Genomic DNA, 57,671 nt, shown 5'->3' on the forward strand with positions numbered 1-57,671 from the left:
GTGGCCGGGGGACGGAAGCCGGCCACCCCGCCGCCGTGATCACGCGGAGGCGTCCGCGATCTCCCTGTCGACGGCCGCCACCAGGGCCTCGAGGTCGGCCGGGGTGAACATCGCCCCCGCACCCGCGAACGCCCCGAACATCGCCAGCTTCCCGAGCGGCAGCCCGGCGACCATCTCGGGCAGCGACCGCTCGCCGCCGCCGCGTTCGGCGTCCGCGCCATCCGCCGGAGGCCGCATGGCCGCAAGCTTCTCCAAGAGCGGGCCCACCAGTTTGCCGCCGATCGGGTGGCCGAGCCATTCGCGCAGGCTCGACATCGCGGTGAGCGGGCCGAACACGCCGTCGCCGGGGAGTTCGACGCTCTCCCGGGCCCGGATGTCGCGGGACGAGAAGGCCGCGCGGACCTCCACTGTGCGCGCCTCGACCTTCCAGCGGTGCTCGGCCGCCGACCAGTATGCGAACGCCCGCTCGTCGAGGTGCAGCGTGATCGCCTCCGATTGCCCGGGCGCGAGAGTGACCCGGCCGAACGCCTTCAGTTCGTGCACCGGGCGGTCGACCGACGACGCCGGGTCGTGCACATAGATCTGCACGGTCTGGGTGCCGGTGCGAGCGCCTGTGTTGGTCACGGTGGCGGTCACCGTGCACGTATTGCCCGCGCCGCGCACCACGCTGAGCCCGGACAGCTCGAACGTCGTGTACGACAGGCCATGCCCGAACGGGTACGCGACCGGCGCGTTCAGGGAATCGAAGTAGCGGTAGCCCACGTACAGGCCCTCCGCGTACCGCACGTGCTGCTCGCTGCCCGGGAAGTGCAGGTGCGCGGGGGTGTCCGCGAGGCGCAGCGGCAGCGTCTCGGTGAGGCGGCCGGACGGGTCGGCGAGCCCGAACAGCAGCTCCGCGGTGGCACTGCCGCCGGCCTGGCCGAGCAGCCAGCCCTCCAGGAGGGCCGCGGCCCGGTCCTGCCAGTCGGCGACGGCGACCGCGGCCCCGTTGGAGAGCACCACGACGGTTGCCGGGTTGGCGGTGTGCACCTCGGCGAGCAGCGCGAGCTGGTCGGCGGGGATGTCGATGTGGGTGCGGTCGTGGCCTTCGGACTCGGTGCCGGCCGGAAGTCCGAGGAAGAGCACCGCGACCTCGGCGTCCCGGGCGGCCGCGACGGCATCCGCGACCAGGCCGGGGTCGGGGGTGCCGTCCAGGGCGAACCCGGGTGCGAAGGCGACGCGTTCGGGCCCGGCCAGGGCCGTGATGGCGTCGAGGGCGTTGTCGAGCCGGGTCGGCACCACGAGCGAGCTGCCGGAGCCCTGGTAGCGCGGGGTGCGGGCGAACTCGCCGATGACCGCGATGCGTCCGGTGCCGGCCGGGTCGAGCGGCAGGATGCCGTCGTTCTTGAGCAGCACCGCGCTCGACAGTGCGGCGGAGCGCGCGAGGCGGTGGTGCGCGTCGGCGTCGAAGACCGCGCCTTCGACGCGGGCGCCCGCGGTGCGCTCGATGAGGGTGACGACTCGGCGGGCCGCGGCGTCCAGTTGCTCTTCGGTGAGGCGGCCGTCCTCGACGGCGGCGACTATCTGCGCATCGGTGCCCGACGGCGGCATCTCGATGTCGAGACCGGCCGCGAGCGCCTTGACGCGATCCGCGACGGCACCCCAGTCCGACACCACGAGGCCGTCGAAACCCCATTCCCCGCGCAGGACTTCGGTGAGCAGGAAGTGATGCTCGCTGGCGTAGGTCCCGTTGACCTTGTTGTACGCGCACATCACGGTGAGCGGCGCGGCGTCCTTCACGACGTGCTCGAACGCGGGCAGATAGATCTCCCGCAGGGTGCGCTCGTCGATGTCAGCGCTGACCCGGAAGCGGTCGGTCTCCTGGTTGTTGGCGGCGAAGTGCTTGAGCGAGGTGCCGACGCCCTGCGACTGCACGCCGTGCACGTACGCCGCGCCGAGGCGTCCGGCGAGGAACGGGTCCTCGGAGAAGTACTCGAAGTTGCGGCCGCAGAGCGGCGAGCGCTTGATGTTGACGCCGGGGCCGAGCAGGACCGAGACGTTCTCGGCGCGGGCCTCGGCGCCGAGCGCTTCGCCGACGCGGCGCAGCAAGTCGGTGTCCCACGAGGAGGCGAGGCCGACCGCGGGCGGGAAGCAGGTGGCCGGGAGGCTGGTGCCCAGGCCGATCGGGTCGGCTTCGGCGGGCTGCTTGCGCAGGCCGTGCGGGCCGTCCGCGACCATGACCGACTCGATGCCCGCCGCCTCGACGCCTTGCAGGTGCCAGAAGTCCGCGCCCGAGGTGAGCGACGCCTTCTGCGCGGTGGTCAGCTCGCGGACCCCGGGGACCCCCGCGGTTCCAGCGGTTCCGCCGGATGCGATGGATGCGGCGGAGTCGGCGGGTCCGGCGGGTCCGGCGGCAGGGGTGTCGTGCATGGCAGCGCTCCTCGGGATCCACGGCCGCGTCCGGACAGCACGGAGCACGGCGGCCGGGGCGTGCCGCCCCGGAACCGACGTAATCGTTTACGAAAGCGCTTTGCGGCGCAAGACCCCGGGGCAGGGCGATTGCCCCGTTTCACCGCTCCTGCGGGGCCGCGGTGCTGTCCCGGACGACGAGTTGCGGCGGCAGCGCCACCAGCGGCGCGCCGTCGTCCAGGCCGTCGAGCCGGTCCAGGAGCAGCCGGGCCGCGGCGGCGCCGAGCAGGTCCAGCGGCTGGCGCACGGTGGTCAGCGGCGGGGTCAGGAGAGCCGCGATCTGGTCGTCGTCGAAGCCCACGACCGCAAGATCGCGGGGCACTTCGAGGCCGAGCGCGGCGACCGCGCGGTAGGCCCCGCTGGCCAGCCGGTCGTTCATGGCGAACACCGCGGTCGGCCGGTCGTCCGCGGCGAGCAGCGCGTGCGTGGCCGCGATGCTGGTCGCCGGATCGAGGAATGCGCAGGTGCGGACCAGTGATTCGTCCCACACGCCGGCCTCGGCGAGCACCGCGCGGGCGCCGGCCAGCCGGTCCCGGGTGGCGGGGATGCCGTCCTCGCCGGTCAGGATGCCGATGCGGCGGTGGCCCAGCGCGAGCAGGTGCCGCACGGCCGCCGCGCCGCCCGCCACGTTGTCGCACGCGACCGTGGGCAGGTCCATTTCGGCCAGCGGGTCCACCACGACCACCGGCCGGCCGGCGGTGGCCGGGGAGGCCAGGTCCTTGGCGCCGCCGGGCGGCAGCACGACGAGCGCGCCGTCGAAGCCGTGCCGGCCGAGCTTGTCCAGGACCGGGCGTACCCGGCCGTGCTGGTCCTTGGTGGTGCCGACCGCGAGGCTGTAGCCGTGGTCGTCCAGGGTCTGCGCGATGCCGGCCAGGATGCGGGCCGTGTACGGGGTGTCCAGCCAGGGGAGGGTCACCGCGATGCGCCCGGTCCGCCCGGACTTGAGCGCGCGGGCCACGGAACTGCCGGTGAAGCCCAGCTCCTTCGCGGCCTCGACGACCAGGCCGCGGGTGGCGGCGGAGACGCCCGGCTTGCCGTTGAGGGCGCGGGAGACCGAGGCGATCGAGACGCCGGTGCGGTCGGCGATGTCCTGGATGGTCACGGTGCGGCCCGCGTGCGGGGCGGTGCCCGGTGCGGTGTCCGCGGTGTCCGCCTCGGCGGCCGGGGCGTCCGCGCGTCCGGCCCGGCGGGCGACGGCGAGCGCCCAGGACTCCTCGGTGACCAGGCTCCGGAAGTACTGCCGCAGGTCGCCGGGCATGTCCACGGCGCCGGGGTCGAGCAGCCACTGGGTCTGCAGGCCGTCCAGCAGGGCGACCGTCGACCGGGCGGCCCGTACCGGGTCCACTCCGGGGCGCAGGTCGCCGCCCTCGGCGAGCTGCGCGAAGCCCTGGCCGACGTAGTCGCGGAACCAGTCGTAGCGCTGCTTGAAGTACTCGTGCGCCGGGTGCTCGGACGAGGTGGCCTCGGCCGACAGGACGCAGAACAGCTCGGCCAGACCGCGCTGCCGCGTGTTGTACTCGGCCAGCTCGACCACCGCGAGCAGGGCCCCCGAGCCGCGCAGGTCGCGGCCCGCGGAGAAGGAGCCGTCGATCTGCTCGCGATGCCGCAGGGCCTCGATGAGCAGCGCGCTCTTGCTGCCGAAGTGGTGCAGCAGGCCCGGCGCGGTGATCCCCGCGGCTTCCGCGATGTCGCGTACCGAACTGGCCCGGTAGCCGTCCCGGGCGAAGACCTTGAGCGCGGCGTCGAGGATTTCGCGGCGCAGCTCGACGCTCTTGCGGTACGGGCCGCGCTTGCCGGTGCCGCGCTGCTGGTCAGTCATGCCGGACATCTTGCCGTGCCGGTCCACGATGCCTCCTCGCTGCGCCTCCCGCCGGGCCCCGATCCGGAATCGCCTCTCACGAAACTCTATCGCTCGTTCAGAATTCGATGTTAGCCTCGCCGCCGCGCACCAGGAGCCCGCAGCGGCCGTCCCGGTGATCTGCGCGACGACCCTGTTCGAGGAGCGAATCCATGATGCGATCGACCCACCGGCCTGCCGCGGCCGCGGGCGCTGCGGCGCTGGCCTTGTCCCTCGCCGCCTGCGGGGGCGGCACCGGAGACGGCGGCACGTCCGGCGGCGGCGGGACCGCGCCGCGCCTCACGCTCGGCCTCAACGCGGCGCCCAAGAGCCTGCTGCCCACGGTGGCCGTCACCGGCGGCTCGACGCTGTTCTACACGCCGGTCTACGACACCCTCGTGCTGCTCGGCCCGGACGGGTCGCCGCAGCCGATGCTGGCCACCGAGTGGAAGTACGACGAGGCGCAGACCGTCCTCACGCTCAAGCTCCGCACCGGGGTGAAGTTCACCAACGGCGAGGCGTTCGACGCCGCCGCGGCCAAGGCGAACCTGGACCGCAGCCTCAAGGCCGGGGCGAACACCCAGGCACTCGCCGCGCTCGCCGAGGTCGCCGCGCCCGACCCGGCCACCCTGGTCCTCACGCTCAAGCAGAAGGATCCGGGCGTCGTCTCGGCACTCGGCACGTCGGCCGCGTACATGCAGGCCCCGGGCACCTTCGACAAGCCCGACGCGGCCACCAAGCCGGTCGGCACCGGACCGTACACGCTCGCCGACACCACCATCATCGGCTCGGAGTACGTGTACAAGAAGAATCCGTCGTACTGGAACGCCTCCGCGATCAAGTACGACGAGGTCGCCCTGAAAGTCCTCGGCGACCAGAACGCGATGCTCAACGCGGTCAAGAGCGGGCAGGTGAACGCCATCCAGATGGCCCCGGGCCAGAAGGACCAGGTCACCGCGGCCGGCTGGCAGGCCGTCGCCCAGGAGATCGACTTCGCCGGGCTGTTCCTCTTCGACCGCACCGGCAAGGTCAACCCGGCCATGGCCGACAAGCGCGTCCGGCAGGCGATCAACCTCGCGGTCAACCGCGAGGCGCTGCTCAAGGCCGTCGTCGGCGGCCTGGGAACGCCCACCGCGCAGATCTTCAACGACGGTGCCGGCAAGTCGCTCGACCCCGCCCTCGACACGCAGTGGGCCTACAACCCCGAGCGCGCCAAGGCGCTGCTCGCCGAAGCCGGGCAGAGCAACCTCAAACTCGTGCTGCCCACCACGCCGCTCGCCAAGACCCTCATGGACGCCGTGAAGCAGCAGCTCGGCGCGGTCGGCATCAACGCCGAACTCCAGGACGCCGGGCCGAACTTCGTCACCGACATCCTGGGCGGCAAGTACGCCGCCTCGTACTTCCAGTTCCAGGCCACCGACCCCTGGTACATGATGCAGTTCCTGCTGATGCCGCAGGGCGCGTACAACCCGCTGCACGCCGACGATCCGCAGCTGGCCGCACTGATCGACCGCTACCGCGCCGGCGACGCCGCCGCGCAGCAGGCCGTGCTCAAGGAGATCAACGCCTACGTCACCGACCAGGCGTGGTTCGCCCCCTGGTACCGCGTGCAGACCGTCTGGGCCGTCGACCCCAAGACCAGCGTGCAGCTGCTCAAGGGCTGGGCCTCGCCGTACGTGCTGAGCTTCGCCCCCAAGTCCTGATCCCGCTCCTGCGCGCGCCGCGCGGCCCGCAGGACACCACCCCGGTCTGCCGGGTGCCGCCGCCATGGCACCCGGCAGACCGGGCCGGACCAAGGAACACCACGTGCTGTCCTACCGGTTGCGGCGGACGCTGTCCGGGCTGCGCCAGCTCGCCGCGGCCACCGTCGTCTCCTTCCTCCTCCTCTACGCCGCATCCGGCGACGTCGCCCGCAACCTCATGGGCGAGAGCGCCACCCGGGAGCAAGTCGACCAGAAGGCCGCGCAACTCGGCGTGGACCAGCCCGTCTGGACGCAGTTCGCCGACTGGCTCGGCGGGGCGTTCCAGGGCGACCTGGGCCGGTCCTGGTTCACCGGCCAGGAAGTCACCGAGGCGATCGGCATCCGCTTCCCGGTCACCCTGTCGCTGATCGTCGGCACCACGGTGCTCACCGCCCTGCTCTCCGCGGTGCTCGGCGTCTGGGCCGGCACCCGGCGCGGCGGCGCGGACCGCTTCGTGCAGGTGCTGTCCGTGCTCGGCGTCGCGCTGCCCGGCTTCGTGGTCGCCCTCGTGCTGGTCACCCAGTTCGCGATCCGCCTCGAATGGTTCCCGGCCACCGGCTACACCCCGGTCGAGGTGTCCTTCACCGGCTGGCTGAAGTCCATCACCCTGCCGGTCGTCGCACTCACCTTCGGCGGCATGGTCTTCGTGACCCAGCAGCTGCGCGGCGCGGTCATCGACACGCTCCGCCAGGACTGGGTCCGCACCCTGCGCACCCGCGGACTCTCCTCGCGCCGCATCCTGTTCGTGCACGTGCTGCGCAGCGCCGCCGGCCCCGCCGTCTCCGTCCTCGGCCTGCACTTCATCGGGCTGGTCGGCGGCGCGGTCATCATCGAGCAGGTCTTCACCCTGCCCGGCCTGGGCCAGTACACGATCGGCGCCACCGCGTCCGGCGACCTGCCGGTCGTCATGGGCATCGTCCTGCTCACCGCGGTCGTCGTCTTCGCCGCCAACCTGGCCACCGACCTCGCCGTCGGCTGGCTCAACCCGAAAGCACGCCGCTCATGACCGCTCCGTCCGCCGCGGCGGAAACCGCCGCGCGCCCCGGCCTCGGCACCCGGCTCCTGCGCAACCCGCTCGCGGCCGGCTCCTCGCTGGTCCTGGCCCTCGTCGCGCTCGCCGTGGTCCTGGCCCCGTGGATCGCGCCGTTCGGACCGAACGAAGGCGACATCGCCGACGCCCACCAGTCCGCGAGCGGCTCCCACTGGCTGGGCACCAACGCCATCGGCGGCGACATCTACTCCAACCTGCTGCACGCCGGCCGCTACAGCCTCACCGGCGCCGCCCTCACTCTCGCCGTCGCCTCCGTCCTCGGCATCACCGCAGGACTGCTCGCCGGCTACTTCCGCGGCTGGTTCGAGAACGCCGCGACCGCAGTCATCGGCCTGCTCCTGGCGCTGCCCGGCATGATCGTGCTGCTCGCCGCGCGCGCCGCATTCGGACCGAGCCTGTGGACGTCGATGACGATCGTCGGCATCCTCGCCGCCCCGGCGTACTTCTGGGTGGTGCACGCAAGCGTGAGCGCTGTACGCCGCGAGCCGTACATCGACGCGGCGCGCGTCTCCGGGCTCTCCGACCCGCGGATCATCCGCCGGCACGTGCTCGCCGCGGTCCGCGGCCCCATCTTCATTCAGACCGCCGCGGTCGCGGGCGCCGCGATCGGCGTGCAGGCCGGCCTGGAGTTCATCGGCCTGGGCGACCCGAACATGGTCACCTGGGGCACGATGCTCAACGACGGGTTCAAGGACCTGTACGCCCACCCGATGCTGATGATCTGGCCCAGCCTCATGGTCAGCACGGTCTGCGTCGCCTTCACCCTGCTGGGCATCGGGCTCCGCGACACCACCGAGGGCGCCGCGGCCCCGCGCACCCGCCGGCGGAAGCGTCCGACACCGTCGCCGACGGCCGCCCGCACCGCGGACCGCGACGGCGCATTGCTCTCGGTGCGCGGCCTGCGCATCGGATACCCGCAGCCGGACGGCACCGTCACCGAAGTCGTCCGCGGCGTCGACCTGGATATCGCCCGCGGCCAAGTGCACGGCCTGGTCGGCGAATCCGGCTCCGGCAAGACCCAGACCGCATTCGCGGTCCTCGGCGTCCTCCCCGAACCCGGGCACATCACCGGCGGATCCGTCCTCTTCGACGGCACCGAACTCGCGGACGCGCACGAACGCACCTACGCCCCGCTGCGCGGCCTGCGCATCGCGTACGTCCCGCAGGAACCGATGAGCAACCTCGACCCGGCCTTCACCATCGGCTACCAATTGGCCGAACCGCTGCGCCGCCGCATGGGCATGTCCCGTGCCCAGGCCCGCACCCGGGCGCTGGAACTGCTGGACCGCGTCGGCATAGCCGACCCCGAAGGCACGCTGCGCCGCTACCCGCACGAGATATCCGGCGGCATGGCCCAGCGCGTCCTGATCGCCGCCGCCGTCGCCTGCGACCCGGACCTGCTGATCGCCGACGAGCCCACCACGGCCCTCGACGTGACCGTGCAGGCCGAGGTACTCGACCTGCTCCGCGACCTGCGCGCGGAACGCGGGATGGGCGTCCTGCTGGTCACCCACAACCTCGGAGTGGTCGCCGACCTGTGCGACCACGTCTCGGTCATGCGGGCCGGCGAGATCGTCGAATCCGCCCCCGCAGCCCGGCTCTTCGACGCCCCGCAGCACGCCTACACGCGCGAACTGCTGGCCGCGGTCGTCGACGACGAAGGCCCGGCCCGCCCCCCGCTGAGCACCCCGAACGAGCCCGTCCCCCGCGAGGCCGCCGAATGACCACCACCGCTACGAGCGCCGACGCGACCGCCCCCGGCGAGGTGCTCCTCGCCGTCGACGGCCTGCGCGTCGCCTACCCCGGCCGCGGCCTGCGCCGCCGCCCCACCGAAGTCCTGCACGGCGTCGACATCGCCCTCCGGCCCGGCGAGACCCTGGGCCTGGTCGGCGAATCCGGCTCCGGCAAGTCGACCCTGGGCCGGGCCATCCTCGGCCTCGCCCCGGTCACCGCCGGCACCGTCGCCTACCGCGGCCGCGACATCACCCATGCGCCCCGCGCCCAACGCCGGGAACTGGCCCGAGAGATCCAGGTCGTCTTCCAGGACCCGTACGGCTCCCTCAACCCCGCCCACACCATCGGCCGGATCCTCGAAGAGCCGCTGACCGCGGTCCGCGCCATGACCAGCACCGCGGCACAGGCGCGGATCGCCGCACTCCTTGACCGCGTCGCCCTGCCCGCGGGCGCCGTCCACCGACTGCCCCGCGAATTCTCCGGCGGCCAACGCCAACGCATCGCCATCGCCCGAGCCCTGGCCCTCGACCCGCGCGTGATCGTCTGCGACGAACCGGTCTCCGCACTCGACCTCTCGACCCAGGCGACCATCCTGGACCTGCTCACCGAGATCCAGGAGACCACCGGCGTCGCCTACCTGTTCATCTCCCACGACCTCGCCGTCGTCCGCCGCCTCGCCCACCGCGTCGCCGTCATGTACCGCGGCGACATAGTCGAAACAGGAACCGGCGACCAGATCACCGCCCACCCGGAACACCCGTACACCAGAAAGCTCTTGATGGCGTCCCCAGTGGCCCACCCAGCCCGCCAGGCCGAACGCCGCACAGCCCGCGCCGCCCTGGCCGAAGGCTGACGGCTCGGGGCCTGGACCCCTCCGACCGTGCTGCCCCTCGTATCGGCAACCCGGTGCGAGGGGCGTCCGGTTCATCTACAACCCCACGATCGGCGCGATCAGTTTGTCGAGCCAGCTCCGGGCGACCAGTACTCGGGCGCGGTAGTAGCTCGTCTGGTGCACACGGCTGGACGCCGGTCCGAAATCGGTCACCTTGGCGACTTCGCCGGCGGTGACAGGGCCATGCTGCTCGATTCGGGCGATCAGGTTCCTCGTGACGGGCGTGATAACGGTCTGGCCCAGTTCATGGTGGAGAAACACCAGGTCGGACGGATCGATGCGCCGCTCCACCTCTGTCCGGCCGTCCAGTACCACCGCGATGAGCTTCCTGGCGACGGCGAGGCGGGGCAGGAAGTCCCCGAACTGGCCCGCCACCCCGCCGAGCGCACGCTCCAGCTTCACTTCGACGGGCAGCAGGCCCCACCAGCCCTCGGGGTTCGGGGCGAGCCGGCCGAAGTCGGTGAACTCGCGGACGACCCCGTCCGATCCTTCGAGAGAGAACCTCACCACGCGCTCGGGCCGGCCGAAGGCCTGCGACACGATACGCGGCTTGCCGTCGACACCGCGCAAGGCCTGCGGCCCGAGCGTGAGGCCGGCGTTCATCAGGAGGACGAGGTCCGCCCCCAAGGCGTCCACGAACGCGACCAGGCCCGGCTCGTACTTGACCAGCCGCTCGAAGTACACCGAGCCGGCGACGTTGCTCAGCCAGCCGGTGAGGCCGGCCTCGAAATCGGCGAGGGAGGCAGCCCCGGTCTCCATGCGGGTGAGCCGGTCGGAGAGGAGCTTCGGAACCTCCTCATAGGTCCCGAGGCCGAAGTGGGCCGGTTCGAGGGGCGTTTCCCGCATCCGCTTGGGGACCTCCGCCCGGAGTATGGAGTCCACCTTGGCCAGGAGCGCGAGCCGGGCCGTCCGCTCCCGATCACTGGTGAGGAGGTCGAACAGCAACTTCCGGCGCTGCGGGGGTGTCGTCGGCTTCAGACCCAGGGCGCGTGCGGCGCCTTCCGGCGAGGCGCCGTGGTCGGAAAGGGCCTTGACGACGCGCGCGGACAGAGAGCCCTCCGCGTTCTTCCCGATCGCCGAGATGTCGGCCTTCGCCAGTCCGCTCACGGTTCGAGCAGCGTCTCGAGGTCGGAGTAGAAACCGCGGACGTGCATCAGCTCCCGGAACGGCGGCCAGGCGCCGGCAGCGGTGATCAGGGCGATCTCCAGGACGACGGACGCGGTGAGCTGCTCGCGGAAGTCGGTGCGCATGGAGAGGAGTTCACCGATGTGGGCGATCTCGGACGCGCTGCGCCGGTCGACCGCGGCGACCGCCATGGTGAGCCGGGCGTCGATCCGGTCGAGCTGGTCGAGCACGGCGAAGCACTGGAATGCCAGCAGACCGACGTTGAGATAGCCGGCCAGGGCGGTGAGCCACGAGCCGCTCGGAACCTTCAGCACCACGAACGAGAGCACGGCGGCAGCCTTGGCCAGGAGGCTCAGGAGTTCTTCCGCGAGCTCGCGGGTCCGCTGCTCGGCCGCGAGACGTCGCATCAGCTGCCGTCGGTAGTGGCTCCAGACCACATAGGTGAAGCTGTCCTTGGGGACGGTGCCGGTGGTGACGAGACGGTCGAGGACCGGCTCGGCGAGCATGCTCAGGCACCGGGCGCTGCCTCCCTTCTGGGTCAGCGCCACGTCGAGCACCCGGACTTCGGGCGACCGCGCCGCGTACTCGGCGGGCGCCGGGCGGTCCGGAGCCCAGTCCGGCAGAGCCTTCGCCACCCAGCCGCCGTGGCGCGGCAGGTCCCCGACGATCCGCTCCGGTTCGCTGCGGAACACGGCGATATGCGCTCCGACAGCCTGCTGCACTTTCCACTCGGTGACCGGCTCCTGGACGGTGGCGACGGCCATCGCCGCGAGCGGTGTGACGGCGTGGATGCGCTTGAGCAGTTCCTCCAACTCGGCGGACACCTGCACGGCCTCGGCATCGAGTTCCGTGATGCGCAGTGCAGTCGTGGCGTCGCCAGGGGAGTTGACCGCGCTGAATTCTTCGCCGCCCCAGGCCAGGGCATCGGCGTTGTGCTCCCGGCGCAGCTTGATCTCGCCGAGCCGCCGGCGCAAGGCAACAGCGTCGGGCATCGATTCCATCAGCCGGCGCAGCGGTTCCGGCTTGGTCAGCCGGTAGAACGCGGGGGTCGGCTGCCACCATGCGCCCGGGGACGGGTGCCGCCGCTGCCCGTGTTCGTCCCGGTTGCTCGGCTCGACGCCAAGTGCCGTCCAGGCCGCGTTGACGAGGTTGGCGCTGAGGTTCAACTGCACGACGAGATCCTCGGTGGCCCGCAGGTCGATCTCGACGAGTGCGGCGCGGACCCGTGCCCACAGACCGGCCACGGCGTACTCTGCGAACTCCCTGACCACGTCCCACGGATGCAGAACCCGGCTGGGGAATTCCTCGGCAGCCGCGTCCAGCCCGGCCTGCAGGGCCTGCACACCGGCCCAACCGTGCCCCGTGTAGAGGCGCAGTACCTGCTGGTCCAGCGTGGCGTCGTAGACGACGTCGACAGTACGTCCGTCCACGGTGACCGGATGTCGCGGGCGCGGGCGGCCCGGGACGGAACCGAGGGGAAGCCGCCGGTATCCGGACGCGAGATCGGCTTCGTAGACCGCGACCCGACGTCCCCAGTCGAGGCGTTGGCCCGCGGTCTGCCCCTTCCGCGCCTCGGCGCTCACGACGGTGGAGGAAACGAGGGCAGCATCGACGGTATGGCGACTGGGCCCCGGCACGAGATCGATGCCGTCCACTTCGACGCTCACGGGTTCTCGCCGTTCTTCTCGTCGGCGGCCGCTTGCGCGGCTTCGTCCTGCTCCGCCTTCGCGGCTTCGGCACGCTCCTTCCGGAGGTCGGGCAGTTTGTCGGTGCTGTCGTGCAGATACACCAGCGAGGTCGGCACCACGAAGGTCCACGCGGGTCCGTCCGGCGTCCCGCCGAGCCGGTCGTCGGTCTGCGCGCGCAGCTCCTCGTGCAGCGGTACGAACAGCGGGTCGCCGATCACCGGCGCCGGACCGCCGGACCAGGGCTCGCGGGTGGCGAGGTAGTGCAGCACCGCGTCCTCGTACGACGGGCTCACGGCCACGAGTACCCGCGCCATGCCGGCGCGGAGAAACGCGGTGAACGCGGGGTCGGCGTCGTCGGAGCGGCCCATGAGCTCAAGCCAGCGCGGCATCTCCGCCCAGAAGTACGGATAGAACAAATAGGACAGATGCTCCCACTCGAAGGCTTGCTCCAGGAACTGCACCATGCGGCCTTGGGCCCGCGCGGCGTCGATGTCGATGGCCGGCCAGTCGACCTCGTCGCGCGCCTTCGTCTCGACGCGGGCGGTGGTGGGCGGGAGCGGCAGGCCGGTACCCGGCTCCTGGTTCTCCTGGAACTCGAAGCGGGTGTCGACCGGTGTGACCTTGCGGGTCTTCATCGCGGTGGTGCGGGGCAGCAGGTCGTCCGCGCCGTCGGAGTCGAACTCCTTGGTGATCAAGGTCAAGCAGTGCTTCTTGATCTCTTCGTCCATGACCGCTTTGTCGGCCGCGTCGGAGGTGCCTTGGAGGACGACGGAGACCGTGGCCGACTTCAGCGTGGCGAGCCGATCGCGGTAATCGGCGAGCCGACGTTCGTACTCGGCCTGCCGGGCCTGGTTGACGGCGCGCGTCTTCTTCTCCTCGGCCGCTTTGACGACGGCGTGGACGTCCTGCTGCCACTTCTGGCGGCGCTGCTCGGTGAGCTCCAGATAGAGCACCGCGCTGGCGTCGTAGTAGTCGATCTCTTCCCAGAAGCGAAGGCGAAGGGTGGTGTCGTCGTCCTGGAAGACCAGGTCCTCTCGCGGAGCGACCGACTCGTCCAAGTGCCAATAGCCCACGTCCGGCCGCGTCTCCTGCCACACCAGGCGGTCCGCGATCTCCAGCGCCATCTGGTTCTTGGGTGCCTTGCTCTTGAATTCCCCGTACCCGAAGAAGTCGACACGCACCGCCCGGTAGCCCCCGATGCCGGCGCCGCGGCACTCGAAGACCTTCGAGTGGTCCGCCCCCGAGATCTCCTTCTCCGCGAAGTAGCGCGATCCGGTGACCAGGTCGCGCAGGGCGACCGTCTTGCGGTCCTCGGGCACCGGAAGCGCCTCCAGGTCGTACTCGGCGCGCAGCCCGCGGTAGCTTGCCGCGGTGATGGTCTCCGGTGCGGGGATGTTCGGCACGTCGTAGACGGGCGGATCCGGCGGCTGCGGCACGCTCAGCGCCGTCGTGAACGCGCGCAGCTTGGCATCCGCCCAGGCGGCAGCGGGCTGCGGCACGAGGAACTCGAACATCAGCCGCTTGCCGTAGTTGAAGACCTGCGCCTTGTAGACCTTGTCCACCCACCGGTACATGCCCGAGACGTGGCCGCCCGTGGAATTGGCGAAGACCTGCTTGTTGGACTCCTCGGTCTCGGTCAGCCGGGTCGTCGTGCGCTGGACGGCCGTCTGCGAGGCGACGCGGCTCACTGCCTTGTCGATGACGTCGCGCGCGAAGTTCCGCGAGGTCTTCGCGGTGTCCTCGGATGCCCTGTTGTAGGCGAACCCGGCGGTAAGTGAGGCGACGACGGGCGTGCCCTGGTACGTCACGGTGGCGTTGGCGGTGACCCCGAGCGTGGTCTTGACCACGGCCTCGGCCTCGTCCTTGACCTCGAAGCGCTGCGTGGACTGGACGTCGCGGGTGGTGTCCCGGCTCCCTGACTCGCTCGCGGAGAAGGTGTCCTCGGCGCGTTCGGTCCGCCGGTGCCGGCGGGTTTTGGACTCGCCGCTCAGCACGTTGTGGATATGCGAGATCTCGCCCGGCCGGTACGCCACCAGCCACTGCCGCACGACCTTCAGGTCGCCGACCCCGATCGGCTTGATGGCGTTGAAGGGCCGCAGATAGCGCAGGAGCCGCGCGAAGACCGGGTGGATGACCGGGGTGGCGGTCAGATGGCGGCCCAGCGCCGACGTGTCGCCGATCAGCGGGAAGCCGGGCACGGCCGACCTCAGGTCCCAGCCGCGCAGGCCCGGATGGTCTTCCTCGAGCGCGGCCAGCAGGATCTGCTCGTTCCTGGTCGCCGTCCCGCGGGCCTGGATCCGCGCCACCGACAGGTCGACGGCAAGGGCTTCGAGCACATGCAGCGCGCGGAGCCCGTCGATGATGCGTTCCAAGCTCACCGTGGCCAGGCGGCGCAGCACGTACAACAGGTAGAGGGTATCGAAGAGCCGATGCTTCGCGGCGGCGAAGTCGTCGGTGTGCGCACCGGACGGTGCGAAGACGATGTCCGTGAGCGGCGCGCCCAGAAGCTTCTCCAGCCGCTCGACGAGCCTCGGCAGGTCGGGGTCGGCGCCCTCGGCTGCCAAGACGTCCAGTACGCGGCCGAGCCCGGCCAGCAAAGGCAGCGGGGGCAGCAGATCCAGCCGGTCCGGCAGGACGTGGATCCTCCCGTTGCGGACCACGGTCGCGTAGCGGTCCAGTTCCTCCCACTGAAGCGGCTGCGAGGACGACCCGCGCGTGGTCAAGCCGCTCCCGCGGCAGGGGTCCGCGCACGGAGGCACCAGGTCGAGGACCTCGTCGAGAAGCAGCGCGAGCCGCTCTGCCTCGGTCTGCTCGGCGGCCTCGGGAGCGCAGGCGACCCTGCTGAAGACCAGGTGGCCGATCGCCGATCCGCCGGCCTCCGTGTGCAGGTCGCGCGGTTCGCGGCGGACGGCGGTGTCGAAGCTCCGGTAGGTGTCGTCGTGGATGTAGTGCATCCGAAGCGTCCCGCTGTCCACGGAATCGGGAGGACGCACGACCATGAAGTCGAACACCGGCTCCTGGCCGGTGCCGCCGCTCATCTCGTCACTCCACCGGGGCGGGACATCCTGCCGTACTCGATCGACTTCCGCGATAGGACCATGGCATCCGCCTTTGCCCTCAAGGGAGTTCGCGCAAACAGGACATCTTTACCGTAGAGCGTGCCGATCCGCGCGTACGGCAGATCCGTCAATCCCGTGACGATTCCGGCCGCACAGATCGTCACTTCATGCTGTGCGGCCGGGCCCCGGGAACGGCGTCAGCCTGTTGCCGGGAAGAAGTCGTCGTCCAGGGTGGCGGCGTCGATCTTGTCGTGGGTGGTGGCCGGGCCTACTCGGGTGAGGATGCGTTCCAGGCTGGCGGTGAGCCTGGTGCGGGCGATGGTGTCCAGGGAGAGTTTGCCGAGGGCGCCTTCGAGGCGGTCGAGTTCTTCGAGGACGGCGACGGCGGTGGCGGCGCCGTCCGGGGCCAGTTCGGACCTCAGGTGGGCGGCCAGGACGGCGATGGTCGGGTGGTCGAAGACCACGGTGACCGGGAGCCGCAGGCCGGTGGCGGCCGAGAGGCGGTTGCGGAGTTCGACCGACGAGAGGGAGTCGAAGCCCAGGTCGACCAGGCTGCGCGTGATGTCGACGGCGTCCGGGGAGGCGTGTCCCAGGACGGAGGCGACGTCGGTGCGGACGAGGTCGAGGAGCAGGCGTTCGGCTTCCTCGGGGGACGCCTCGGCCAGCGACTTGGCGAGGTCCGCGCTGCCCGATGCGCGCCGGGCGGTGGGGATGCGGACCAGGCCGCGGAGGAGGAGCGGGACGGCGTCCGGGCCGATGGACTCGGCCTGGTCGGCGAGGGTCGCGAGGTCGAGGCGCACTGGGACCTGCACGGCGTCGGGGGCCGCGAGTGCGGCGTCGAAGAGGGCCAGGCCCTCGTCGGGGGACAGTACGGCCATGCCGCTGCGGGCCGCGCGCCGGGCGAGGTTGCCGCCGGTGCGGTCGGCCATCCCGCCGGACTGCTCCCAGGGTCCCCACGCGAGTGAGACCGCGGGCCGCCCGAGGGCGCGGCGGTGCTGGGCGAGTGCGTCGGTGAAGCCGTTGGCCGCGGCGTAGTTGGCCTGGCCGGGGGAGCCGAGCAGGCCCGCGGCCGAGGAGAAGATCACGAAGGCGGCGAGGTTGTGGTGGCCTTCGGTCAGGTCGTGCAGGTGCCAGGCGGCGTCGACCTTCGGGTCGAGGACCGCGTCGAGGCGTTCCGGGGTGAGCGAGTCGACCAGGCCGTCGTCGAGCGTGCCGGCCAGGTGGACGACCGCGGTCAGCGGATGGGCGGACGGGACGGCCGCGAGCAGCCGCTCGGCGTCGCCGCGCCGGGTGGTGTCGGCGGCGATGACTTGCACCGAGGCGCCTGCGGCGGTCAGTTCTGCGGTGAGGTCCGCGATGCCTTCCGCGTCCGGACCGCGGCGGGACGCCAGGATCAGGCTCCGGACGCCGTGGGTGGCGACCAGGTGCCGGGCCAGGAGCATGCCCAGTGCGCCGGTGCCGCCGGTAAGCAGGACCGTGCCGTCCCCGAGTGGCGACGGGGCTGCGGTGTGCGACCGCTCGATGCGGGCCAGGCGGGGGACGAGAGCTTCGCCCGCCCGGAGGGCCAGTTGCGCCTCGCCGGTGGTGAGGGCGTGCGCGAGGGCGGCCGCCGATGCGTCCGTGCCGTCGGTGTCGACCAGCGTGAAGCGGCCGGGATGCTCGGACTGCGCGGAGCGGACGAGCCCCCAGACGGCGGCACCGGCCAGGTCGGCGACGGTTTCGCCGGGGGAGGTGCCGACCGCGTGCGTGGTGAGCAGGACGAGATGGCTCGCGGCGAAGCGCGGGTCGGCGAGCCAGGTGGAGAGCAACTCAAGCGTGCGCTGTGCCAGTTCGTGGGTGTGCGCGGCCGTGTCGCCGTCCTTGGCACGGACCGGGTCGGTGGCCAGGGGGACGATGACGGTGTCGGGGAGCGGTTCGGCGAGCGCGGCCAAGGCTGCTGCGGCGCTGCCGGGAGTGCTGCCGATGTCGGTGAGCTGCGGCGTCTCGGCGACCACCGCGAGCCGCTTGGCGGAGTCCCGGGCGGCCGGAGTCCACTGCACGCGGAACAGGCTCTCGTACGAGGTGCCGCCCGACGTGCGCAGCCGCTCGGCGGCGACCGGCAGGAACGCCAGCTCGCGGACAGAGGCGACCGGCTTGCCCTTCGGGTCGGTCACGGTGACCGCCATGCGCTCGCCGTCCAGCCGGGTCAGCCGCACGCGCAGCGACGCCGCGCCCGGGGCGTGCACGCGCACGCCCGTCCAGGCGAAGGGCAGCGCCACGCGGTCGTCGTCGGCGTCGCGGCCTGCCGCGCCGGCGTGCAGCGCGGCGTCCAGGAGCGCCGGATGGACCAGGAAGTCGGCCGCCTGCGCCTGGAGTTCCTCGGGCAGATGGACCTCCGCGAAGACCTCGTCGCCGCGCTCCCAGGCCGCGGTGAGACCGCGGAACGCCGGTCCGTAGCGGTAGCCGCGTTCGGCGAGCCCGGGATAGAAGCCGTCCAGGGAAAGCGGGACCGCGCCGGGCGGCGGCCAGACCGCGAGGCGCCCCGGCATGTCGTCGGAGTCGTCGGGGCCCAGCGTGCCGGTGGCGTGGCAGGTCCACGCCTCGTCCGCGCCCGGGTCCTCGGACCTGCCGTACACCGCGAGCATGCGGACGCCGTCGGTGTCCGGGGGCCGCACCACGACGCGCAGCTGCACCGACCCCTCGGCGGGCAGCACCAGGGGTGTCTGCACGACGAGTTCGCGGACCAGGTCGCAGGCCACCCGGTCGGCGGTGAACGCCGCGAGTTCGAGCAGCGCCGTGCCGGGCACCACCACGGCGCCGAGCACCGCATGGTCGACCAGCCACGGGTGGGTCGCCGGGGAGACCCGGCCGGTGAGCACCAGGCCTTCGCTGGTCGGGAGTTCGACCACCGCACCGAGCAGCGGGTGGTCTGCGGCGCGCTGCCCGATGCCGGTGACGTCGCCCGCCCCGGCCGGTTGCTTCGGCAGCCAGTACGCCTTGCGGCTGAACGCGTGCGGCGGAAGCTCCGCAGGCCGGGCCCCGGCGAACACCGAACCCCAGTCCACGGACCCGCCGCGCGTGTGCACCCGCGCCAACGCCGTGGTCAGCGCCACCGGTTCGGAGCGGTCCGAACGCAGCGTCGGCGTGACGAGCGCGCCGCCGCCGTCCAGGCAGTCCTCGATCATCGCCGTGGCGGTACGCCCCGGACCCACCTCGACGTACGCCGCCACGCCCAGCTCGCGCAGCCGGCCGATGCCGTCCGCGAAGCGCACGGCCTGCCGCACATGGCGCACCCAGTAGCTGGGCAGCGCCAGTTCGCTCGCCGAGGCCAAGCGCCCGGTCACGTTGGACACGATCGGCACCGCGGGGGCCGCGTACGACAGCCGCTCGGCGACCCGCTCGAACGCGCCGAGCATCGGCTCCATCAGCTCGGAGTGGAACGCCCGGTTCACCCGCAGCCGCTTGACCAGCCGGCCCTTGGCGCGCCACTCGGCCGCGGCCGCCGCGACGGCCTCCTCGGGGCCGGACAGCACGACCGAAGCCGGCCCGTTGACCGCCGCGATGCTGTAATCGCGCCCCACCCCGCCGCCCGCGCGCACCTCGTCCTCGGACGCCAGCACGACGTACATGGCCCCGCCGGGCGGCAGTTCCTGCATCAACTTCGCCCGAGCGGTGACCAGTTCGGCGGCATCGGGAAGCGTCAGGACTCCTGAGACATGCGCCGCGGTCAGCTCGCCGATCGAGTGCCCGATCAGGTAGTCCGGACGCACGCCGCGTGCCCGCAGCAACCGGTACAGCGCCACCTGGAGAGCGAACAGGCCGGTCTGCGTGTACAGCGTCTCGTCGAGCAGCGCCGCCTCGGGCGACCCCGGCTCGGCGTGCACGATCTCGCACAGCGGCCGTTCGAGGTGCACGTCCAGCGCCGCGCAGACCTCGTCCCACGCCTCGGCGAAGACCGGGGAAGCCAGACAGAGTTCGCGGCCCATCCGGAGCCGCTGGGAGCCCTGCCCGGAGAACGCGAAGGCCAGCGGGCCGTCGCCGGCCGGGCCTTCGACCACCCCGGCGGCCTTGGGGGCCGTCTCGGACTCGGCCAGCACGCGCAGGTCGCGCAGCAGCTCCTCGCGGTTTCCGCCCACCACCGCGGCGCGGTACTCCAGCGCCGACCGAGTGGTGGCGAGCGCCGCCCCGATCTCGACCACGCCCAGTTCCGGGCGGGCCGTCGCGTGCGCATGCAACTGCCTTGCCTGCAGCAGGAGATCGTCGCGGGTCCGGCCGGACAGCAGCCACGGCACCGGGAACGCGCCGGACCGCAGCTCCGCCGGCTCCGCGTCCGCGACCCCGCCCTGAGCCGCCGCCGATGCCCGGTCGCGATCGCCTTCCTCGACGATCACGTGCGCGTTCGTGCCGCTCAGCCCGAACGACGACACCGCCGCCCGGCGCGGCCGCCCGGTCTCCGGCCAGTCGCGCGCCTCGGTGAGCAGCTCCACCGCCCCGGCCGACCAGTCGATCACCGGCGACGGCGCGTCCACGTGCAGGGTCCGCGGCAGCATCCCGTGCCGCATCGCCAGCACCGTCTTGATCACGCCGGCCAGCCCGGCCGCGGCCTGCGTGTGCCCGATGTTGGACTTCACCGACCCCAGCCACAAAGGCTGTTCGCGGTCCCGGCCGTACGCGGCGAGCAGCGCCTGCGCCTCGATCGGGTCGCCCAGCCGGGTGCCCGTGCCGTGCGCCTCCACCGCATCGATATCGGCCGGCGCGAGGTCGGCATCCGCGAGCGCCTGGCCGATCAGCCGCTGCTGGCTCGGGCCGTTCGGGGCGGTGAGCCCGTTGGACGCACCATCGTGGTTGATCGCGCTGCCGCGCACCACCGCGAGCACCGGATGCCCGGCCCGCCGGGCCTCGGACAGCCGCTCGCACACCAGCACCCCGACGCCCTCGGACCACGCCGTGCCGTCCGCGGCGGCCGCGAACGACTTGCAGCGCGCATCCGGCGCCAGGCCCTGCTGGCGGCTGAACTCGGTGAACACCACCGGCGTGGCCATCACCGTCACGCCGCCCACCAGCGCCAAGTTGCACTCGCCTTGCTGCAGCGAGCGGCACGCCAGGTGCAGCGCGACGAGCGAGGACGAGCACGCCGTGTCGACCGAGAAGACCGGCCCTTCCAGGCCCAGCGAGTACGCGACCCGCCCCGAGATCACGCTCGACGCGTTCCCGGTGAGCAGGTGCCCCCACAGATCCTCGGGCACGTCCTCGGCGCGCAGCGAGTAGTCGCTCTGCACGACCCCGGTGAACACGCCGGTACGGCTCCCGCGCAGCGCCGCCGGGTCGATCCCGCCACGCTCCAAGGCCTCCCACGACGCTTCCAGCAGCAGGCGCTGCTGGGGGTCCATCGTGATGGCCTCACGCGGCGACAGCTTGAAGAACTCCGCATCGAACTCGGCAGCGTCGTAGAGGAATCCGCCCTCGCGTACGGCCGACTTCGCGGTCTGCCCCGGGGCCGCCGCGAAGAGATAGTCCTCGTCCCAGCCGCGGTCGGTCGGGAACGGGCCGATGGCATCGCGGCCCTCGGTCAGCAGCGCCCAGAAGTCGTCGGGCGTGCGCACGCCGCCCGGGAACCGGCACGCCATCGCGACGATGGCGACCGGGTCGTCGGCCGGCTCACCGGTCCGGCCGGCCTCCTGAGCCGGACCGGCCGCCGGGTCCGCGGCCGCCGCGGAGGGCTGCGCGGAGTCGGCCGGAGGTGCCGACTCGGCCTCCAGGGCGGCGAGTTCGCCGCGCAGGTATTCCGCGAGCGCGACCGGAGTCGGGTAGTCGAAGACGAGCGTCGCGGCAAGCCGCAGCCCCAGCGCGCTGCCCAGTGCCTCGGCGAACTCCAGCGCGGCGAGCGAGTCGAATCCCGCTTCCTCCAGGCTGCGTTCCGCCGGTATCGCATCGGCGTCCGGGCGGTCCAGCACCTCGGCCGCCTTCTCGCGCACGATGCGCACCAGAGCGCGTGCCCGTTCGGCGTCGGAAGCCGCGGCAAGGCTGCGGCGGAATGCGGAAACAGAAGAAGAAGAGCCCATGGCAGTCCCCACGGAAGATGCCGGCATCGACGTCACCACCTCCGGGGGAAGCTATCCGGAATCCCCCGATCGGCACCCATCTGCCGGTAACCGATCGCCCCCCGGACGCCGAGACCGGGCGGTGACCGAAAGATGGACGATGCCGCCGATATGGGCGGTAGCTTCGCCGACGAACACCGCGTTCGGGCCCGTTTGGGGAGGCGTGCCGCGTGAGCGAGCGAAGCGAGCGAGCCAATATAAGGATGCGTCCTGCGAAAGCGGCCGCCGAGCGAAGCGAGGCGGTTGCATGAGCAGGTTCATCGACACCATCGTCGCCATGTCGGCGAAATCGCCGAATGGCTTGACGACCGGGGAGCCGCACGAACCCGTCCGGCGCACGTGGGCGGAAATCCACCGCAAAGCCCGGGCCGGCGCCGCGGAACTCGTCGCCGGCGGCCTGCAGCCGGGGGACTCTGTGGCGATCCTCGCCGCCGACGTCGCCCAGGTGGCGCACACCGTGCAGTCCGTGTGGCTGGCCGGCGGCAGCACCACGATGCTGCACGAACCGGGCCACCGCGCGAACCCCGCCGCCTGGCAGGCCGCCACGCTCCAGGCGCTGCGTACCGTGCACGCCGACCTCGTGCTGCTGGGCCGCCCGTACGAGTCCTTCGCCGAGGTCCTGCGCGCCCACGGCTTCGCGGCGCGCGCCATCGACGAGACCGAACGCCCGGGCGCCGGAGAGGCGTTCGTGCCCGTCGAGGTCGGCGAGGACGCGCCCGCGCTGCTGCAGCTCACGAGCGGCTCCACCGCAGAACCGAAAGCGGTGCGCGTGACGCACGGCAACGTCATGGCGAACCTCGAGGACTTCTCCGCGGCCCGCGGATTCGGCCGCCCCGACGACGTGATGGTGTCGTGGGTGCCGATGTTCCACGACATGGGCCTGGTCGGCTGCTTCCTCGGTTCGCTCACCACCGGCATGGAATATGTCGCCATCACACCGGCGGAATTCCTCGGCTATCCCGGGCTGTGGCAAGAACTCATGCACAAATACCGGGGCACGATGACCGCGGCGCCGAACTTCTCGTACGTGCTCATGGCCCGCCAACTCGCCGCCACCGAACCCGGCTCGCTCGACCTGTCGTGCGTCCGGATCATGGGCAACGGCGGCGAGCCCATCGACCCGGACGCGATGCACCGGCTCATGGCCGCGGGCGCCCCGTTCGGCCTGGCCCCCGAGACGCTCGCCTGCGTGTACGGCGCCGCCGAGAACGGCGTCTTGATCACCATTACGCCAGAGGGCGAGCGCATGGTCGTCGACGTCGTCGACGCGGCCGCGCTGGAGAAGAACCGCCGCGCGGTGCCGGCCGCCGCGGACGCCGCACCCGGTGAGGTGCGCCGCTTCCCGCTGCTTGGCTACGTACTGCCCTCCGTCAGCGCCCGCATCGTCGGCGACAAGGGCGAAGTGCTCGGCGAACGCGAGGTCGGCACCATACAGCTGCGCGGCGCCTCCGTGGCCGCCGCGTACTCCACCGAGGCCGGCATCGTGCCCGCGACCGACGCCGACGGCTGGCTCGACATGGGCGACGAGGGCTACTTCGTCGGCGACCGGCTGGTCGTGTGCGGGCGCCGCAAGGACATCATCATCGTCGGCGGCCGCAACATCTTCCCGACCGACATCGAACGCGCTGCGACCGGCGCGGACGGCGTCCGGGCCGGCAACGTCATCGCGGTGCGGGTGGCCGCCGACGGCGTGGGCGGCATCGAGAAGGAGTCCTTCGCGGTCCTGGTCGAGTCCCGGCAGCACGACGACCCGGCCGCCGCCGAGCGGATCCGCGACGCGGTCGCGGCCCGCGTCCTGTCCGACGTCGGGGTGCGCCCGGCCCGGGTGCTCGTCCTGCCGCCCGCCACGCTGCCCAAGACCTCCTCGGGCAAGCTCCGCCGCGCCGCGGCCCGCGACCTGCTCTGACGGCGACCCACGCTCTGGAGGGCGACCCATGCGATCCATGGACCACGCGCGCGCGACCTGCGAGGGCTACCTGCCCGGACTCCTCGACGACGTCGCCCGCGTCCCGCTCGCCGACCGGGAGGCCCCGGGCAGCCCGGTCATCGAGCTCTTCCGCAAGCACCGCGGGCCCGCCCTGGTGATCCCCACCGAGTACGGCGGACTCGGCGCGGGCCCGCTGGAGGCCATGCGGGCGCTGCGCGCGATCGGCGCCGTGTCGCCGTCCCTCGCGGTCGCCTCGACCATGCACCACTTCTCCGTCGCCACCTTGTTCACGCTCGCCGAGAGCCTGCAGAACTCCGGCCTGGAATGGGCCCTCCTGGAGGCCGTCGCCCAGGAGAACCTCCTGGTCGCGTCCGGCTTCGCGGAAGGCCGCACCGAGCAGGGGATCCTGTCGCCCTCGATGAGCGCGGTGCCCGTGGAGGGCGGCTACCGCGTCAACGGGTCCAAGAAGCCGTGCAGCCTGGCGCACTCGATGGACCTGCTCACCGCGGCCATCACGGTGCCCGGCGCGGAGGGCAAGCCCGAGCTGGCCGTCCTCCTCATCCCGTCGACCATGGACGGCATCACCCGGCACCCCTTCTGGGGCAGCCGCATCCTGGCCGGCGCGGAGAGCGACGAGGTCAGGCTCAGCGACGTGTTCGTGGAAGAGCAGCTCGTCATGCGTACCGAGGCGCGCGAAGGCGACGGCCTGGACGAGCTGCAGACGGTCGGCTTCCTGTGGTTCGAGCTGCTCATCTCGGCCGGCTACCTGGGCGCCGCGAGCACGCTCGTCGAACGGGTCCTGACCGAGAAGCGCGGCTCCGCCTCGGAGCGCTCCGCCGTCGCCTGCCGGCTGGAGACCGCCACGCTCCTGCTGGAGTCGATCGCCCGGCGCATCGCCGACGGCGGCTCCGACAACAGCGCACTCGGCGACGTCCTCGTCGCCCGCTACGCGGCCCAGGACGCCCTCAACGACGCCGGCGCCAAGGCCGTCGAACTCCTCGGCGGCATGGCCTTCATCGGCGGCGACGAGGTCGCCTACTACGCCGCGGCGTACCACGGCCTCGGCTTCCACCCGCCGTCCCGGTCCCGGACCGCGCCGTCCCTCTTGGACTACCTGGACGGCTCCGGACCGGTGCTGGTCGGTTGACCGGGCCCGGCGACCGCCACCCGCCCCTCCTCGACAGACAGACAGGAGCTCAGCCATGACCGACCGCACCGGACCCGGCGCCGAGCCGCGCACGTACGCCGCGGAGGCGGACTGGGACACCGCGCGTGCCCTGTTCGACGGCGGCGACGAACTCGTCCTCTCGGCCGAGCAGTGCGGGATCCGCTACTGGTTCGACAACGTCCCCCAGGGCACGCTGCGCGGCCACGCCGAAGGCCACCTCCCCGAGGTGACCACCCCCGAGCTCGTCCGCGAGCCCGGACCGCTGCACGAGGCGCTCATCCAGGAAGTGGCGTTCCGCACGCTCGCCGAGGAGCGCGCCGCCGCCTCGCTCGCGTACCTCGTGCTGGACGCCCCCGACCTGGTCTGCCACGAGTTCTACGCCACGCAGCTCATCGACGAGACCCGGCACGCGATGGTCTTCCGCGAGCACCTCGTCGACCTCGGCGTGCCGCGCGACCAGGTCCAGGCCCGCATCGACGAACTGGTCGGCGACGACCGGCAGCGCATCCTCACCCCGCTGGAGGACTACGTCCTCCCGGTGATCCGCGACAACCACGACTTCATCGGCGCGGTCGTCCTGCTCACCACCCTCGTCGAGGGCGTGCTGGCCCCGGCGTTCGAGCAGAGCGAGCGCAAGTGGCGGCCGCTCGACCCGGTGATGGCCGACATCCAGAAGGGCGCCGGCATCGACGAGGTACGCCACCTCGCGGTCGGCAGCTCGCTGGTGCGCCGCCACCTCGAGAAGAACCCCGGGGACACCGAGCGCCTCGTGCAGATCGTCCGCGACGGCATGCACCTGTTCTACGAACTCCCGGTCATCGACCAGCTCTCCCGCTGGGAGGCGCTCTTCCAGGAGGGCATCGCGCAGCACGCCGAGCTGCTCGCCGACTACGAGGTCTGGCCCGGCCGCCGGCTCCTGGACACCACGCCCGAGGAGCGCATCGGCAACACCTTCGAGATGACCGCGCGGATCCACGAGCACCGGCTCAAGGACATGGGCCTCTCCGCAGCGCTGGCCTGACCCGCCCGACCCGCCCGATCCGCCCGACCCGCCTGAGCACCCGCCTGAGCACCCGCCTCCCGAGGAGGGATGAGCACCGTGACACTCCCCAACGGCTCCGCCCCGCAGCCCGGCGAGGAGCGGCGGCCCAAACCGCGCTTCCTCACCGAGTTCACCCCCACCCGCTACACCAAGCGCCTCCACCCGTTCTCGCGCAAGCCCGCCGTGGCACGGCTCGGCGAGCTGTGGCACGTCACCGCGCAGCGCAACCCGACCCAGGTGATGATCACCGACCGGCCGCCGGACACCGACCCGGACGGCGGCGCCACCCGCACCAACGTGCAGTGGGCCGAACTGGTCGACCGCACCGCGGCCTGGCTGCACGCGGCCGGCGTCCGCCCCTGGGACCGGGTGGCCGTCATGAAGGCCAACCACTTCGACATCTTCGTCACGGCCAGCGCGGTGGCCCGGATCGGCGCCATCCCGTGCCTGCTGTCCGGCACGTACGACGCCGAGACCGCGCAGATCCTGCTGCAGCGCCTGGAAAAGCCGTTCCTGCTGACCGACCGCGAGCACATCGAGCGGTGCGGCATCAGCGAGGAGGTCGTGGCGTCGTACACGGTCCGCACGATCAGCGTGGACGGGGCCGAGAACCGCCCCGACATCATCGACCTCGCCTCGCTCCGCGACGCAGGCGTGCCGCCGGCCGTGCCGCGCATGCGCGAGATGCACGAGCCGATGATCATCACGCACACCTCGGGCACCACCGGCTACCCCAAACTGGTCATGCACTCGGCGGAGTCGGTGTACTCGATGGGCGTCGTGGAGAGCAACCGCTGGCCGCGGTGGCTCACCAAGAAGGACACCATGGTGTTCTGCGACCCGTACACGCATGAGCGCCTGACCACGTTCACGCTGGCGGTCGCCACCACCACGCCGCGCATGGTGTGGCTGAGCGGACCGGACATCGAGATCGCCCGCCGCATGATCGCCGAGTACAAGCCGACGCTGATCGAGACGCTCCCGAACATCTTCCTGTCCTGGGAGCCGCTGGCCCGCGACCCCGCCCGGCTGTTCAAGCAAGTCCGGTTGTTCCTCAACTCGTTCGACGCGATCCACACCCGCACGATCCGGCTCTTCATGAGCGCCACGGACGTCAAGCTGCCCTTCTGGGTGCAGTCGTGGAGCCAGAGCGAGAACGGCGTGCTGTGCATGCGCCCGTACCTGCGCTTCATGGTGCGCAAGCGCGGCCACATGCCGCCGCCCACCCAGCTCATCGGCTGGGCGCTCTACCCGCACGCCAAGCTGCGCGCGGTGGACCCGGAGACCGGCGTCAAGCTCAAGGCCGGACAGGTCGGCATGATCATGATCAGCCAGCCCGGCCGCTGCCTGGCGTACGTGCAGGAGCAGGACCGGCACGACCTCAAGGTCGTGGGCGAGTGGTGGAACACCGGCGACCTGGGCGTCATGAACAAGCTCGGCGCCTGCCGGCTCGTGGACCGCGAGGTCGACCGCATCGACAACGAGAACAACGACGCGGTCAGCGCCATCGCCATGGAGGACATCATCCTCGACCGGCTCCCGCAGACCTCCGAGGTCGTCATCCTGCCGCAGGCCGGCGAATTGCCGGTTCCGGTGGTCAGCACCTACGACGACGTGCCGATCGACGAGCAGGAGTGGGCCGACGCCATCGCCGACCTGCCCAAACTGGCTTCCCTGGTGCAGATTTCGTGGGATGCGTTCCCGCGCACCGGCACCTGGAAGATCAAGCGCGGAGTACTCCGCGAACAACTGTTGGGCGCCAAGGGTATCGGCATAGGGCGCTGGACCTGACACGATGCTCCACATGCTGGGACGCCTCGCGTACCGACGCCGCCGGTGGATCGTCGCCGGAGCCGTGCTCTTCGTCGCCCTTGCGGGCCTATGGGGTTCCTCCGTCTTCGACCATCTGACGGGGACGGGGTTCACCTACAAGGAGAGCGAGAGTTCGCGGGCTGCGGAACTGCGGCGCGACGTCGGCGGGCAGGCCGACGCCGATGTCGTGGTGGTCTTCCGCAGCGACCGGATGACGGTCGACGACCCGGCCTACGAGCAGTCCGCCCAACGGGTGTTGACCGGTCTGCCCGCCGCGCGCGTCCAGACGGTGACGTCGTATTGGACCGCGCGGCGGGACGACCTGGTCAGCAAGGACCGGCGCACCACCTTCGCGGCGCTCGAGATGACCGGCGCCGACGAAGCCGAACGCACCCACAACTACACGGAGATCGAGGACCTGCTCGCCTCGCCGGACCTCACGGTCACGGTCGGGGGACCGGCGGCGCTCTTCGACGAGGTCGACAAGCAGAGCAAGAAGGACCTGGCGAAGGCCGAAGGCCTGGCACTGCCACTCCTGTTCCTGCTGCTGATCGTGCTCTTCCGGAACGTGCGGGCGGCGTTGCTGCCGGTCGTCATCGGGATTCTGGCGATCGTGGGGTCACTCGCCGCGCTGCGTTTCCTGACGTACTTCACGGACGTGTCGGTGTTCGCGGTCAACATCGTCACCCTGCTCGGGCTCGGACTGGCCATCGACTACAGCTTGTTCGTGGTCAGCCGGTTCCGCGAGGAGATGGACGCGGGGCACGACGTGCCCGAGGCGCTGCACCGGACGATGCGTACCGCAGGCCGGACCATCGCGGTCTCGGCGGTCACCGTCGCGGTGGCGCTGTCCAGCCTGTTCGTCTTCCCGCAGGTCTTCCTGCGCTCGCTCGGGCTGGGCGGCATCGCAGCGGTGCTGCTCGCGGTGCTCTTCTCGCTGACCGTGATGCCGGCGCTGCTCGCGATGCTCGGGCCGAAGGCGGCCGCCTGGCGGCCCCGGCGCGGCGTGCGCGAGCGCCCCGCGGGCAAGCCCGGCAACTGGGAGCGCATCGCCCGCGCGGTGATGCGCCGACCGATCCAGGTTGCGGTCGGGGTCACCGCACTGCTGCTGTTCCTCGGACTGCCGTACCTGAACGTCTCGTACGGCTGGATCGACTCGCGGATCATGCCGGAGAGCTCGCACAGCCGGCAGGCGCAGGAGACGCTCGACCGCGAGTTCGCCAAGAACGTCACCAACCCGGTCGAGATCGCCGTGGTGCTGGCGGCGCCCGCGGACTCCGCGGAAGGCCGGGCGGCGCTGGCGGACTATGTCGGGCGCGTGGGCGCCGTGCCCGGCATCGTCGGCGCCGAGGTCACCGGCATCGGCGGGAACACCGCCAAGGTCGACGCGCGGTTCACCATCGAGCCGATCTCCGAGGCGGCCCGGGACCTCATCGAGGACATCCGCGCGATACCCCCGCCGCCCGGGGGAGAGGTCCATGTCGGCGGCAACACGGCCGTGTTCGCGGACCTGCTGGACATGCTGGGCGAACGGCTGCCGTGGATGCTCGCGATCATGGTGCTGGCGACCTTCGTGCTGCTCTTCTTCGCCTTCGGGTCGGTGGTGCTGCCGGTCAAGGCGATCCTGATGAACGTGCTGAACCTGCTGGCGGCGTTCGGTGTCGTGGTCTGGCTGTTCCAGTACGGGAACCTCAGCGGGCCGCTGGCGTTCACCTCGACCGGCAACATCGACGTCGTGCAGCTGGTGCTGATCCTGGCGATCGCCTTCGCGCTGTCGATGGACTACGAGGTGTTCCTGCTGTCGCGGGTGCGCGAGCAGTACGACCTGACGGGCGACAACCGCGAGGCGGTGGCGGTCGGACTGCAGCGGAGCGGGCGCATCATCACGGCGGCCGCGCTGCTGCTGGTCGTGGTGATCGGCGCCTTCGCGACCTCGCAGGTGCTCATCGTGAAGATCGTCGGGATCGGCCTGGCGACGGCGATCATCGTGGACGCCACCATCATCCGTGTCCTGCTGGTGCCGGCGACGATGCGGCTGCTCGGCTCGTACAACTGGTGGGCACCGCGCTTCGCCCGGCCGCTGTATGCGCGCTGGGGCGTGCGGGAGACGGCCGACGACGAGGAGCCGGAGGTGCGGCGGGAGTCGCTGCAGGGGACTACGCCGCCGTGATGAGGCGCACCCGCGGGTCTTCAGGCCCGCAGGCCCGCAGGCCCGCGAGCCCGCAAGCCCGCAGGCCCGGCGCCGAGTTCGGGTGCCGGGTTCGGGCCGTAGGTGAAGCCCGCCGCGCTGCCGTGCGCGGAGGCGTCTGCGGGAGGACGCCTCCGTGAACGGCAGCGCGGCGATCGATCTGGCCGGCCAGACGTACCAGACCTACCAGACCTGCCAGCCCGGCCAGGCGGCCAAGGTCTGCGCTCGTCCGTGGTTGTGCCGCCTGCGAGTCAGCGCTGCGCGCCGCCCGCGGCGTCGTGGAGGGCGAGGGCGAGGTCGGTGATGGGGCTGTCCTCTTCGACAGGTACCAGCGTGAAGTTGTGTCCCTGGCTGTTGAGTTCGGTTCCCTGGACGCCCGGGGTGCCGGATCCGGCCGGGTTGCCGAGCCCGATCGAGTCGCCGGCGTGGGCGGTGCCGGCGATGCCCAGCGAGGCGACGGCGAGACCGAGGACGGCCGCAGCGCGATGCGAAGTCTTCATGACCGGGGAAACGACCGAACCGGCACGCAGTCACCCCTTCGCGCACATGTGCGAGCATGCGGCGAGCGCGGCTCGCCCGCGTCCGGCGGCCGATCCGCATATCGGGGCGGTCCGTTGGGCAACCGTCGAGCGTCAGGCCGACCCGCCCAGGAGGAGGTCCCGTGACCCGGGAACTGTCCGATCAGGATGTGCAGATCGACGCCGGGCTGCTGTCCCCGGTACGGGCGGGCACCCCGGTCGAGGCGGCCGTGAGCGACCGGGCCTGGCTGGGCGCGATGCTGGCCGCGGAAGCCGCCCTGGCCCGCGCCCAAGCGCGCCTCGGCGTGGTGCCGCCCTCCGCCGCATCCGTGATCACCCAGGTGGCCCGCCACGGCCGGCTCAACGTACGGCAACTCGCCCTCGCTGCCCGGGAGACCGCGAACCCCATCGTCGGCCTCGTCCGCGAGTTCACCGCCCTCGTGGCCGCCGCGGACCCGGCGGCCGCGGAGTACGTCCACCGCGGCTCGACCAGCCAGGACGTCTTCGATACCGGAGCGATGCTGGTCGCCGCCCGCGCGATCGACCTGATCCGGGCCGACCTCCAGTCGGTGGCCGCCTCCCTCGCCCGCCTCGCGGCCGCCCACCGAGACACCGTCACGGCAGGCCGTACCCTCGCGCTGCACGCCGTCCCCACCACCTTCGGCCTCAAGGCAGCGGGCTGGCGCGAACTCGTCCTGGCCGCTGACGAACGCCTGGCACGCGTACGCCGCGAAGGCCTGCCCATCTCCCTGGGCGGCGCGGCCGGAACCCTCGCCGGGTACCTGGAGTTCGCCCGGGTCGACAACCCTTCCGACCCCGAGCCGGAGACGTACCACGCCCGCCTTGCCGAGGCCTTCGCCGACGAGACCGGCCTGGCCTGCCCGCGGCTCCCGTGGCACACCCTCCGCACCCCCATGGCCGACCTCGCCGCGGTACTCGCCTTCACCGCCGGCGCCCTGGGCAAGCTCGCCATCGACGTCCAGATCCTGACCCGCACCGAGGTCGGCGAGGTGACCGAACCCGCCGTCGCGGGCCGCGGCAGCTCGTCCGCCATGCCCCACAAGCGCAACCCGGTCCTGGCCACGATGATCCGCAGCGCGGCCCTCCAGGTCCCGGTCCTGTCCGCGGGCCTGACGCAATCGCTCCTCTCCGAGGACGAACGCTCCGGCGGCGGCTGGCAGTCCGAATGGCAGCTCCTCCGCGAATGCCTCCGCCTCACCGGCGGCGCCGCACACACCGCCGTCGAACTCGCCGAGGGCCTCGAAATCAACGCCGAGCGCATGCGCGCCAACGTCGACCTCACCGGCGGCCAGATCGTCTCCGAACGCATAGCCGCCGTCCTGGCCCCGCGCCTCGGCAAGGCCGCCGCCAAACGCCTCCTCTCCGAAGCCTCCGACGCAGCCCGCAAAACGGACCGCCCCTTGGGCGAAGTCCTCCTCGAAGCACCGGAGTTGACCGGCACCTTCACCCCGGACGAACTCCGCGACCTATGCGCCCCGGAAAACTACACCGGGGCAGCGCCCGCCCTCGTGGACGCCGCCCTCCGCGACCTCGGAGACGCCTAGGGAGTTCCTGCGTAGAAGCGCGCTGTCCCCGTGGCCACGCAACGCTTGTCACGGTCATGCGACGATGGCCCGATGATCACGTCGAGTCTGGCTCAGTCGTGGATGCGCGGCGTGGCGACCAATCCGGGCGCGTCCTCCGAGGTGCTCCTGCGGCTGCTCGATCCGGCGGGCCGGCCGGCGTGGGGGCTCCTGTGCGGGGAACGGATGTTGCCCGCGGTGGTCGTCGAAGCGGTCATCGCACACCCGGATCGCGCAGTCCGCAGCGCGTTCGCCCGAAACGACGTCGTCGACCCTGTGCAGCGAGGGCGGTTGGCCGAAGATCCTGACGGGCGTGTTCGCTCGCACCTCGCGTCGGGGCCCCGCCCGATCTCTCGCCCGGGTCGCCATCGCCCACTGCCCGACCACGTGGTGGAGGCACTCCTGCTCGGCGAAGCCGGCGACGGCGACGTGTACGTGAGCCGGTTCGAGATCTTCCAGGAGCTGCTGGCCTCGAGGCAGGTCCGCAGCGGTTTCCGGAGGGATGCGTACCGGCATCGCGACGCCAGGGTGCGGGCCTGGGCGGCCCAGAACTGGATCGTGCTGCCGCCGCGGCACCGCGCCGCCCTGCTGGACGATCCCGACCCCGACGTACGAACGGCCGCGCGAAAGGCCGCCTGTATCGAAGACCCCGAGGCCATGGCCGCCGACCTCCCCGACCGGGACTGCCACGCGCGGGCGGTCATCCTGGCCAACTTCGCCATATCCGAATCGGTCGCCGAGCGGTGCCTTGCGGAGAGGCGGGACCTCGTCGGGCTTGCAGGCAATCCGTACACGCCCCCGGGCATTGTCGCGAAACTCGCGCGCGACCCGAACCCTCTGGTCCGCGAGTATGTCGCCGGTCGATTCGGCCTGGATCCCGTCCTCCTGGGCGAGTTGGCGAACGATGCCGAGGCGACTGTTCGGACGCGCGCGCTCCTCCAATCGACAGTGCACACCAAGGCGGAGCATTCGGTCGTCCGCCGGTTCGCCCACGGCGTGACAGCGGATGCCGTCGGTTATGTAGGCGATTTGCTCTGGGAACCGGAGCGAAGCTGGTACGAGGCCTGCGCGATGTCGCCGGACCCCCTGCGACGCCGAATCGCCGCCACCTGCCACGACCTGCCTGCCGCTTTGCTGAACGAGCTGGCTCAGGACCCTGACGCAGACGTCCGGCACCTGCTGGCCCTCAACCATCCGCAAGCACCTGCCGCGTTGCTCCTCGACGCGTTCATCGCCTGCCCGCGCCAACGCCCCTGGTTGCTGACGCTCCCCAACCTGCCCCGCACCGGACTCGCCCATCTTGCCGACCACGACGACCCCGAGGTCCGGGCCCTGGCGGCCGCCGATCCGACGCTCGACGGGACGCTCCTGAGCCTGCTCGACGATCCGGACCCGGACGTCCGCCGCGCCGCCGCGGCAAACCCGTCACTACCCCCGGCGCGCATCAGAACGCTGCTCACCGATCCCGACCTCGCCCAGGCCGCCGCCGCAAACGCCCGGCTGCCATCCGAGTGCCAGCACGAACTCCTGGACCGGGCGGGGATACCGCCGCTTGCGCGCTAGCCAGGTGTGTCCGCGATGCCATCGCCGTTTTGGGTATCGCCGTCCCACTGGACGGTCAGGCCGGGCGTCACGAGTGCGGTCGCAACCTCGGCTATGTCCGACCCGTGTGGGCCCAGGAACGCAGCGCCGCAACGGCTTCGTCCCGGGGCAACGCACCGCCTTCCCGCGCGAGCTCCTTGAGGTGGCGCGACGCTGCTCCGACGACGGGGCCGGGGGCGACGCCGAGGATCTCCATGATCGTCCGGCCGTCCAGCACATCGGGCAGCTCGTCCGCCTGCCTACGCCTCGCGTGCTCGGCCTCTGCCCGGAACCCTTCCTCGCGATGGTCCAGGGCCGCTGCGTAGCCGGACTCCCGATCGGCTCGCCCGACCGCGCGCCACTCCTCGCTGCTGCGCTCCCAGCCCAGGCCGGCGCGGTGGAACAGGTCGAGGTACACCGGGCTCGCGCCACTGCGGTCGTCCTGCCGCGCGCCAAGCGAGGCCAGCGCGCGGTTGATCGGCCAGTCGGTGCGCGGATCCGTGAACTGCTCGTCGTGCACCGGGCCCCACGCCCGAACTCCGTCCCGCCACACGGCGGCGGCCTGGAAACCGGTGCCGCCGAAGAATTCGGCCTCGACGTACGCCACCGGCCCCCGCCGGGACCACAGCGCCAGGGCGGCTTCGAATACGGGCGACACCACTGCGGGCGGCGCGCCCGGCTCCCGTCGTGCCGACGGGGTCCCGGGGGCGGGATCCCGGTCCGGCAGTACGTCCTCAGCGGCCACCAACCCCAGACCGTCCCGCAACACCGCGACCGGAATGTTCTCCGCGGTGCACGCGCACAGCAGCCCGTAACCCGCTATCACCCCAGAAAGCTCGTACATGGGTCCTCCGTTGTCCTGGACACATCATCCGGAACGCCGGGCCGATGCGTCCCGCGGGATCTGCCGCATCGACGCCGGAGGCGGAAAAACGACTAGTCAGTTGATGCGTCCATCCGTATGATGCCGACGCCGCGCAGCGATCGTGCCGCGGCCGTGGGGGATCCGTCTGCGCCTGCGCCCGCCAGGGCCGACGGCGGCTGCCCTGTGTCTGTGCTGTGCAACGAGGAAGTACCACTTGACCGCGTTCCTGAAGCGAACCGCGGCGGCTGCCTGCGCCGCCGCGTCCGTGTCGTTTGCCCTGCCGACCCTGGCTCCGCCGGTATTCGCCGCCGCGCCGTCCGTGACGGCCACGCCGGACATCCCGGCCGCTTTCCGGCCGGCCGCGCTGTCCGCCGAGGTGCCCGCGTCGGCGGACGCGAGCTATGTGAGCCGCCCGGACCTGCCGCGTTTCCACGCGGACACGACGACACCGGGACGACCGCATGACGGGCTGTTGTTCGGCGGTTTCACCGGCACGGATCCGTCCGGCAAGGGATCCGGCGCGGCAGTGTTCGACAACGCCGGCGAACCGGTGTGGATCCGGCCGGGGGCGGCCCGGGTGCAGCCCATCATGTACTGGGGGCGTCCTGGATATGCGGCCTTTGTCGCTCCCGGCACCTGGGAGATCTACGACGACCGCAACCGCAAGGTGGCCGCGATCCCGGTCGAAACCGGCTTCCAAATGTACGGCTCGTCGATCGCGACCAGCGGAAACGGCGACGTCGCCCTGGTCAGTTCGACCTCCTATGTGCTTATGGACCTCACGCCGTACGGCGGGGACGCCCTTGCCCGGGTGATGGTCACGACCCTCAAGCGGGTGGTCATCCAGACCGGCGAAGTGACCTGGACATGGCGCAGCCTGACCGAAGGTCAGGAAGCCGTTCCAGGGCAGGGGCCGATACCCCTGGCCGACTCCTTCGTTCGTCCTTGGGGCTTCATCGACTACCTCGGTGTCACCGGCGTCGCGTTCGCCGAGGACAGCCGATACGTACTGATCAGTGCTCGCGGCGCCAATGCGGTCTACAAGATCGACACGCGCGACGGCAGCATCGTCTGGACGCTCGGCGGCAAACGCTCCACAGTGACCGGTCTCGCCGACGAGAACCTGCCCAACAAGCCCTTCGCCGTGACGGTGGACAGCGACGGGGCGGTGTACGTCGGTGACGCGGATCCCGCCACGAACGCCGCGCGCGGGCTCGTGTACAAGGTTGGCGCGGACAACTCCGCCAAGGTCGTCCGCAAGATGGTGCCGGAAGGCGGCCCGCAGGTCACCGAGGCTTCCCGGGGGACGTTCCAGCCGCTGCAGCGGGCCATCTCGTTCGGGGGCACCTACGCAGGGCTGCTCTCCGTCGACGGCAGGGCGATCGAGTTCGAGGCGAACGGCCCGGTGGTGTTCACCTCGTCGGCCCCCTCGGCGCAGCCCGCGTCCCGCATGTCGTGGGTGCCCTGGCTGGCGGCCGCGCCGACCGCTCCGCCGGACGTGAAGGCACGCTACGGAGCCGACGACCGGGAACGCGAGCTCTACGTGAGCTGGAACGGTTCGACGAGCGTCGCGAAATGGCAGGTCCAGCTCGGCAGCGACGCCGACCACCTGCGTACGGTCGTGACGGCTCCGCGCGCCGGCTTCGAGACCCGGATCACGGTACCGTTCGAGACCACGGACTACGTCGTCCGGGTGCAGGCGCTGGACGGGAGCGGGGCGGTGATCGGCAAGGCCGACCACACGGCGCTGTTCCAACTGGTCGCCGATCCCAGCCTGGGCGACGAGGTCTCGCGGCGCGAGGAGGCGGACTTCGTCGAGGTCGTCTACAGCGGGGGTACTGTCGTCCAGTGGTCCCGGCGCACGGGTGCTTGGCCGGTCTCTGGTGCGTACCTGGAGTGCATCCGCAGGGCCGACTGGGACGGCGGGCTGCCGACGTCGGGACCGTTCGGTGCGTTGCCGCTTCTCTCGACTCCCCACCAGCGGTTCGAGCGCGGCACCGTCTACCTGACCGGACCGAGTGCGCGCTGCGTCAGCGGCGCGTTCTGGGACAAATACGAGCGGTACATGGGCGCCGCGAACGGGGTCCTGGGCTTGCCGCTCAGCGACCGGGAGACGGTGCAGACGCCGGGAGGCACCGTCCGCTACCAGCGGTTCGAGCGCGGGACCATCGTGGCCCCGTATCCGGACACACCGGATACGGTCTTCGCGCTGTGGGGCGGCATCCACGATGCGTGGCTCAAGTCCGGCGGCCCCACGAGCCCTCTCGGCTTCCCGCTCATGCAGGAGCACCCGACCGCAGACGGCGGCCGCTATGTGCACTTCTCCAACAGCTGGAGCATCTTCTGGTCGCCGGCCACTGGTGCCCACACGGTCGACCCGGCCATCCGCGCGAAGTGGGCGCAACTCGGCTGGCAGGGCGGCTTCCTCGGCTACCCGGTCTCCGACAGCACCGCGTCCGCGGGCGGCCGCGTCGTGAACTTCCAGCGGGGCACGATCGCGTGGACCCCGGCGACCGGCGCACACGAAGTGCACGGCGCCATCCGGGACGTGTGGCTCGCGAACGGCGCCGAACGCGGCGGGCTCGGCTACCCGCTCACCGACGAACTGACCGCGGCCGACGGAGTGGGGCGCTACGTCCACTTCTCCGGCGGCGCCTCGATCTTCTGGAGCCCGTCCACCGGCGCGCACATCGTGCAGCGCGGCATTCGCGACAAGTGGGCGGCGCTCGGTTGGCAGGGTGGCCTCCTCGGGTACCCGACGAGCAACGAGGAGTCCACGCCTGCCGGGACCGGCCGCTACAACACGTTCCAGCGCGGTGCCGTCTACTGGACCTCGTGGGGCGGAACGGCTGCGATACGCGGTGGCATGTTGAGCACCTGGGATGCGTCCGGCCGTGAGAACGGGCGGCTGGGCTACCCGAGGAGCGACGAGTACCGCACGGACGACGGCCGCCAGCGGCAGGACTTCGACGGCGGGTGGATCTTCTGGGATCCGCGTACCCAGAGGACGACCATCCACTCCTACTGAGCGATGCCGTAGCAAGGCCCGGTGGGCCGGGCCTCCTGGAGAGGTCCGGCCCATCACGCCTTGCCGAGCAACGGGCTTCGACGCCGAACGCCGTCGCGCCCCGATGCGGACGTCCCGTCCGGCAGACCGCCCCCGAGGATTCGATCGCTAGCCGACCAGGCGGCGGCGCCAGTCCAGTGGGGTGACCGTCACGGCCCGGGCCGGGCTGCGGTCCCACGCCGCGGACAGGCCGGCCGCGTCGAGGGCGGCCACGATCTCGTGGCCGACGGCTGCGGTGGTCTCGGACGAGCCGTCGAAGCTGCCGTAGAGGAGTGACAACCCTCCGTCGGACGCCGCCGAATCCGTGCACTGGCTGTGGAAGTAGACGTAACCGCGAGCGTCAGGGGCGCCTGCGTCGGCAATCTCTGCGTCGCCGCAGGAACGGCAGCAGGCGAAGTTCTCGCGGGCGGTGATGCCGGACGCTTCGAGGGCCGCGAAGGCGCGGGTGAGGCGTTCCGGGTCGGTCTCGCCTTGCCATGCGGCCTGCTCGGCGACGCGTTCCAGCCACAGGCGGTCGGCCATCGCGATGGCCTGCACGCGCGAGACGGGACGGCGGTCCTTGGTGACCAGGTAGTCCTCGGCGATCTCCGCCAGCTCGGCGCGGGTGGCGTAGCCGCCGACGAGGACCTCGCGTACGCGCTTGTGGAGTAGCTCGTACTCCTCTTCGTCGAGTTCGAGCGGCGGCACCTCGGGTTCGGGGCCCAGGTCGAGGACTGTCCAGTCGAGTGCGGCGTCCCAGCCGGGTTCCCGGGCGGCCCATCCGGTCAGTGCCGCGCACGCGGTCTCGGGGGCGTCGACCTTCACCTGGAAGTGCCGGTCCGCGCCGCCGTCGCGGTGCTCGAGCGTGTAGTCCCCGCCGGCCGCGTGCCAGACCTGGGCGAAGACATCGGGCAGGTCGGGTATGCGCTGGATCACCAGGAAGCGATCGCCGCTACCGCCGATGCGCCGGACCAGACCGGCCAAGTCCTCGGCGGACAAGCGGACGTGCCGCTCCCCGTTCTCCGTCTGCACCACGATCTCAAGCATCCGCCGATGGTGCCACGACCGCCTGACACTGACGCCTCGGCCCGGCTGTCCGCAACGATCACTACGCTTGATCCGGCGTACACGATTCCTTCAGCATCGTGTCGATGCGCCAGTGTACGAGTTGCGGGCCGTCGAGCCGGACGAGTTCGTGGTCGGCGGGATGGTAATGGGTCGGGTGGAAGCCGGGGATCGCCGCCAGGCGGGCTCCGTCGACCGGGTCCCAGATCTCCAGGCCTGGGTCGGACGCCGAGTACAGCAGCGTCCCGTCGGAGAAGAGTGCGCCGCCGGGGCCCGGGAACGCGATGAGGGTCGCCTCGGGGACGTATTTGCGGGACGAACTCTGCTTGGTCACACAGACGTCGACGATGCTGACGCCGGGAGCGACCAGGTCGTCGTCGTGCGGCAGTCCGCCTATCGCGAGCCGGCGTTCGTCGAGCCACACCATCGGACGGTCCCAGCCGGTCCACTCCTGGTCGCCGACGGCCTTCCGGGTCTCGCCGTCCTCGGACTCGTAGGGGTTCCCGGCCAGCCAACAGTGCAGCTCGAACACGGTGACTATGCCTTGTGGGGTCCAGAGCCAGCAGTCCTGCGCGACGTGCCGACCGTCGGGACTGAGGTGCAGCGCGCCTTGGAAGGTGCCGCTGTAGTGCGTGGGGATTCCGTCGTCCCCCAGCTGCTCGAACTCCCTTGCGGTAAAAAGCCGTCCGGACTCCGCATCCGACGCGTCGAGTCGGTTCCAGGCAGTCCGGTGGAGGACCACCGTGCGCCTATCGTGCTCGGCGAAGGCGACCGAGAATGGGACGGTGTCGGGGTGGTACGTACCTCCGTCGAGAGCAAGCGTACGAGCACCGGTTGCCAGGTCCAAGACCTCGCCTGTGTGGCCGTAATCGACCACCACCGCTGCGAATCGTCCGTCGCGGGAGGCATGGAGCCGCAGCGCGTGCGGCCTTCGGGCACTCGGCTCCTCCGGCAGCGCGATCGAGGAGTGCGCGACAGTCATGGCGGTCCCCTCTCCAAGATCGAAGCGGACCACTTCGCCGCCGTCGCACAACGCGAGCCACACCCCGGCGGACTGCGCGACCGGCGCGAGGCTGACGACGCGTCGCTCGGCTCCCAGGACGTCGGCGAGCACGGTGGTACGCAGCGTGCCGTCGACCGGCGTCGGCCGCGTGCGCAACTCGGGTGCGCCCAAAGTCTCGTCGTAGGGATCCCCGTACTGGTCCTCGAAGCAGGATTGGCACACCCGGTCCGTCACCACCACGTGTCCGTCGGCGATGCGGCCCCGGCACTCCAGACAGACGCGGTCGCTGGTGACCCCGACACCGGTGAACCTGATGAAGTAGTCGATGGAATCGTCCACATCCAGGTCCAGGTCCGGCACCGTCGCGCGCAGATGCGCGCAAACGGCCGGGCCGAACGGGCTGTCGTCGTGCCCGCACACAAGCGCCATGGTTCTCCCTCTGACCACCCGGCAGAAGCCGACTCACGACGACGACGAACGCCCGGTGCCCCGAGTTCCCGTCGACCCGCGACTGCGGATCCCGTTCTTGAGACTGCGCGGGCGACGAACACCCGTCCTCGCGGACCCAGCGGCCGACCAGGACGGTCCGGCGTAGGGCGGGAACGAGGACGGTGACTTCCGAAGGGGCCGACCGCCCGTTCTCTCTCCAGTCGTGTTCGTCGGCGAGGAGAGAAGGGGCGGTCGATGGGCCGTGCATGCGGCATGCCGGGGATCGGGCCGTGGCGTCAGCGGCGGAGCAGTTGCGTGGCGGTCTTGATTGCCGGGGCGGTGTCCTCGTTCCGGTGGATCTCGGTGAGGGACGTGGTGCGCGCGAGGTCGCCGGGGGTGACGAAGTCGGGCGCGGCGTGGGTGGTGCGGATCGCCTCCACGGCCTGCTGCACGGTCGGCGGCCGGGTTGCATCTTGCTCCTGGCGCGGGGTCCGCGTGCGGTGCAGCGCGGCACCGAATGCGCCGATCGAGGCCAGGAGTCCGCCGTCGGTGTCGGTGTCAGGGGGTACGACGGCGGAGGCGAGGCCGGGCCGCCCGGCCGCCGCGCTGAAGGCCGCGATCAGTGGCGAGAGGGCGGTCTCGGCCTTTGCCGGGTCGAAGCCGACGAGACGTGCGGGGGCGGCGACGGCGTCGAGATTCGGCTGGGTGCCGGCCCACTGCAGCAGCGTGGGGGCGCCGTCGTGGGCATCGTCCGTGCCGATCTTCAGGACGTACGGCGCCTCGGGCCGTGCCTCGTGGTAGCAGCGGTAGACGAACTCCGAGCAGATCATCGGGTGTTGGCCCCGTTCGGCCATGGAGTTGAGGGCGGCTGCCGCCTGGTCGAGGACGCTGCGGATCATGCCGTGGGCGCCCGGGCCGAGCGCGGCCCGGCGGGTCAGGCACAAGACGGCCAGGAGCACGATCTGCTGATGGGCGTAGCGGGCGCCGCGTTCGAGGTGGACGTCGGCGACGGCGAGCACCGGCTCCGGGTCGGCAGGCGTGGCCAGGGTGCGGGCGAGGATCAGGTCATGGCCCTCGCGCGCCTCGTCGAACGTGACGGTCTGCAGCCCCTGCCCGACGGTCTCGGCGAGCCGGCCGTGCCGGTGAGCGAGCAGGGCGTGGCTGACCGGGCTGTCGTCGAGCAGGCAGATGGCACGCGAGATCCATCCGGTGCCGCGGGAGAGCACGATGTCGCCGGGCCGGATCGGGCTGGGGAAGGTCATGGACGCCGCCTTGGTACTGGGAGCAGGGCAGGTGGACGGTTCACCCATACCGGGCATGGTGGGCGTCCGGCCGCGTCACACGCCGGGATGTCCACCGATCGGCTGCACCACGGACGTTCGCGGCGGCGGTCGGAGCGTCGGTGCGGGCACGCTTTGCGATTCGTGCCCTTGGACGTCGGCCGTGCCGAGCCTGCCGGCGCGAGTTCGGCACAGCCATGTGCGAGATGAAGTAGGCCAGGGGAGCAGCGCTTCTCGACGGTGTACGCCAAGAATCACCCGGAGGCGGTGACGTGGTTTTCGGTCGGACGGCCCGACGCGGTGCCGGTCCGGTCGCGGCGGTAGTCGCCCGGGGTGCGGCCCGTCCAGTTGCGGAAGGCCAGGTGAAAGCCGACGTCGGAGCGGTAGCCGACGCGTTCCGCGATGCGGGCGTTGGACAGTGTGGTCTCGGTGAGCAGGCGGGTGGCTTCCTGCATCCGGCGGGCCGTGAGATGGCGGATCGGGGGCTCACCGACCAGTTCGCGGAAGCCGGCGGCGAACGCCGAGCGGGACATCCCGGCTTCGGCGGCCAGGGTCTCCAGGGTCCATGGTTCTGCGAACCGGTTGTGGACGGCGAGGAGTGCCTTGGCGAGGGCGGGATGGCGCAGCGCCTGCAGGACGGGCAGGCCGAGGCCGGTGGGGGAGCCAGCTGCCGTTCCGGTCTGCGCGGCGGCGTCCGGTTCGCGGAGTGCGACGCGCAGGGCCAGGACGTAAGCGAGTTCGAAGACGCGCAGTGCGATCAGTCCCGCGCCGGGCTCGCCCGGTGCCCATCCCGCGTCGAGGCTGCGCAGGGCGTCCGCGAGCAGCGGCTCGGTGGCGAGCAGCGCGGCGTCGAGGACGATCACCGGCGGGAGTGCACGGTACAGCGGGGCGGCCGCTGATCCGTCGTAGTGAAGGCCGCCGCAGAGAAAGGTGGTCGCCGGGCCGGGGCCCGGGATCTCGACGATGCCGGACCCGCCCGGCGGCCGGCTCGGGAGGACGGCGGCCAGCGGAATCGTCGCCCGGCCGGGGCGGTCGGCCAGGCGGTGCGGGGTGCCGTGCGGGAAGACGGCCAGGTTACCGGCGCGGAGCACGATGGCGTCCGGGTTGTATGGGTTGTCCGGGCCGCTCGGGCCGCTCGGGCTGCCCGGGATGCCCGGGCTGCCCAGGCTGCCGGGGAGTTCGACGGTGCATTCGCCGTCCTGGACGTAGTGCAGGATCGCGCAGTCCTCGCGCTCGCCCGCGACGCCCCAAGGTGCCCGGGCGGACCAGCGGCTGTGGAAGACGCCGCGCAGGCGCAGTGGCGCCAGCAGGTCGCTGAGCAGGTCGTCGTGCAGGTTGTCGGGCAGGTCATCGTGCAAGTTGTCGGTCAGGTCGTTGCGCGGGACACCACCAGATTGCACGGACGATCCTTAAGTACTGGCGGACGAATGCTTGTCGATCGTACTGGTCGGGATGATCAGGATGGAGGAGCCAGCTGATCGACCGATCCACGGAGTTCCCATGACACCGGCCAAGACCACCACCCCGGACGCCGTACGCTCGGCCGACCGCCCTCCGCATCGCCACCTGGTCTTCGGTGCGTCCGGGGCGCAGGGCGGAGCTGTCGTACGGCACCTGCTGAGCCAGGGCGCCGAGATACGCGGATTCGGACGCAAGGCGCGGAGGGGCGCCGACTTCGGCCTGGGTGCGGGGGCTGCGTCCTATACGCACGTCTCCGGCGACCTCGAGGACGCCGTTGCCGTGAAGGCCGCGTTCGCCGGCGTCACGCACGCCAGTGTGGTGCTGCCGATGGTCTACGTCCCGAGCCAAGTCGCCCGGTACGTCCGCAACATCATCGACGGCGCTGCGGCGGCGGGCGTCGAGCGCCTGGTCTTCAACACGGCCAATCGCGTGCCGGGTACGTCCACGGGGATCGGTGCGTTCGAGACGCGCCGGAGCGCGGCGGAGGCCTTGCTGGCGTCCCCGGTGCCGACGGTCGTCCTGCGGCCGCCGCTGTACCTGGAGAACTTGTGCGCGCCGTGGGTCGCTGCGCAGATCGTCGGTGGTGGCGGCAGCCGCCCGTCCGGCGTGCTGCGCTATCCGTTGCCCGCCGACGTCCCGGTCGCCTGGCTCGGGCACGGCGACTTGGCGGCGGCGACCGTCGCGGCGCTCACCCGTGACGGTCTGGCAGGGCGCACCATCGACCTCGGTGGCCCGGACACGGTCACGGGACGCGAACTCGCCGCGGCGCTGGGGGCCGAGCTGGGGCACGAAGTCGCCTACGAGGCACAGGATCCGAGCGAGTTCGAAGCCGCGCTGGCGCCGGTGCTGGGTGACGCGGCGGCAGCCGAGGTGGCCGCCACGTACCGCTGGGCCGCGCGCGACGCGGGCCTGTTCGCCGCGGATGCCGGCGCGCTGCGGGAGAGCCTCGGCGTACGCCTGACCCCGCTGCGGTCGTGGATCGCGGCGCAGCCGTGGCACGCGCTGGCGGCGGGCGCGAGCCGATGAGCGGAGGGCAGGCGCAGTCACGGGTGGCTGCCGAGATACGGCGGCACCACCTGGTGATCGAAGAGTGGCTGACTGGTGCCGTTGCTCGGCCGGACGCCGGGACGCCGGCGGCAATCGAGGCCTCGTCCCACGCCTTTGCCGCCTTCGCGGATGTGCACGACCCGGCATTCGACTTGATTGCGCCGAACGGCGAACGCCTTTTTCTGGACGCCGTGTTGGAGGCAGTGAGGAGGGCGTACGGCACCGCCCCGGCGTTGCGGCTGCGCATCTCGGACGTCGAAGTCGTGGCTTCCGGCGGTGGCGTACACGTCGCCGTCTATCGCGAAATGCACGAGAACGGCGAGTCGGCGGGTGCGGAGGTACGCCGCTCGACGGTGGTCCTGGTCGATGCGCCGCACGCGCCCTACGCGCCGCATGGGCTGTGGTGGAGGCACCTGCACGAGACCTGGGAGTGACCGTCCGGGTGGCGCGTCTCCTGCTTCGCCCCGTCGACGCCGTCGACGGCGCTCCGCGCCTCCCCGCTGGCGTCGGTGGGCCGGACTAGGCTCGAATCTCCAGCCTGCCGAATCCTTGGAGAAGACGCATGGGTGATGCAAACACCGGAGCCGAGACCGAATCCGGCACCAGCGCCGGGAAAGTGGTCGTGAACAGGGCGATGTCGTTGGACGGCTTCATCGCCGGCCCCGGCCACACGATGGACTGGATGTTCGAGCACCTGTCGGACGCCATGTTCCCGGAGGTCATGGAAGCCACGGGAGCCATGCTTGTCGGGCGGGGTACGTACGACGTCGCCAAGGGCATGTCCGCCGAGGAGACCTCGTACGAGGGCGGACCGCAGTTCGTCCTGACGCACAGACCGCCTGCCGAGCCGGACCCGAACGTCACGTTCCTCACCTGCGGCATCGAGGAGGCCGTCGCCACGGCCCGCAAGGCCGCGGGCGGCAAGAACCTGGAGATCCTCGGTGCGGACATCGCCGCCCAGTGTCTCCAGGCCGGGCTCGTGGACGAGATGCTGGTGTACGTCGTGCCGGTGCTGCTCGGCGACGGCGTCCGCATCACGCCCTCGGGCCTCGGCAGGGTCGACCTGGAGCCTTTCAGTACGGTCACGTCGGGTGCGGTGACGATGATGCGCTTCCGCGTTCGCAAGTAGGGCGTGGATGAAGGGAGTTGGCGGCGGTGTCCGGGGCCGATCGCGCCGTCGCCTGACGTCCTGAGTCCTGACGTCCTGACGTCTTGACGTGCTGACCGGCGGCGTCGACGAGGCAGGTGTCATCGTCGACGCCGCCGCGGTACGCGCGCCGCCGTCACCCCCTCCGGCAGGCGGCGGGCTCAGGCGAGCGTGAGCGCCTCGATGCGTTCCAGGTGCTCCTCGCCCCATTCACCGAGGGGCGCGAGCGCGGTGTTGAGGGATCGGCCGAAGTCGGTCAGCGAGTACTCCACCTTGGGCGGCACCTGCTGGTAGACCTCGCGGTGCACGAGGCCGTTGGCTTCCATTTCGCGGAGTTGAAGGATCAGCATGCGCTCGCTGATGCCTGCGACCGTACGCCGCAACTCGCCGAAGCGGACCGGCCCTTCGCCGAGTGCGAAGAGGATCAGGCCCTTCCATTTTCCGCCCATGACGGCGATGGCGGCGTCGAGTCCGCAGGTGTACGTCTTCTTCGCCACGAGGCCTCCTACGAACAAAAGTGTCGGTACCTGACAGAAATGTAGGTACTTGATGGAAAGTATGCGCAACCCCAGCATGGAACACACGCCGCACCGCGGACATCACCGCTCGGTGCGGGCGTACTTCATGGGCGTTTCGTTCGACGCCCGAACCTTCCGACTGAGCAGTGGAGCGCAACGTGACTGAGGACAACCGCACGCCCGTGACCGTCATCGGATTGGGGTCGATGGGGAGGGCATTGGCCGAAGCGTTCGTCGACGCCGGGCATCCGACGACGGTGTGGAACCGTACGCCGGGAAAGGCCGAACCGTTGCTGGCCAAGGGGGCGTTCGGTGCGGAGACCGTGGCGGCCGCGGTCTCGGCGAGCCCGCTGGTGGTCACCTGCCTGACCACCTTCGAGGCCACCCGCCGCGCACTGGAGCCGGCCGTGGCCGCGCTTGACGGGCGTGCCCTTGTTACGCTGAACAGCGGCTCCCCGGCGGGCGCACGTGCCACGGCCGCTTGGGCGACCGCCTCCGGGGCCCGGTTCCTCGGCGGCGCGATCAAGAACGTGCCGTCCGCGGTCGGGGGAGCGGACACGCTGCTGTACTACGGCGGCGACAGGACCGTCTTCGACGAGTACGAGGGGACTCTCCGCGTTCTGGGCGGCGACACCGTGCATCTCGGCGACGCCGCGGACCTTGCGGCGCTGTACGAAATGGCGGTCGGCGGCACGCTGCTGCCGGCGCTAGTCGGCTTCTTCCAGGGCGCCGCCGCGGTCCAGGCCCGCGGGCTGAAGGTGAGCACGCTGGTGCCGTTCACCGTGAAGTGGTTCGAGATGATCAATTCCGTGCTGCCGGTCTTCGCGGACGAGATCGACCGAGGCGATTACCGCGAAGCAGCCTCGTCCGTGAACCTCTTCGTGGCCGGCGCGGCCGAGGACGACGAGTTCGGCAAGGAAGCAAACGTCGACATGTCCTGGCACGCCCCACTGCGAGCTCTATTGGAGCGAGCGGTCGAGGCAGGCTACGGAGACCAGAGCATCTCGGCCCTGGTGGAGGTCCTGAAGCAGCCGTCCCCGGCGGCATCCAGCAGCACCACTACGCCGAGTTAAGGCCGTTTCCCGCCGTGCCGAGGGGTCTGATCAGCCCGCTGCCCGAAGCGCGGGTCGTCGGGCAGCCGAGTCTGTCGTACGCCTCTTCATGTCCGTCCGCATCGCTACGGTCTCGGAGATTGCAGATGAGAGAGGCAGTGCTATGGGTTACTGGGGCGAGTACGTGGTGGTGCGCAGTGATCGTCCGGCGCTGGAGATCGCAGTGCTGAGCGACGGCCGATGCCGCGAAGGCCACGAGATCGGCCTTTGCGACGTGGGATCGTTCGGCGACGGCTGGCAGGTCTTGTCGGTCTGCCACGCCCTGCCGGGCTCGCCTCCGGAGACAGTCCGGCAACTCGGCGAGGAGACCGGGGCGCCGGCCCTGAGCTGCTACATCCTGGACGATGACACCGGGCTCATCCACGGCTGGTCCCGCGAAGGCGGCTCTTGGCGTACCTGGTTTCACCCGAAGCTTGCAGCGGACTACGAGATGCCCAGTCACATCTGCTACGAGGACGAGACCGGCATGCCGTCGACCGCTTACCTGGCTGCCTGGGAAGCTGCGCATAGCCAGATAGTGGACGGCATGCCCGCCCGCGCGACGCAGATGGCGGCGTGGGCGACGGAGGCCGGCTGGACCCCGGACGGCGCGGTGCTCTTGAACGAGCTCCTCAGCGACGAAATCGGCTTTGCCCAAGCGCAGTTCCAGGTCTTGCTCGCGGCGATGGGAGCCCCTGGGGCCGGGCCCTGAACCCGCCGCACGGACAGGCCGGTCCGGGGGCGACGAGCATGGGCCCAGCGAGCAGGAGATCTCCGGCCTCCTGGAGGCGCAGCAGGATCCTGATCTCCGCGTAGCTGTACGTGCCTTCTTGGGGAACGTAGATCAGCTTGTCGGGGCCGCGCTCCTGGAGCGTGGCAGAGATTGCGTCGTCAGTCACCGACGGCATGGCCACCGCAGCACGTACGTCCCCGAATGTGAGTTCGGGCGTCTACTCGGGCATGTACCTGGCCGCGGGTCATGCTGAATGCAAGGGGCTCGACGCTGATCAACGCTGTGGCCTCCGCCTCCCACTGCTCGCGGTCGCCCTCCGCCAATACCGACCACATCGAATCCGACACTGCACGTCTCCGCTCGCATCCGCGCGGCCTATGCGGCTTGCGACCGCACCGTCATTGCGGTGTCCGGACACGCAGGGCCTGGACGGACCAGTCGAACACCGGAGCCAGACTCTCCGGGGCCGACCAGCCGTTGACCACGGCGAGGAGTTGGAGGTATCGCTCCTTGCGGGGGTCGTTCACGCTTTCCAGTCGAGTGGTCAGGCGGCGGCGAAGCTCGACGTCGTCGGGGCGGTCGAGGAGGTGCGCGTAGTACGCCGTGAACGCCGCGACGATCGGATCGGCCTGGCGCGAGGCCGGGTCGATGCCGGCGGTCAGGGCCGGGCCGACCTGGTCGCGGACGGCTGCGGCGATGTCGCGGCGCGGGCCCATCGTGTCGCTTCGGGTCTGCTCGGCTGCCTGGTCCTCGGCCATCCGCCGCACGGCGGCCCGGAAATCCGGGTCCAGGGACATTTCTGCCAACTCCACCCACGCTTGGACCTGCTCCGCGTCCGGGTCGTCGGGCAGCTCGGGGGTCATCGAGCGCATGACCCCCGCGAATGCGGGGGCGGCGTCGAGACCGTCGAAGACGGCGTCGAGGAAATCGCCGATCAGACGTCGGCGTTCGTCCTCGGAGAGCTGGGTCAGCCGGTGCATGAGTTCTGTCTCCTCAGGTGTGGACCCGCGCTCGGCCACCGCCGTCAGCACCGCGCGCCGCAGGCGCAGGACGCGGATCTGCACGGCCAGTGCTTCGGCGTGCGCCGCGGCTACCTCGGGAAGCGAGAGCTCGCGGTCCACGACCTTGCGGATCGTGGGAAGGTCCAGTCCCAGTTCGCGCAGGGTCCGCACGAGGTCCAGGCGTGCGACGGCGTCGATGTCGTACAGGCGGTAGCCGGCCGGGCTGCGGTCCGTCGGCGCCACGATTCCGCGATCGGAGTAGAACCGGATCGTCTTGACCGTGAGACCGGTCCGCCGAGCGAGCTCGCCGATCGAGTAGAGCGTGTCGCTGTCCATGCCCCCACCTTTGTGTCTCCCCCTGCTGGAGACTCAAGTCCCTTCGCCGACCAGTAGCCAACCACTCCTCATCCTTCTCCGCACCAACGGTAGGTGGCCCTGGGACGGAGCGCCTTCGAGTCGGCAGCCCCGTGGATCCGGCCGTCGGCAGTTGTCGACGTACAGCCTGCGTCGGCCCTGGCACTCAGCCGGCGCCCGGAACCGATCCCATCCTCGTGAGTCCTACCGCACGTCCGGGGCTGCGTTAGGTCGTGACGTCGGGACGGGGGCGGGAAGGGCCGGCTGCAGGCGCAGGCGCAGGCGCGGGCCCAGGCGCGGCGAGGGGACGGGCGGGGAGGGCGGCGGGTAGCCCAGGCATCACCGCGCTGGTCGCGGGGGTGGGGAAGCGGAGCAGGGTGAGGACCGGGCCGGTGGCCACTGTCGTGATCAGGGCGACGATGACCAGGACGGTGTAGAGGGACTGGTCGATGATTCCGCTCTGCAGGCCGATGTTGAGCGCGATCAGCTCGGTCAGGCCGCGGGTGTTGAGCATGACGCCGACCACGGTCGCGTCGCGGGACGGCAGGCCGCCCAGACGCGCGCCGAGGTAGCCGCCGCCGATCTTGCCGATGGTGGCGACCACGGTGAAGATGCCCAGGAGCGCGAGGTCGGTCCCGCTCAGCGCGCCGATGTCGACGGACAGGCCGCTGACCATGAAAAAGACCGGCAGCAGGATCGTGCCGCTGTCCTGGAGCGGGCGTACCAGGCTCGCGTCCGGCTCGCCGCCGGCGCCGCGCGGCATGACCAGCCCCGCGACGAAGGCGCCGAAGATGACGTGGAGTCCGAGTGCGGACGTGGCCCAGGCGGAGGCCATGGCGAGGGCCGCGACGACGGGGAGGTCGCCGCCGGGGACGGCCTCGGGCCGTGACAGCCACCGGCGCAGCGCGGGCCGTACGAGGAACACCATCGCGGTCATGTACGCGGCGAACAGGGCCACGGTCGCGGGGAGGGAGAGATGCTCCTGGCCTGGACTGCCCGCCGCGATCACGGCCGCGGCCAGCACGATCCAGCCCAGCGCGTCGATGATGCCCGCCGAGGTCATGGAGACGACCCCTGGGACACTGGTCGCCGCGCCGCGCTCGCGGATGATGCTGGCCAGGACCGGAACGGCGGTGACGGCCATGGCGACGGCCATGAAGAGGACGAAGCCGGTGTTGCCGGTCGCTGCGCCGCCCGGCGGGGTGTAGAGCGGTGCGACTAGGAAAGCGGCGCCGCCGCCCAGGGCCATCGGGATGACGAAGGCGCACGCCGCCACGGCCGGGACGACCTTTCGCCGCTGCCGCAGCACCCGCAGGTCCAGTTCGCACGCCACGGCGAACAGGAAAGGCACCAAAGCGATTTGGGCGACCACGGAGAGGTAGGGGAGCACCTCGCGCGGAAACAGCCGGTCCATGTACCCGCCCGGCAGCCGGCCCAGCAGGCTGGGCCCGAGGGCGAGGCCGGCGAGGATCTGCCCGATCACCGCGGGTTGGCGTAACCTCCGGGCGGCCGCCCTGAGCAGATGGCTGAGAGCCACGATGACGGCTGTTCCGGCGACGACGTGGGTGACCAACTCGTCGGTGCTCACGCGCGATTCCCCCGAGGTCGGATGCGGATCGCGCTCAGGCTGGCGCAAGGCCCGCCGTTCGGGCAAACCGCCTGCGGCACCAGCGCATTGCGGATACCCATCCGCGCGCCGCGGACGACGCCACACGGAACCGGCACCTGTCCGCACTGGCTCGGTTGTCTGCGCGTCCGGCGAAAGACCGGGGGAACCGTCTTCGACTGCAGTGTGTTCGCCGTCCGAAACGCGCAGCGTTCCGGGGCTTCGTTGACTGGTGACACGCGTGCTTGCGACGGTTGCGCGTGCTTGCCATATGGATTGGGCTTGTGACTCTGGGGGGCGCGTCTCTGCAGAGGCTGACGGGCATGGGGTTTGCGTTGGTGGCCGCTCCGGGGCTGGTGCTGCTGTTGGGGCCTTGGCAGGGCGTGTTGCTGACGAATGCCGCAGCATGCGCGATCAGCGCGATCGGGCTCGCAGGTACGTGGCGTCGGGTGATGTGGTCTTCGATGCTGCCGCTCGTCGCCGCAGCGGCGCTGGCGATCCCGGTGGGCGCGCGGGTCGCCGGTGAGCTCAGTGCCCGGTCGTTGTCGATCGGCGTCGGCGCCGTGATCGTGGTCTCGGTTCTGCTGGTGATCGCGGGCGCTCGCATGCGGGCTCTGTCGGGGCGCGGCGGCGCGATCGCGGCGGGCGCGATGAGCGGATTCATGAACGCTACGACCGGGGCCGGCGGGCCGCCGATCTCGTTGTACGCGGCGAACGCCGGCTGGACTGCGGCGAAGTTCGTGCCGAACGTGCAGTTCTACAGCGTCGTGGCGAACGGTCTGTCTTTGACGGCGCGCGGAGTGCCCAGGCTCACCTGGTACGCGTGGTCGCTGACCGGGATCGGAGTTGTCGGCGGTGCGGTGGTCGGGACCGTTCTGGCGAAGCGGATCACGGACGATCGGGTCAAGAGCTTGGTCATGGGCCTCGCGCTGATCGGTGGGGTGCTCCTGCTCCTGAAGGGCCTGACGATGGGCTGAGCGGATTCCCCACGCGTGGTCACGTCGGTCAGGCGCCGGTCCGCTTGATGCGGACCGGCGCTCCGGGCATGGAACTCAGCCCGTCCCGAGCGCGGACGTCGCGTACCTCATGGTTCGTCTCCCCGGATGGACGGCGCCGTTCGGTCAGTCTGTCGCCTTCAGGGTCGCCGTCAGCGACGTCCACGATGACGCCGGAACCGTGAGGAAGCCGAGAGCCACATCCTTGGAGTCACGGACGCCGATGGCCGGGGACAACGACGCTGTCTCGAGGCAGTTGCCTCCCTGCTGCCCGCTGTAGGTCGACTTTCGCCATGCGAGCCGGGAATGTGCGGTCATGCCATGCCCTCCAAGAGGTCTCTCAGGTGCCGTTCCGTGCGGGCGGGCGACCACGTATCGGCCCGGAGCAGGTCGTATCGACGCTGAACCTCTGCAACGGTTCGTTCGTCAGTCGTCATGCTGCCTTCGGACATGTCCTCAGAGTAGGAGCATTCGCCTCTGCCTGGCACCGTGAACAGCACGAACGCGCCGTCCATGCACGGGTGCAGCCCGGTTTCGATCGGTACCAATTCCAGGATGACGTTCTCTCGCTCGATCATCTCGAGCATGAGGAGGAGCTGAGGCCTCGCCACCTCAGGACTTCGCATGAGACGCAAGAGGGCTGCCTCGTCCACGATGGCCCAGTACTCGGGCGGTTCGGACGCCAGAAGCAGGCGGCGGCGGTTGAGTCGGCGTTCGACCCACATGTCGGCGCGGGCTCCCGGTACCCGGGCACACCTGAGCAGCTTCCGCATGTACTCCTCGCATTGAAGGAACCCCGGGATCACCTGCGGTTCGAAGGTGCGGATCCGCGTGGCAGCTCTCTCCGTCGCGGCGAAGCTCTCGAACCACTCTGTCGGGTCCGGCGTGAGCTTGTACGCCAACGTGGCAGTGGCTGTCAGCAGCCTTGTCCCGCCCGTGGCTTGGTCCAGTTGTGTGGCGAAGTCGAGGCTCGGCCTGCGCTCGGCTGTCTCGATCTGTCCAACGAAGGACCCTGTTGAATGCACTTCGCCCGCCAGTTGGGTCTGGGTCTTGCCGTCGTGCCGGCGGAGAAACCGCAGCAACGCGCCGAACAGATCCCACATAGAGTCTTCGGGCTCAAGGTCCTTTGGCGCAGGCATCGTTGCTCCATCCCCCAGATCCCACTGCTGTACGCCGAACGGTTCCCACCGTACGCCGTGGCGTGTTCTCTGAGTGACGGATTAGTTACTCAGGAGGCCGGAAATGAGCGACGGGCGAATGCCGGGGCGGCGGGTGAGTCGGATGACGATTCGCACCTACGAGGTGGGCGGTGAGCGCGGTGAGCCGCTTCGTGTCGACCGCCCGCGGGATCCGATTGCGGCCTTGCCGTCTCCGTTCGCGTGGCCGCCGTGCCGGTGCCCGTTGTGCGTGGGGGAGCGCAAGTGAGCAGTCGACGGACCGCGGCAGTCGATGGATACCAATGGAGGCTTGATGGCGAAGCGTAGGAAGCCTGTTCCCTGCACGTTGTGCGGTGGGAAGGGTTTCAAGGAGATCAGCCAGGACGGCAAGGTCGAGAAGAAGTCCTGCGGGCGCTGCAACGGGACGGGGATCGTCGGGTGACGGGCGAACTCGATTTGGTGCGGGAGATGTTGGGGAGGGACCGGACGCCCTTCCTGCCCGACGTCGTGTGGCGTTCGACTGCGGTCGGGTACGTCCGGCTTGATCGGCAGGTGGAGCCGGCTGCCTGGCAGGACGCTGCGGATGCTGACTGTGTTCTCGTCACGCAGTGGGATGACGGGGAGACCGAGGACACCGAAGGACTGCCCACGTGCTCGGCCTCGTTGCCTTCGCTGGTCGAGCAGATGCTGGACGCGACGGACATTCGCGAGGGGCACAGCGTCCTGGAGATCGGCACGGGGACCGGGTACACCGCCGCGCTGCTCAAGGACCGGGTCGGGGATGGTGGGTGCGTGGTGAGCGTGGAAGTCGACGCCGGACTGGCGGAGTTGGCGCGGGGGCGGCTGCGGGATGCGGGTGTGGACGTCGATGTGGTGCGCGGGGATGGGTTGCTCGGCTGGGGTGCCGGGGCTCCGTACGACCGGGTGCATGTGACCTGCGGTATCCGCCGCATTCCTGCTGCCTGGCTTCGCCAATGTCCGGACGGGGTGATCATGCTCCCGTGGGGGACCAGCCTCAGTGGCGAGCGGGACCGGATCCTTGCGCTGCGGACGAAAAACGGCGTGGGGGTCGGGCGGTTCGGGGACGAGGTCGGGTTCATGAAAGCGCGTTCGCAGCGGATCGGGGAGTGGGGTGACTGGCCGGACGGCGATGACACGGTCGAAGTTGAACTCCCGCTGCGCGCGGAGGAGATCGAGGCTTCGGTCGAGGCGTACGGCGGGTTTGTCGTGGGGTTGCAGCTCCCGAGAACGACATGCCGGCTGACCGGGGGCGGGGAAGGCGAGCGTGTGTTGTGGTTGCGGCGGGATGGCGTGCATGCGTCGATCGGGTTCGGAGAGGGGCATCGCACGTCGGTCGAAGGGGATGCGGGGCTGATTCGGGACTACGTCGGTGCCGCGCGGTGGTGGCTCGATCGCGGGCGGCCGGAGCCTGGGCGGTTCGGGTTGGCCGTGGGCGAGGGTGAGCAGCGGGTGTGGTTCGATGCGCCGGACGGCGAGTCGTGGAAAGTCAGTTGGTGATGACTGTGGGCTCCCACCTGGTCCCGTGACTTTTCAATCAGGCGCCTGATTCGTTGGGAACTTCTCGGTACTGTCGCGGTGTTCGTCGGACGACCGCGCATGGGGGATCGAAGATGACCGAAGGATTACTGCTGCCGCCCGGCGGTGGGCGCCGGATCGAAGCCGTGACCATGACCATGAAGGTCGGTGCCGAACACTCCGACGTGTGGTCGATGTTCGAGACCGAAGTGCCTCCCGGCTTCGACGTCGGCGCGCATCTGCACCACAACGCCGAAGAGGTCTTCTACGTCATCGAAGGCGAGCTCGAACTGCTCGCGTTCGAGCCGGTGGACCGCACGATCGGCGACTGGCGTACCTGGGAGTCGAAGACCGGCGGCCGCGTTTACCGCGGCGGCCCCGGCAGCGTGATGTACGTGCCCAAGGGATGCCCGCACGCCTTCTACAACCCGGGCACCGAGATGGCCAAGATGATGTTCCTCGTCTCCCCGTCCGGCCACGAGGTCTACCTCCAGGAGATGGCCGACCTGCTCGCCGCGGGCGGTCCGCCCGACCCCAAGGCGATCGGCGAGCTGCGGGCTCGGCATGACATCCACCAGCTGACGGGTATGGCCAGGCCTCCGCAGGATCGCTGATTCCTTACTCCTTACTCCTCTCTGGCTCCGCTGACTTTGCCGGCTGCCGCGCTGTTCGCTCTTCCGGGATGCAGCGCGGCGGCACGGCGAGATCGTCGACCGGCGGGTGCCGGTTGTTCATGTGGATGCCGTGTCGCCGTCCCCTGGGGCTGCGATCGTCCGTCGCGGTCGCCGGGCGCTCTGTTCCGGTGATCGGGAACGGGCGATCCGGGAGGAATGGCAATGGGGTCTGGCGGCAGAGCAGTGGCGGGTCGTACCGCGGCGAGCGCACTCGCGGGTGTGCTGGCCGTCGCCGGAGCAGTGGCCGGTACGAGTGAGGCCCAGGCGGCCCCGGCCGGCGCTCAGGACGCGGCAGCGGCAGCGTCGGCGCAGCCAGGAACGCTGCTTGATGTCACGCTGGACGCCCTCCACCCCACGCAGCCCGTGGTCGGCTACGACGAGGTCTACTACAAGCTCGGCCGCTACCGCTCCGGCAAGGACGCCGCCAACGGCGACGCCAACAAGCGCTTCGACGACTGGTGCGAGGCGAGCGGCCAGGGCGAGGCGGCCTCGGCGCAGCCGGACGCGCGGCTCGACGACGCGTCGACGTTCACCTGCGACCTGCCGCGCGGGCAGGAGACCGCGGCTTCGGTGGCGGCCATGAAGACCGCGGTGGTCGGTCCCGGCGGCAAGCTCTACCTGACCGACGGCCACCACACCTTCACGTCGTTCCTGGAGACCGCGGACGGCGGCGCCGACACGCGCGTCCGGGTGCGGATCACGGACAACTTCAGCCACCTGTCGAAGGCCGAGTTCTGGGCGCGCATGCAGGCCGAGGGCAAGGTGTGGCTGCGGGACGAGAACGACCAGCCGATCACCGCCGACCAGCTCCCGGCCCGGCTCGGGCTGGCCAACTTCCACGACGACCCGTACCGCAGTCTCGTCTACTTCACCCGCGACATCGGCTACGCGACGCCCGACGACGCCGCCGAGTTCCTCGAGTTCTCCTGGGGCTCGTGGCTGCGCGGCCGCGTCGACGTGAACGAGCACGACCTGAACGACCCGGCGGCCTACCTGGCCCTGGTCGAGCAGGCCTCGCGCGCGATGGTCGCGCTCGACCCGAACAGCCCGGTGGCGTACGGGCGTACCGCGGCCGAGCTGGGCAAGCTCGACCAGTGGAACGCCGGGAAGAAGCCCACCGGCGGCGAGTTCGCCAAGCTCTCCAAGCCGATTGCCGAGGCCAAGCCCGGCAAGCTCGCGTACGCGCTCGACTTCAAGGCCGCCGTCGGCACCCCGCCCGTGTGCACCAACACCGTCACCGGCACCCACAACGGTCCACTGATCGCTGCGTCCGGGACGACGTGCATCGACCGCGCTCAGGTGCGCGGCCCCATCGTGGTACGCCCCGGCGCGGGCCTGGTCGTCAAGGGCAGCACCGTGAACGGGCCTATCTCGGCGGCGATGGCCACCACCGTCCAGGTGTGCGGCACCGACGTACGCGGTCCGGTGGCGGTGACCGCGACCAGCGGCCTGGTCCGAATCGGCGGCACCGGCTGCACGGCCGACGCCATTTCGGGCCCGGTGAGCCTCACCGCCAACCGCGGCGGCGTGGAGGTCTCCGGCAACACCATCGGCGGCCCGCTGGCCTGCGTCGCCAATGAGCCGGCGCCGACGAACGCGAGCAAGCCCAACACGGTCCGCGGCCCCCGGGCCGGCCAGTGCGCCGGGCTGTAGACGAAGCAAGGCGCGGGAAACTGGGGCTTGGGCGAATCAGGACTTGGGCGAATCAGGACTTGGGCGAATCAGGACTTGGGCGAATCAGGACCGGGGTGAATCAGGACCGGGGTGAATCAGGACCGGGGTGAAGCGGGGTCTGCGGGGGCTGGGAGCCGGGACCCGGGCGCAGTAAGGCCCTGGGAGCCAGGACCAGGGGCAGCCCGGATCCGGGCGGATCAAGACCGGCTGCGGCGCGACCTGGGGGAACGCGACCGGGGGAACGCGACCTGGCCAAACCAGGTCCTGGGCCGATCGGGGCCTCGACGAACCGGCCCGCACACCCCCCGCCCCGACCCCGCGGGCGCTGCGCCCGAACCGCGCCCGCGGAGCAGCCGGCGATACCCGCCAGGGCCTGGATCGCCTCGCGCGATTCGGGCCCTGAACCGGCCGGGCCCCGGGTGCTGCCTGCGCGCAACATCTGGGGCCCTTCGTCAACATAACGGCGCTTCGGAGCCCCCGGACTGGTCCGGCGCACAGCATTGGCCTCCGACCGTTGTGCAAATGCCGTCGGCCATCCCGGCAGGCACGATCCACTCGCTAGGCTCCACCGCCATGGGCTCCTCCTCGCGCAAGGTCCTCACCGCTGCCGCATTGCGGATGACGGACCAAATTCCGGAGATCAGCGAGCGCGTCGTCCGGCAGATCATCGCGCAGGAGCCCACCTACCAGTCGCACGGGCTGGTGCCGCGCGAGGTGCTCTCGCGGTCGGTGAACTCCAATGTCGGACGCATCCTGCGCGTCCTGGCCGGCGCCCAGGTCACCGACAAGGAAGAGGTCGCGACGGCCTTCACGACCGGCCGGCAGCGGGCCCGGCAGGGTGTGCCGCTGGAGGCGGTGCTGCGCGCGTACCGGCTGGCCGCCGAGGTGCTGATGCACACCACGCTCGCCGAGGCGGAGGCCGCGATCCGCGGCGACATGGCGACCTTCCGGGACGTCGCCACCGCGATCATGAAGGTCAGCGACCGGCACTCCGAGGCGGTGGTGGCCGGCTACCGCGAGACCGAGGCCGAGCAGCAGCGCCGCGACGACCAGCTCCAGCAGGCGATGTTCGACGCGCTGCTCGACGGCCGCGGCAGCGACCCCGACTTCGCCCGGGAGGCACTCGCCGCCCTCGGGCTGCCGCAGGACGGCCCGTACGTCGTGCTGGTCTCGCGCTTCGACGTCGCCTCGCACGCCGCCTTCAGCCCCGCACGCGACACGTGTGCGGCGTACCTCTACCGCGCGGCCTGGCGGATCAGGGCCGGACACGAAGTGGGCATAGCGGCGCTGGGCCGCTCCAACGTCGACCGCCTCGTCGCCGCGCTGCGCGCCGAAGACCCCGGCTGCCTGGGTGTGTCCGACGCGATCGGCTCGGTACGCGATGTGCCCGCCGCGTACCGGATGGCCGAGGTCGCACTGCTGACCGTCGCGAACGAGGCCGCCGAAGTCGCCTGGATCGCCGAACGCCTGCCCGAGGCCTTGGTCGTCTCCAGCCCGGCGCTGGCCACCCGGCT

The 57,671-nt window shown here is 71.1% G+C and carries 40 protein-coding genes (1 of these 40 only partly in view); 23 read left to right on the forward strand and 17 right to left on the reverse strand.

Features of this window, described 5'->3' with window-relative positions; genetic code table 11:
- Positions 1-39: 39 nt before the first annotated feature.
- Positions 40-2,409 (reverse strand): glycoside hydrolase family 3 C-terminal domain-containing protein, encoded by a 2,370-nt coding sequence (locus LZ495_RS16735; protein ID WP_235053016.1) that lies wholly within the window; start codon positions 2,407-2,409, stop codon positions 40-42.
- A 139-nt stretch (positions 2,410-2,548) separates the two neighbouring features.
- Positions 2,549-4,267, reverse strand: coding sequence for a substrate-binding domain-containing protein (locus LZ495_RS16740; RefSeq protein WP_235053017.1), 1,719 nt, complete (start codon positions 4,265-4,267; stop codon positions 2,549-2,551).
- Positions 4,268-4,458: 191 nt separating this feature from the next.
- On the opposite strand from LZ495_RS16740, the gene LZ495_RS16745 reads away from it, so the two are divergent.
- The 4 genes from LZ495_RS16745 to LZ495_RS16760 all read left to right on the forward strand — a co-directional run bounded on the left by LZ495_RS16745 (position 4,459) and on the right by LZ495_RS16760 (position 9,665).
- Positions 4,459-5,988 carry an ABC transporter substrate-binding protein gene (locus tag LZ495_RS16745; protein ID WP_235053018.1) on the forward strand — a complete coding sequence of 510 codons (1,530 nt, stop codon included), beginning with the start codon at positions 4,459-4,461 and terminating at the stop codon, positions 5,986-5,988.
- 64 nt (positions 5,989-6,052) lie between these two features.
- Positions 6,053-7,033 (forward strand): ABC transporter permease, encoded by a 981-nt coding sequence (locus tag LZ495_RS16750; RefSeq protein WP_235053019.1) that lies wholly within the window; start codon positions 6,053-6,055, stop codon positions 7,031-7,033.
- A complete protein-coding gene (locus LZ495_RS16755; protein ID WP_235053020.1) occupies positions 7,030-8,802 on the forward strand; it encodes a dipeptide/oligopeptide/nickel ABC transporter permease/ATP-binding protein in 1,773 nt (590 codons plus the stop codon). The genes LZ495_RS16750 and LZ495_RS16755 overlap by 4 nt, the downstream gene beginning before the upstream one ends.
- Positions 8,799-9,665, forward strand: coding sequence for an ATP-binding cassette domain-containing protein (locus LZ495_RS16760; protein WP_235053021.1), 867 nt, complete (start codon positions 8,799-8,801; stop codon positions 9,663-9,665). The genes LZ495_RS16755 and LZ495_RS16760 overlap by 4 nt, the downstream gene beginning before the upstream one ends.
- A 75-nt stretch (positions 9,666-9,740) precedes the next feature.
- Here LZ495_RS16760 and LZ495_RS16765 read toward each other — a convergent pair whose 3' ends face one another.
- The 4 genes from LZ495_RS16765 to LZ495_RS16780 all read right to left on the reverse strand — a co-directional run bounded on the left by LZ495_RS16765 (position 9,741) and on the right by LZ495_RS16780 (position 21,530).
- Positions 9,741-10,811: a hypothetical protein gene (locus LZ495_RS16765; RefSeq protein WP_235053022.1), complete on the reverse strand. Its 1,071-nt coding sequence runs from the start codon at positions 10,809-10,811 to the stop codon at positions 9,741-9,743.
- Positions 10,808-12,496, reverse strand: coding sequence for a hypothetical protein (locus LZ495_RS16770; RefSeq protein ID WP_235053023.1), 1,689 nt, complete (start codon positions 12,494-12,496; stop codon positions 10,808-10,810). Before LZ495_RS16770 ends, LZ495_RS16765 begins: the two co-directional genes overlap by 4 nt.
- The gene (locus LZ495_RS16775) at positions 12,493-15,555 is read right to left on the reverse strand and encodes a hypothetical protein (protein ID WP_235053024.1); all 3,063 of its coding nucleotides are present in this window, start codon (positions 15,553-15,555) and stop codon (positions 12,493-12,495) included. Before LZ495_RS16775 ends, LZ495_RS16770 begins: the two co-directional genes overlap by 4 nt.
- Positions 15,556-15,773: 218 nt before the next feature.
- The gene (locus tag LZ495_RS16780; RefSeq protein WP_235053025.1) at positions 15,774-21,530 is read right to left on the reverse strand and encodes a type I polyketide synthase; all 5,757 of its coding nucleotides are present in this window, start codon (positions 21,528-21,530) and stop codon (positions 15,774-15,776) included.
- A gap of 373 nt (positions 21,531-21,903) precedes the next feature.
- Between LZ495_RS16780 and LZ495_RS16785 the strand changes: the two genes are divergently transcribed.
- The 5 genes from LZ495_RS16785 (at position 21,904) to LZ495_RS16805 (ending at position 29,775) form a co-directional block, all read left to right on the forward strand.
- Positions 21,904-23,562, forward strand: coding sequence for a long-chain-fatty-acid--CoA ligase (locus tag LZ495_RS16785; protein ID WP_235053026.1), 1,659 nt, complete (start codon positions 21,904-21,906; stop codon positions 23,560-23,562).
- Positions 23,563-23,590: 28 nt separating this feature from the next.
- Positions 23,591-24,730: an acyl-CoA dehydrogenase family protein gene (locus LZ495_RS16790; RefSeq protein WP_235053027.1), complete on the forward strand. Its 1,140-nt coding sequence runs from the start codon at positions 23,591-23,593 to the stop codon at positions 24,728-24,730.
- A 55-nt stretch (positions 24,731-24,785) separates the two neighbouring features.
- The gene (locus LZ495_RS16795) at positions 24,786-25,772 is read left to right on the forward strand and encodes a VlmB-like protein (RefSeq protein WP_235053028.1); all 987 of its coding nucleotides are present in this window, start codon (positions 24,786-24,788) and stop codon (positions 25,770-25,772) included.
- Positions 25,773-25,841: 69 nt separating this feature from the next.
- Positions 25,842-27,584: a class I adenylate-forming enzyme family protein gene (locus LZ495_RS16800; protein WP_235053029.1), complete on the forward strand. Its 1,743-nt coding sequence runs from the start codon at positions 25,842-25,844 to the stop codon at positions 27,582-27,584.
- A gap of 13 nt (positions 27,585-27,597) precedes the next feature.
- Entirely contained in the window at positions 27,598-29,775 is a 2,178-nt protein-coding gene (locus tag LZ495_RS16805) for an MMPL family transporter (protein WP_235053030.1), read from the forward strand.
- A gap of 269 nt (positions 29,776-30,044) precedes the next feature.
- On the opposite strand, the gene LZ495_RS16810 is transcribed toward LZ495_RS16805, so the two are convergent.
- A complete protein-coding gene (locus tag LZ495_RS16810) occupies positions 30,045-30,293 on the reverse strand; it encodes a hypothetical protein (RefSeq protein WP_235053031.1) in 249 nt (82 codons plus the stop codon).
- Positions 30,294-30,454: 161 nt separating this feature from the next.
- On the opposite strand from LZ495_RS16810, the gene LZ495_RS16815 reads away from it, so the two are divergent.
- Positions 30,455-31,876, forward strand: coding sequence for a nitrosuccinate lyase (locus tag LZ495_RS16815; RefSeq protein WP_235053032.1), 1,422 nt, complete (start codon positions 30,455-30,457; stop codon positions 31,874-31,876).
- 72 nt (positions 31,877-31,948) lie between these two features.
- Positions 31,949-33,457 carry a hypothetical protein gene (locus LZ495_RS16820; RefSeq protein WP_235053033.1) on the forward strand — a complete coding sequence of 503 codons (1,509 nt, stop codon included), beginning with the start codon at positions 31,949-31,951 and terminating at the stop codon, positions 33,455-33,457.
- Between the two features lie 91 nt (positions 33,458-33,548).
- Here LZ495_RS16820 and LZ495_RS16825 read toward each other — a convergent pair whose 3' ends face one another.
- Entirely contained in the window at positions 33,549-34,319 is a 771-nt protein-coding gene (locus LZ495_RS16825) for a hypothetical protein (RefSeq protein WP_235053034.1), read from the reverse strand.
- Between the two features lie 235 nt (positions 34,320-34,554).
- Here LZ495_RS16825 and LZ495_RS16830 point away from each other — a divergent pair, with 235 nt between their 5' ends.
- The gene (locus LZ495_RS16830; protein ID WP_235053035.1) at positions 34,555-37,368 is read left to right on the forward strand and encodes an arylsulfotransferase family protein; all 2,814 of its coding nucleotides are present in this window, start codon (positions 34,555-34,557) and stop codon (positions 37,366-37,368) included.
- Positions 37,369-37,515: 147 nt separating this feature from the next.
- On the opposite strand, the gene LZ495_RS16835 is transcribed toward LZ495_RS16830, so the two are convergent.
- From LZ495_RS16835 to LZ495_RS16850, 4 genes are all read right to left on the reverse strand, one after another.
- Positions 37,516-38,433 (reverse strand): DUF6891 domain-containing protein, encoded by a 918-nt coding sequence (locus LZ495_RS16835; protein WP_235053036.1) that lies wholly within the window; start codon positions 38,431-38,433, stop codon positions 37,516-37,518.
- Positions 38,434-38,494: 61 nt separating this feature from the next.
- On the reverse strand, positions 38,495-39,883 hold the full coding sequence (locus LZ495_RS16840; RefSeq protein ID WP_235053037.1) for a lactonase family protein: 1,389 nt from the start codon (positions 39,881-39,883) through the stop codon (positions 38,495-38,497).
- Between the two features lie 296 nt (positions 39,884-40,179).
- Complete coding sequence (locus LZ495_RS16845; RefSeq protein ID WP_235053038.1) at positions 40,180-41,145, reverse strand: C40 family peptidase; 966 nt, start codon at positions 41,143-41,145, stop codon at positions 40,180-40,182.
- A gap of 272 nt (positions 41,146-41,417) precedes the next feature.
- The gene (locus LZ495_RS16850; RefSeq protein ID WP_235053039.1) at positions 41,418-42,563 is read right to left on the reverse strand and encodes an AraC family transcriptional regulator; all 1,146 of its coding nucleotides are present in this window, start codon (positions 42,561-42,563) and stop codon (positions 41,418-41,420) included.
- A 100-nt stretch (positions 42,564-42,663) separates the two neighbouring features.
- Between LZ495_RS16850 and LZ495_RS16855 the strand changes: the two genes are divergently transcribed.
- The 3 genes from LZ495_RS16855 (at position 42,664) to LZ495_RS16865 (ending at position 44,800) form a co-directional block, all read left to right on the forward strand.
- Positions 42,664-43,650 carry an NmrA family NAD(P)-binding protein gene (locus LZ495_RS16855; protein ID WP_235053040.1) on the forward strand — a complete coding sequence of 329 codons (987 nt, stop codon included), beginning with the start codon at positions 42,664-42,666 and terminating at the stop codon, positions 43,648-43,650.
- A 53-nt stretch (positions 43,651-43,703) separates the two neighbouring features.
- Positions 43,704-44,105, forward strand: coding sequence for a DUF4440 domain-containing protein (locus LZ495_RS16860; protein ID WP_235053041.1), 402 nt, complete (start codon positions 43,704-43,706; stop codon positions 44,103-44,105).
- 128 nt (positions 44,106-44,233) lie between these two features.
- A complete protein-coding gene (locus LZ495_RS16865; protein WP_235053042.1) occupies positions 44,234-44,800 on the forward strand; it encodes a dihydrofolate reductase family protein in 567 nt (188 codons plus the stop codon).
- A gap of 179 nt (positions 44,801-44,979) precedes the next feature.
- On the opposite strand, the gene LZ495_RS16870 is transcribed toward LZ495_RS16865, so the two are convergent.
- Complete coding sequence (locus LZ495_RS16870; protein ID WP_308268242.1) at positions 44,980-45,315, reverse strand: winged helix-turn-helix transcriptional regulator; 336 nt, start codon at positions 45,313-45,315, stop codon at positions 44,980-44,982.
- Positions 45,316-45,494: 179 nt separating this feature from the next.
- Here LZ495_RS16870 and LZ495_RS16875 point away from each other — a divergent pair, with 179 nt between their 5' ends.
- Together LZ495_RS16875 and LZ495_RS16880 are read left to right on the forward strand one after the other, a co-directional pair.
- A complete protein-coding gene (locus LZ495_RS16875; protein WP_235053043.1) occupies positions 45,495-46,409 on the forward strand; it encodes an NAD(P)-dependent oxidoreductase in 915 nt (304 codons plus the stop codon).
- Between the two features lie 142 nt (positions 46,410-46,551).
- Positions 46,552-47,139 carry a hypothetical protein gene (locus LZ495_RS16880; RefSeq protein WP_235053044.1) on the forward strand — a complete coding sequence of 196 codons (588 nt, stop codon included), beginning with the start codon at positions 46,552-46,554 and terminating at the stop codon, positions 47,137-47,139.
- 419 nt (positions 47,140-47,558) lie between these two features.
- Here LZ495_RS16880 and LZ495_RS16885 read toward each other — a convergent pair whose 3' ends face one another.
- Both LZ495_RS16885 and LZ495_RS16890 read right to left on the reverse strand, forming a co-directional pair.
- On the reverse strand, positions 47,559-48,497 hold the full coding sequence (locus tag LZ495_RS16885) for a MerR family transcriptional regulator (RefSeq protein ID WP_235053045.1): 939 nt from the start codon (positions 48,495-48,497) through the stop codon (positions 47,559-47,561).
- 244 nt (positions 48,498-48,741) lie between these two features.
- Positions 48,742-50,103 (reverse strand): cation:proton antiporter domain-containing protein, encoded by a 1,362-nt coding sequence (locus LZ495_RS16890; protein WP_235053046.1) that lies wholly within the window; start codon positions 50,101-50,103, stop codon positions 48,742-48,744.
- 302 nt (positions 50,104-50,405) lie between these two features.
- Between LZ495_RS16890 and LZ495_RS16895 the strand changes: the two genes are divergently transcribed.
- A complete protein-coding gene (locus tag LZ495_RS16895) occupies positions 50,406-51,098 on the forward strand; it encodes a TSUP family transporter (protein WP_308268245.1) in 693 nt (230 codons plus the stop codon).
- 144 nt (positions 51,099-51,242) lie between these two features.
- Here LZ495_RS16895 and LZ495_RS16900 read toward each other — a convergent pair whose 3' ends face one another.
- On the reverse strand, positions 51,243-51,434 hold the full coding sequence (locus LZ495_RS16900) for a DUF397 domain-containing protein (RefSeq protein WP_235053048.1): 192 nt from the start codon (positions 51,432-51,434) through the stop codon (positions 51,243-51,245).
- A complete protein-coding gene (locus tag LZ495_RS16905) occupies positions 51,431-52,255 on the reverse strand; it encodes a helix-turn-helix domain-containing protein (RefSeq protein ID WP_235053049.1) in 825 nt (274 codons plus the stop codon). Before LZ495_RS16905 ends, LZ495_RS16900 begins: the two co-directional genes overlap by 4 nt.
- Before the next feature lie 331 nt (positions 52,256-52,586).
- On the opposite strand from LZ495_RS16905, the gene LZ495_RS44045 reads away from it, so the two are divergent.
- From LZ495_RS44045 to LZ495_RS16925, 5 genes are all read left to right on the forward strand, one after another.
- The gene (locus LZ495_RS44045) at positions 52,587-52,715 is read left to right on the forward strand and encodes a hypothetical protein (RefSeq protein WP_268822909.1); all 129 of its coding nucleotides are present in this window, start codon (positions 52,587-52,589) and stop codon (positions 52,713-52,715) included.
- Positions 52,712-53,791 carry a methyltransferase domain-containing protein gene (locus LZ495_RS16910; RefSeq protein WP_235053050.1) on the forward strand — a complete coding sequence of 360 codons (1,080 nt, stop codon included), beginning with the start codon at positions 52,712-52,714 and terminating at the stop codon, positions 53,789-53,791. Before LZ495_RS44045 ends, LZ495_RS16910 begins: the two co-directional genes overlap by 4 nt.
- A 113-nt stretch (positions 53,792-53,904) precedes the next feature.
- The gene (locus LZ495_RS16915) at positions 53,905-54,423 is read left to right on the forward strand and encodes a cupin domain-containing protein (RefSeq protein WP_235053051.1); all 519 of its coding nucleotides are present in this window, start codon (positions 53,905-53,907) and stop codon (positions 54,421-54,423) included.
- A 222-nt stretch (positions 54,424-54,645) separates the two neighbouring features.
- Positions 54,646-56,136 carry a ParB/Srx family N-terminal domain-containing protein gene (locus tag LZ495_RS16920; RefSeq protein WP_235053052.1) on the forward strand — a complete coding sequence of 497 codons (1,491 nt, stop codon included), beginning with the start codon at positions 54,646-54,648 and terminating at the stop codon, positions 56,134-56,136.
- A 594-nt stretch (positions 56,137-56,730) separates the two neighbouring features.
- Positions 56,731-57,671, forward strand: the 5' portion of a protein-coding gene (locus tag LZ495_RS16925) for a PucR family transcriptional regulator (protein WP_235053053.1). 289 nt of this gene lie beyond the right edge of the window; only the first 941 of its 1,230 coding nucleotides appear in the window; the start codon lies at positions 56,731-56,733; its stop codon lies beyond the right edge, outside the window.

Source organism: Yinghuangia soli (genome assembly GCF_021502675.1).
In the GTDB taxonomy this organism is placed as follows: domain Bacteria; phylum Actinomycetota; class Actinomycetes; order Streptomycetales; family Streptomycetaceae; genus Yinghuangia; species Yinghuangia soli.

Coding starts and splice junctions, on each gene's coding strand:
- LZ495_RS16735 (WP_235053016.1), bottom strand. CDS start 2,409: ATGCACGACACCCCTGCCGCCGGACCCGCCGGACCCGCCGACTCCGCC.
- LZ495_RS16740 (WP_235053017.1), bottom strand. CDS start 4,267: ATGACTGACCAGCAGCGCGGCACCGGCAAGCGCGGCCCGTACCGCAAG.
- LZ495_RS16745 (WP_235053018.1), top strand. CDS start 4,459: ATGATGCGATCGACCCACCGGCCTGCCGCGGCCGCGGGCGCTGCGGCG.
- LZ495_RS16750 (WP_235053019.1), top strand. CDS start 6,053: ATGGCACCCGGCAGACCGGGCCGGACCAAGGAACACCACGTGCTGTCC.
- LZ495_RS16755 (WP_235053020.1), top strand. CDS start 7,030: ATGACCGCTCCGTCCGCCGCGGCGGAAACCGCCGCGCGCCCCGGCCTC.
- LZ495_RS16760 (WP_235053021.1), top strand. CDS start 8,799: ATGACCACCACCGCTACGAGCGCCGACGCGACCGCCCCCGGCGAGGTG.
- LZ495_RS16775 (WP_235053024.1), bottom strand. CDS start 15,555: ATGAGCGGCGGCACCGGCCAGGAGCCGGTGTTCGACTTCATGGTCGTG.
- LZ495_RS16785 (WP_235053026.1), top strand. CDS start 21,904: ATGAGCAGGTTCATCGACACCATCGTCGCCATGTCGGCGAAATCGCCG.
- LZ495_RS16790 (WP_235053027.1), top strand. CDS start 23,591: ATGCGATCCATGGACCACGCGCGCGCGACCTGCGAGGGCTACCTGCCC.
- LZ495_RS16795 (WP_235053028.1), top strand. CDS start 24,786: ATGACCGACCGCACCGGACCCGGCGCCGAGCCGCGCACGTACGCCGCG.
- LZ495_RS16800 (WP_235053029.1), top strand. CDS start 25,842: ATGAGCACCGTGACACTCCCCAACGGCTCCGCCCCGCAGCCCGGCGAG.
- LZ495_RS16805 (WP_235053030.1), top strand. CDS start 27,598: ATGCTGGGACGCCTCGCGTACCGACGCCGCCGGTGGATCGTCGCCGGA.
- LZ495_RS16810 (WP_235053031.1), bottom strand. CDS start 30,293: ATGAAGACTTCGCATCGCGCTGCGGCCGTCCTCGGTCTCGCCGTCGCC.
- LZ495_RS16820 (WP_235053033.1), top strand. CDS start 31,949: ATGATCACGTCGAGTCTGGCTCAGTCGTGGATGCGCGGCGTGGCGACC.
- LZ495_RS16825 (WP_235053034.1), bottom strand. CDS start 34,319: ATGTACGAGCTTTCTGGGGTGATAGCGGGTTACGGGCTGCTGTGCGCG.
- LZ495_RS16835 (WP_235053036.1), bottom strand. CDS start 38,433: ATGCTTGAGATCGTGGTGCAGACGGAGAACGGGGAGCGGCACGTCCGC.
- LZ495_RS16840 (WP_235053037.1), bottom strand. CDS start 39,883: ATGGCGCTTGTGTGCGGGCACGACGACAGCCCGTTCGGCCCGGCCGTT.
- LZ495_RS16845 (WP_235053038.1), bottom strand. CDS start 41,145: ATGACCTTCCCCAGCCCGATCCGGCCCGGCGACATCGTGCTCTCCCGC.
- LZ495_RS16855 (WP_235053040.1), top strand. CDS start 42,664: ATGACACCGGCCAAGACCACCACCCCGGACGCCGTACGCTCGGCCGAC.
- LZ495_RS16865 (WP_235053042.1), top strand. CDS start 44,234: ATGGGTGATGCAAACACCGGAGCCGAGACCGAATCCGGCACCAGCGCC.
- LZ495_RS16880 (WP_235053044.1), top strand. CDS start 46,552: ATGGGTTACTGGGGCGAGTACGTGGTGGTGCGCAGTGATCGTCCGGCG.
- LZ495_RS16885 (WP_235053045.1), bottom strand. CDS start 48,497: ATGGACAGCGACACGCTCTACTCGATCGGCGAGCTCGCTCGGCGGACC.
- LZ495_RS16900 (WP_235053048.1), bottom strand. CDS start 51,434: ATGACCGCACATTCCCGGCTCGCATGGCGAAAGTCGACCTACAGCGGG.
- LZ495_RS16905 (WP_235053049.1), bottom strand. CDS start 52,255: ATGCCTGCGCCAAAGGACCTTGAGCCCGAAGACTCTATGTGGGATCTG.
- LZ495_RS44045 (WP_268822909.1), top strand. CDS start 52,587: ATGGCGAAGCGTAGGAAGCCTGTTCCCTGCACGTTGTGCGGTGGGAAG.
- LZ495_RS16915 (WP_235053051.1), top strand. CDS start 53,905: ATGACCGAAGGATTACTGCTGCCGCCCGGCGGTGGGCGCCGGATCGAA.
- LZ495_RS16920 (WP_235053052.1), top strand. CDS start 54,646: ATGGGGTCTGGCGGCAGAGCAGTGGCGGGTCGTACCGCGGCGAGCGCA.